Origin of the sequence: Jiella avicenniae (assembly GCF_021390325.1) — a bacterium.
GTDB classification, from domain to species: Bacteria; Pseudomonadota; Alphaproteobacteria; order Rhizobiales; family Rhizobiaceae; genus Jiella; species Jiella avicenniae.
Genome location: NZ_JAJUWU010000014.1, coordinates 113,674 through 171,344, shown reverse-complemented (window position 1 = coordinate 171,344; position 57,671 = coordinate 113,674). Strand labels below are relative to the sequence as shown.

Genomic DNA, 57,671 nt, shown 5'->3' with positions numbered 1-57,671 from the left:
GGCGATGATGAAGGCGCGATTGCCGGTCGAGAAATAGCGGTAGGCGACGTCGATGGTGATGCCCTGCTCGCGCTCGGCCGAAAGGCCGTCGACGAGGAGGGCGAAGTCGAGATCCTCGCCGGTGGTGCCGAACTTCTTCGAATCCCGCTTCAGCGCCTCCATCTGATCGTCGAAGACGGAGTTCGTCTCGAACAGCAGACGGCCGATCAGCGTCGACTTGCCGTCGTCGACGGAGCCGCAGGTGATGAAGCGCAGCAGCGAGGCGGCGGGGGAGACCAGCGGATGCATGCCGGCCTGCGGATCGACCACTTCGCCGCCGGTCGCCGCGTCAGGCGCCGGGCCGGCGAAGGTTTCGTCCTCGAGCGCGGCGGACGGCGAGCCCTGCGCGAGATCGGCTTCGTCGGGAAGGCGGCGGGCATTGAGGGAGCTCGTCATCAGAAATAGCCTTCCTGCTTCTTTTCTTCCATCGAGGCGCCGGAATCCTGGTCGATCACCCGGCCCTGGCGCTCCGACACGCGCGAGGAGCGCATTTCGGCGATGATGTCGTCGAGCGAGGCGGCGCCCGATTCGACGGCGCCTGTCAGCGGATAGCAACCGAGGGTGCGGAAGCGCACCATCATCGTTTCGACGCTCTCGCCGGGCCTCAGCTCCATGCGGTCGTCGTCGCGCATGATGAGGGCGCCATCGCGCCTGACGATCGGGCGCGGCGCGGCGAAATAGAGCGGCACGACGGGGATGTTCTCGATGGCGATGTAGTCCCAGACGTCCTGCTCGGTCCAGTTGGACAGCGGGAAGACGCGGAAGCTCTCGCCCTTCTTCTTGCGGGTGTTGAACAGACGCCAGGGCTCCGGCCGCTGGTTCTTGGCGTCCCACCGGTGCTCCGGGGTTCGCAGCGAGAAGACCCGCTCCTTGGCGCGGCTCTTCTCCTCGTCGCGGCGGGCGCCGCCGAAGGCCATGTCGAACTTGTACTTGTCGAGCGCCTGCTTCAGGGCCTCGGTCTTCATCACGTCGGTGTGGACGCGCGATCCGGAGGCGAACGGGTTGATGCCGGCGCGCAGGCCTTCCTGGTTGGTGTGCACGATGAGGTCCAGCCCGAGTTCCTTCGCCCGACGGTCGCGGAATTCGATCATTTCCCGGAACTTCCATGTCGTGTCGACGTGAAGCAGCGGGAAGGGCGGCTTGCCGGGCTTGAAGGCCTTCATGGCGAGATGCAGCATGACGGCCGAATCCTTGCCGATCGAATAGAGCATCACCGGGTTCTCGGCGCTCGCCGCCGCCTCGCGGATGATGAAGATCGACTCGGCTTCGAGCCTTTGCAGATGGGTCATGTGCTTCATCGGGAAGCCTTCTTGTTTGCGGAGACGGCATTCCGCTTCAGGGAACGGCCGCCTTCCAACCAGACGCGGCGTCGTCGGAAGCGGCGCCAGGATCGATGTCGTCATCCGCGGGACAAGCCCGAGGATCTACTGCCGTGGGCTCGAAGAACTGGCCGTCGGCGCTTTGCCAACCGCCAACGCTTCTGAGGCGGACGGGTCGGTAGATCCTCGGGACAAGCCCGAGGATGACGCCGCGGAGGGATGGTGTCCGTCCTGCGTCGTTGGCCACTGCCCGTTGTCGCCCTTCGGCCTCTCGCCCTTCGAGGCTCGCTATGCTCGCACCTCAGGATAAGGGGCGACTGCAAATGCCGCGGCCCTTCGGTTTCGTCATCCCGGGCTTGACCCGGGATCCATTCCAAACCGTTCGAGCCGCCAAGTCGGCTTCAATTCGCCCCTCATTCTGGGCCGAACCATCGCCTTGCCGCCGAGGCATGGATCCCGGGTCAAGCCCGGGATGACGAGGCTTACAGGCTTGCGCCCCTTGCCCTTCAAGACTCACTTCCCCGGATGAGAGGCTACTAAGGGGCTTCGGCCTCGAAGGGCGAGGGCAACGCAACCCTCAGATCCCCGCGCCTTCGCTGACCGTCGTCTTGTCCGGCACGTGCAGGCCGCATTCGCGCTTGGTGTCGTCCTCCCACCACCAGCGGCCGGCCCGCTCCGGCTCGCCGGGCTGGATCGCCCGGGTGCAGGGGGCGCAGCCGATGGAGAGGAAGCCCTTGGCATGCAGCGCGTTGACCGGCACGCCGTGATCGTCGTTGAAATGGGCGATCTTCTCGCGCGAATGGTCGAGCAGCGGGTTGGCCTTGATCAGCTTCTTCTGCGTCTCGTAGCTGGCGAATGCCATACCGAGCCGGTTCTGCGACTGGTCGCCGCGAAGCCCCGTCACCCAGGCGGCAGCGCCGTCCAGAGCCCGGCCGAGCGGCTCGATCTTCCGAACGCCGCAGCAGTTCAGCCGGAACTCCTTGGCATAGTAGAAGCCGTCGATGCCCTGTTCCTCGATGAGGTTCTCCAGCGCTTCGGCCTGGGGATATTTGGCGTGGATGCGCTTGCCATATTTCTCCTCGGTCTCCCGCCAGACGTCGTAGGTCTCGGGGAAGAGGCGGCCGGTATCGAGGGTGACGACCTCGATCTTGATGGCGTTGGAGAAGATCAGATGGGTGAGCATCTGGTCTTCGAGGCCGAGGCTCGTCGTGAAGACGATGCGGCCTTTCACCTTGTCGCGCAGGCTCTTCAGCCGGTCGAGCGGGGAGAGCGCGGAAAATTCGGCGTTCAGCGTCTCGGCGAGAAGGTTCGGATCCTGGATCATGGTCATGCCCCTTTCCGTGCGGCGAGGCGCTTTTGAAGGATGCTCGGGCCGCGCCCGTAACCGGTCTGGTAGTGCTCGCTCATCGTGGCCCTGGCGGCGAGCCACTGCTGTACCGGCTGGCGGTTCGCCATGGTTTCCGGCAACTCCACCTCGGTGAAGCCGCAGGCGAGCGCATCGGCGAATTCGTCGGCGATCAGCGGCCCGGAGGCGCGCAGCGTCCCGGCAAAGCCTTCCCGGACGATCTTCTTCGCCAGCGAAAAGCCGCGGCCGTCGGCAAAGGCCGGGAACTCGACCGCCACGAGCGTCGCTCCCCCGAGATGCGGCCTCACGTCCTCGATCGGCGTCGAGCCGGGAACGGAGATACCGAATTCCGCGCCGGGTCGGGCCTTGGCGAAATCGGCCGCGATCGTCAGGGGGACGAGCGCCGGGCCGTCGATCTCCAGTGCCGCATCGAGCGTGTCGGCACGGGTGAAGCGATCCTTTACGGCGCCTTCTTCACGGATCAGCGTCATGATTATTCCGCCGCCTCGCTGTTGACGGCCCGGCTCTCGACGAAAGCGGTGAAGCCCGCCTTGAACGGCTCCGCGCCGGTGCGCCGCACCGTCTCGATGAAGCTTTCCTCGCCGGTCTTCTCGGCGAGATAGGTCTCGACGATCGCCTCGATCGCGGCCGGCACGTCCTCGGCGTCGATGCCGGGGCCGAGACGTTCTCCGAGGGCCGCATGTTCGGTGGCGTCGCCGCCGACGGTGATCTGGTAGTTCTCGCGACCGCCCTTTTCGAGGCCGAGAATGCCGATCGCGCCGACATGGTGGTGCCCGCAGGCGTTGATGCAGCCGGAGATCTTGATGGGCAACTCGCCGATCGTCTTCTGGCGCTCCCGATCGGCGAAGGTCTTGGCGATCGCCTGGGCGATCGGGATCGATTTCGCCGTCGCCAGCGCGCAATAGTCGAGACCCGGGCACGCGATGATGTCGGTGATCAGCCCGGCATTGGCTGATGCGAGTCCCGCCGCCTTCAGCGCCGCATGGACGGCCGGAAGATCATCCTTCTTCACATGCGGCAGGACGAGGTTCTGGGCATGGGTGACGCGGAACTCGTCGAAGGAATAGCGCTCCGCGACGTCGGCGAAAGCGCGCATCTGATCGGCGCTCATGTCGCCCGGCACCGCGCCGATCTCCTTCAGCGAGATGGTGAGCGCGATGTAGCCCGGCTGCTTGTGCTCGAAGGCGTTCTGCTCGACGAAGCGGTCGAGTTCGGGGTCGATCGCCCGCGCCTGATCCAGCACCTGGGAGGCTTCCGGCAGGGTGTCGTAGGCCGGCGGCGCGAAATAGGCGGCGATCCGCTCGACTTCCTCGTCCGGCGCGTTGATCGTCGGGCCGTCGAGCTTGGCGTATTCCTCCTCGACCCGGGCGCGGAACTCCTCCTCGCCGGTCTCGTGGACGAGAATCTTGACTCTGGCCTTGAACTTGTTGTCGCGCCGGCCTTCGGAATTGTAGACCCGCATCACCGCTTCGAGATAGGCGAGCAGCTCGTCCTTCGGCAGGAACTCGCGCACGAGCTTGCCGATCATCGGGGTGCGGCCGAGACCGCCGCCGACGATGACCTCGTAGCCCACCGCGCCCTGTTCGTTGCGCTTCAGCTTGAGGCCGATGTCGTGGACCTTGATCGCCGCGCGGTCGTGCTCGGCTCCGGTGACGGCAATCTTGAACTTGCGCGGCAGCCAGACGAACTCGGGATGAAGACTCGACCACTGACGGATCAGCTCCGCCGTCGGCCGCGGATCCTCGACCTCGTCCCTGGCGACGCCGGCGAACTGGTCGCTCGTCACGTTGCGGATGCAGTTGCCGCTCGTCTGGATGCAGTGCATCTCGACGTCGGCGAGGAGGCCGAGAATGTCCGGGACATCCTTCAGCTTCGGCCAGTTGAACTGCAGGTTCTGGCGCGTGGTGAAGTGGCCGTAGCCCTTGTCGTAGGTCTCGGCGATGTGGGCGAGCTGGCGAAGCTGTGCCGAATTCAGCGTGCCGTAGGGCACGGCGATGCGCAGCATGTAGGCGTGAAGCTGAAGATAGAGCCCGTTCTTCAGGCGCAGCGGCTTGAATTCGTCCTCGGACAGGGAGCCGTCGAGGCGGCGCTCCACCTGGCCGCGGAACTGGGCGACGCGTTCGCGCACGAAGCGTTCGTCGAATTCGTCGTAGCGGTACATTCGAGCGTCCTTTGTCGTCATCGCGGCGGCCGGTTCGCCGACCGGGCGGTGAGTGTCGTATCAGTCGAGTGGCGCGAACTCGGCCTGCTTTCCCATGTCGGGATGGATCGAGGGGCCCTTCTGGCGCATGGCGTCGCGAAAGTGCCGGGCGACGGGCAGGCCATCGTCGGTGAGATCGACCGGCACGAGATAGGGCTCGATGACGGTGTTCGCCGCGGCGGCCGCCTTGCCCTCGGCCTCCATCACGGCGGCCGTCTCGGCGTCGTGGGCGATCTTGGCGGCGGTCGGATCCAGCGTCCAGCCGCCGTCGGAGAGGAAAACCGTGTCCCCTTCGAGGAGATGGCTCGCCATCAGGATTGCCGGCAGCCTGTCGCCGCGCACCTTCGATCCCGCCCGGTGGTCCTTCGCCATCTCTCGTCTCCGTCTCGTGTCGGTTCCGCTGGCGCGGTGCCGCAATGGTTGCCCGACATGCCGCCCGTGCAAGGATGCCCGGACGGCGCTCATCGCCACGGCGGTCGAAGGCCCTGCCAGTCTGGTGACGTTCTAGATAGGCCGGAACGGCTTCGCGATCACCGTCGGGGATTGCCTTGTCGCATCGCTGAGGGAAACAAATTTCCCGACGAACTGACTTGCGGGGAAGATTCGTGCGGGCGTCGGCAGCTTGGCCGCGCATACCCGGCGCGATGCTGGCGAGAGCAGGACGGAGATGCGCGTCAGGCACCGAGATGCGCTGCGGCCGGTTGCCGTCTCTCTGGCCGGCCCCTCGGTCGCGCCGGAAGCGGTCGCGACGACGTCGAGGGATGGGCGCGATACCGTTCGGCGGTCGCGGAAAGGCTCGTCTTCGAACGCTCGTCGGACGTCGCCGCCCGGATGCGACTTCAGCAGGGCAGGGCAGGGCACGGCCTGCCGGGGCGGAGCGCCGTCAGCTGCGACCGCGCTTCATCGTCTTCTTGGGCTCGCGCTTGGCCGGGGCGGCAGCCGCAGTTTCTTCCGCCGCCTGGGCCATCCGCAGGGCCTTCAGCCGCGCGGACTTTTCGCGCGTCGCGTCCGATTCCTTCTGGATGAGGGTCATGGCCGACCCCTTCTCATGGCGGTCCGCCGGCGTGCCGAACACCCGCTCGGCCCGTGCAAGGACTTTCTCGTTCATGATTGTCTCGCTTTCTCGTGAGCCGGCCGCAGCGACGAAGATAGGGCGTCAGGCAGCTTTCGAACAGCCGCGGCGCCTTGGCTCTTCAGGCTCTCGACGCGCCGCAGGAGCGGCGCGCGCCGGCCGGCAGGCAATAAAAAAGGCCGGGCGAACCCGACCTTCCTTCGTCACTCGTGAGCGCTGCCAGTACATCCGTGGTCAGCGCCGAGGAGTGAATGGCTTAGACCGCCTGCAGATTGTCGGCCGAGGAACGGCCGGTGCGGCGGTCGGTGACCACCTCGAACTGCAGCTTCTGGCCCTCGACGATGGTGCCGAGGCCGGCCCGCTCGACGGCGGTGGCGTGGACGAAAACGTCCTGCGAGCCGCCTTCCGGAGCGATGAAGCCGAAGCCCTTTTGGGTGTTGAAGAACTTGACGGTTCCGACGGGCATGACGATCTCCTTCGTATCGACATAGGGATGTGGAGTGGACCGAGCGCCCATTCCTTGGCTTTTCGATTTTGAAGAGAAGATCAGTCGGTGCGCCTCTGTCCGAAAGGGGTGCCCTGAGGCACCTGATGCCGAAGCGGCTGGCGCGGAACCGAAATTATACAAGCAAGATCGATGGCTTGAATATGGACGGCGATTGTGTCCGGCGCAAGGCGGGGCGGCGCGTTTATTTTTAAACGTCGGCCGGGGCGCGGCTTGGCGAGCTCTCGCGGCCATCCGGCAAGGTCCCTGCCAAGAGAACATCCGCCGGTCGATTTGCCCTCGAGGCGGGAGCCGGTCACTATGATGCCGGGCATCGGGCGCGACGCGTCGAACCCCACGGCCTCGCATGGGAGTGCGACAGGCCGGTCGTCGCCGGAATGCCCGGAAACGTTTTCTCGGGAGGAAGACAGCATGACATTTCTGAAGACGGTTCTCTTGGCGAGCGCGGCCACGGCGATGGCGGGCGCGGCGAGCGCGCAGGACGGGGGCGGCATCAGCAACGACGCCGTCAAGATCGGCATGATCCTCGACATGTCCGGCGCCTATTCCTCGCTGGACGGGCAGGGTTCGGTCACCGCCGTCCAGATGGCGATCGACGAGATGGGCGGAAAGATCGACGGCAAGCCCATCGAGCTGTTGTCGGCCGACCACCAGAACAAGTCCGACATCGGCACCAGCATCGCCCGGCAATGGGCCGACCAGGACCATGTCGACCTGATCCTCGGCGGAGCGAATTCCGGCGTCGGCATCGCGCTGCAGGGCATCACGGCCGAGAAGAACGTCGCCTACATCAACAACGGCGGCGCCTCCAACGCGCTGACCAACGAGAACTGCGCGCCCGAGACCGGGCTGCACTGGACCTACGACACCGACGCCCTCGCCAACGGGACCGCGGTGGCGATGGTGAAGGAGGGCAACAAGTCCTGGTACTTCATCACCGCCGACTACACCTTCGGCCACAATCTGGAAAAGACCGCGGCCAACGCCGTCAAAGCCAATGGCGGGGAGGTCGTCGGCCAGGTCGCCGCGCCGTTCCCGACGCCGGACTTCTCGTCCTTCCTCTTGCAGGCGCAGGGCTCGGGCGCCCAGGTGATCGGCCTTGCCAATGCCGGGACGGACACCCAGAACTCGGTCAAGCAGGCGCAGGAATTCGGCATCGTCCAGAGCGGCCAGAAGCTCGCCTCGCTGCTCCTCTTCATCACCGACGTCGACGCCCTCGGCCTCGACGCCGCCCAGGGTCTGACGCTGACGACGGGCTTCTACTGGGACTTCGACGACAAGGCGCGGGAATGGAGCGCCAAATTCGAGGAGAAGACCGGCTCGAAACCCTCGATGGTGCAGGCCGGCATGTATTCCTCGGCGCTGCAATATCTCAAGGCGGTGGAAGCGGCCGGAACCGACGATGCGAAAAAGGTCATCGCGCAACTGAAGACGATGCCCATCGAAGACGCCTTCGCCCGCAACGGCAAGGTCCGCGCCGACGGGCTGATGGTCCACGACATGTATCTCGCCCAGGTGAAGACGCCGGACGAGAGCAAGGAGAAGTGGGACTACTACAAGATCATCCGCACCATCCCGGGCGATCAGGCGTTTCAGTCGATCGAGAACGGTAGCTGCGAGGCGGCGAAGAAGATGTGATGGATGCACCTTCGGTCCGCGGGCTTTTCGCCAGCGGACCATGACGGCGTCGATGTTCCGGGCCGTCTTGATCTGCCATGGCAGTTTTCAGATCGCCTCGCCCCTCAGCAACCGCGGTGACGGGCCCTTGGTCAGCCCCGCCGCCTGGCCGATGAAGAAGTCCTTCAGCGCCGGGGCGCGGTCGACCAGCGACAGGCCGAAGGAGCGGGCCATGCGCAGAACGCCGATGTCGTTGGAGAACAGGCGGTTGAGCACGTCGGTGGTGACGCCCATCTGCAGCGTGTCGAAGCGGCGCCAACGCTGGTAGCCCTCGAGCACGTCGAGGGCGCCGATGTCGAGGCCGCGGCGTTCGGCGTCGACGACGGTTTCGGCGAGTGCCGCGGCGTCCTTGAAGCCGAGATTGAGGCCCTGGCCGGCGATCGGGTGGATGCCGTGGGCGGCATCGCCGGCGAGCGCGATGCGCGGCCGCACGAAGTCCCGCGCCAGCGTCAGGCCGAGCGGAAAGGCCTTCTTCGGCCCTTCGACGGTGAGGGCGCCGAGCTTGTGGCCGAAACGCTGTTCGAGCTCGAGTTCGAAGACCATGTCGTCGGAGGCGACGAGCCGCTCGGCCTCGCGGGTCGGCTCGGTCCAGACCAGCGAGGAGCGATTGCCCTTCAAGGGCAGGATGGCGAAGGGGCCGGAGGGCAGGAAATGCTCCTCGGCCCGGCCTTCGTGCGGGCGCTCGTGGGCGACGGTCGCGACGATGCCGGACTGGCCGTAGTCCCAATGCAGGGTGCGGATGCCAGCCATGTCGCGGATCGCCGACTTGACGCCGTCGCAGGCGACGAGCAGCCGGGCGCCCAGCGTCTCGCCGTCCGACAGCCGGACCTCGACATGGCCGATCGCGTCGGAAAGGCCCCGGACCGCCACGCCCTGGCGAATGGCGATGCCGAGTTCGCCGGCGCGCCGGCGGAGCGCCCCGTTGAGGGCGACGTTCGGCATCATGTGGGCGAAGGGTTCGCCCGGCCGCGCTTCGCCGCCGAAGGTGAGGAAGACCGGCCGGACGGCGTCCCCGGTTTTGGAATCGGTGACGATCATCTCGGTGATCGGCTGGGCCTCGTCTTCGATCTCAGGCCAGATCCGCAACTGGCCGAGCATGCGGACGGCGGCAGCGGCGATTGCCGAGGCGCGGCCGTCTCTCTCCCAGACGCCCTCTGGCGCGGCGTCGACGATGGTGACGGAAAGATGCGGCGCCGCCTGCTTGATCGCGACGGCCGTGGTCAGGCCGACATAGCCGGCGCCGGCGACGAGGACGTCGACCATCTCGGCGGGGGTCGGAAGGGAGGTGTCGCTCATCGTCTCAAACTCCGGCAGAGGTCTTTGCGCTCCGGCCAGCCAGGCTGTACGGAAAACGGCGCAACGTGCGGAGTATCTATGGATGAGCGACCCGGTTGAACAGCTTCTGGCCGTTCTCGACCTCGAAAAACTCGAGGAGGATCTGTTTCGCGGCACCAGCCCGGATTACGGATGGCAGCGGGTGTTCGGCGGCCAGGTCATCGCCCAGGCCCTGTCCGCGGCGATCCGCACGGTACCGAGCGAGCGGGTCTGCCATTCGCTGCACGCCTATTTCATGCGGCCCGGCGATCCCAAGGTGCCGATCGTCTACACCGTCGACCGGATCCGCGACGGCGGCTCCTTCACCACGCGCCGGGTGGTCGCGATGCAGCACGGCGCGGCGATCTTCTCGCTGTCGGCCTCGTTCCAGAGAGACGAGGCGGGCTTCGAACACCAGATCACCATGCCGGACATCCCGAGGCCCGACGAACTGCCCCATGGCGAGGCCTTGGAAGAAATCCTGAAGAACGCGCCCGGCGCCGTGCAGCGCTACTGGAAGCGGCCGCGGGCGATCGAGTTCCGCCCCGTGGTGCTCGACCACTACATTTCCGGCAAGAAGCTCGATCCCTACCAGCACATCTGGGTTCGCTGCCGCGGCGAAATCGGCGACGACCCGGTGACGAACGCCGTCGTCCTCGCCTATCTCTCCGACATGACGCTGCTCGACACGGCGCTCTTCGCCCATGGCCTGTCGGTCTTCGACGAGCGGGTGCAGGCGGCGAGCCTCGACCATGCCATGTGGTTCCATCGCCCGGCGCGGGTCTGCGACTGGATGCTCTACACCCAGGATTCGCCGTCCTCCTCCGGCGGCCGGGGCCTCACCCGCGGCTCGCTCTACGCCCTCGACGGCACGCTGATCGCCTCGGTCGCGCAGGAAGGTCTGATCCGGCCGCGGCGGCAGGAATAACGGCGAGGGAGGCGGAAATAGGTCTCGCCCGTCGAGCAAGTGAGGCTGCGACTTGCGGAAAATCGCCAAGGGCGCCAAATCCATCGCATCGATACAATGGTTCATCGCCATGCAGGTCACGACCCTCACCGAGCGAAAGGCGAACGAAGCGGCGCGCCGCCGGCGTGCGGCCGATGCCGTCGTCGAAGCTCTCGCGGCCTTCGCGAGAGCCGGAGAGGGAACGTTCACGGTCTTCGGCTCCTATGTCAGGAAGACCATGCGCTTCGACAGCGATCTCGACATTCTCGTGGAATTTCCGGTCGAGCGGACCGCAAAGGCCTGGAATTTCGTCGAGGAAACCTGCGCCTTCCATCGCATTCCGGCCGACATTCACGACGCCCGCACGATGACGGCCCCCTTCCTCGAACGGGTTCGGGCGGAGGGTCTGGTCGTTCCATGACCGATACGCGCTGGATCGAGGTCGACGACGACATCTCGGCGGCCTGCGGCCATTACGGCAAGGCGGCCGCGCTCTTCGACCGGGGCGGCTTCGAGGAAGAGACGCTGGATGGATATCGGGCCAAGATGGCGCTGATGCATTCGATGCAGTCGGCTCACACGTCCCTGGAAGCGGCCTTCAAACGCATTCTTGAAATCCTCGGTGAGGAGGCGCCGGGTGGCGAACAGTCGCACCGCGATCTCGTCAAACGAGTCGCACGCCCGGTGACCATCCCGGGTCGGGTCCGTCCGGCGATCCTGCCGGCCGACGTCGCCAGGGATGTCGACGAGTCGCGCCGGTTCAGACACAGAGCAACCCACGACTACGACAATTTCGAACCTGCCCTGGCCGGTCCCTCGATCGAAGCGGCCCGCCGCCTTGCCACGACGCTTCCGGCTGCAATCGCCAGTTTTCGGGATGTCGTCGATCCGCCGGCACCGGGCGATCCGCAACAGGACTGACATCGCGGCGAGCCTCTCTGCGGTCCAGCCGTCGAGGCGCAATCGGGACGGCCGGGATCGCGAGACGAGTCCGTCGCGCCGTCGTTGCTCCGTCACATGATGATGGGGATTGGCCGGATACTGCCGGTGGGGTCCGGAGGGCAAGATCCAGTCTTTTCTTGCACACGGCTCGCATCGCAGTGCACATTGCTTGACCGTATGGTCAAATTTCCAAAGGTGCCTTCATGCCGGATGCGGCGCGGCTCACGACACATGTCCTCGATACGATGCATGGCCGGCCCGCCGCCGGCATCCGGATCGAGCTCGCGCGCATGGCCGATGGCGGGATGCAGCCGCTGAAGGCGGTGACCACCAACGCCGACGGGCGGGTCGATACGCCGCTGCTGGCGGGTGACGAGATGCAGGCCGGAGACTATGCGCTGACCTTCTTCGTCGCCGACTATTTCCGCAGCCTCGGAGTCGATCTGCCGGAGCCGGCGTTTCTCGACGTCGTGCCGATCCGCTTCGGCATTTCCGAGAGGGCGCATTATCACGTGCCGCTGCTCGTTTCCCCTTACGCCTATTCGACCTACAGGGGCAGCTGATGACGCAGGCGACGACACCGGCGGCGACCCCGGCGAGCCGACCGATCCGCTTCGTTCTCAACGGCGAGACGCGGGAGGTGTCCGGCGTGTCGCCGACCACGACCCTCCTCGACTACCTGCGGCAGACGGAGCGCCTGACCGGCACCAAGGAAGGCTGCGCCGAGGGCGATTGCGGCGCCTGCACCGTGCTTCTGGCCGAGCCGGACGGCGAGGCGGGCCTGTCGCGCCGCTCCGTCAATGCCTGCATCCAGTTTCTCCCGGCCATGAACGGCCGCTCGGTCGAGACCATCGAGCATCTCGGCCGCGACGGGCCGACGCCGCTGCAGGTGGCGATGGTCGAAAACCACGCCAGCCAGTGCGGCTTCTGCACGCCGGGTTTCGTCATGCAGCTCCATTCCGCCTGGCTGACCGGCGCGCTCACCGATCGCCAGTCGGTCAAGGACGTGATCTCCGGAAACCTCTGCCGCTGCACCGGCTACGGCCCGATCGTCGAAGCGGGGCTGGAGCTCGCCGGCGAGCCCGTGCCGGACACGGGGGCGGCCGATGCCGCGCTGTCCATGCGCCTTGCCGAAATAGAAGGCGAGGGGGTCTTCGCCTATGAGTTCGGCGGGCATCGCTGGTTCGCGCCGACCGACGTCGACGATCTCGCCGACACCTATGCCGCCCATCCCGAGGCGATCCTCGTCGCCGGCGCCACCGACGTCGGGCTGTGGGTCACGAAGCAGTATCGCGACCTGCCGCTCCTGATCGACGTCTCGAAGGTCCGCGACCTGATGATGATCGAGGAGCGGCAGGACAAGATCTATATCGGCGCATCCGTCACCCACCGCGCGGCGCGGGACGTGCTCGGCTCCGTCCATCCGGACCTCTCCGAAATGCTGCGCCGCTTTGCCGGCTACCAGATCCGCAATGCCGGGACGGTCGGCGGCAACATCGCCAACGGCTCGCCGATCGGCGACCTGCCGCCCTGCCTGATCGCGCTCGGCGCGCGACTGTTCCTGCGGAAGGGCGACGACCTGCGCCTCCTGCCGCTGGAGGGTTTCTTCATCGACTACGGCAAGCAGGACCGGGCCAAGGGCGAGTTCGTCGCCGCTCTGGAGGTGCCGCGCCTCGCCGAGAACCAGCGTTTCTTCGCCCACAAGATCTCGAAACGCTTCGACAGCGACATCTCGGCGGTGATGGCGGCCTTTTGCCTGACCTTCGACGGCGACCTCGTCAGCGAGGCGCGGCTCGCCTTCGGCGGCATGGCCGGCACGCCGAAGCGGGCGAAGGCGGCGGAGGCGGCGCTCCTCGGCCGGCCCTTCGACGCGGCGGCGGTGGCGGAGGCCATGGCCGCGATGGCGCAGGATTTTTCGCCGCTCACCGACATGCGGGCGACGAGCGGCTACCGGCTGAGGACGGCGCAGAACCTGTTGAAGCGGTTCCAGCTCGAACAGGCCGGTGCGGTTTCCGGGCGCATCGCCGTCATCGGTCCGGATGCGCTCGATCTCGAGACGATCGGCGGGGCGGCGTGATGGACGAGACCCGCATCCAGGACCGTTCCGGCGCCGGCGAGCCGGGCATGGCAGCCCTGAACGAGCGCCCGCCGACCCATGAGGCGCGGATCAGGGGCGGCGTTGCGACGCCCACCGCCCACGACAGCGGCCTGAAGCACGTGACGGGCGCGGCCCGTTATGCCGACGACGAGCCGGAACTGCCGGGCACGCTGCAGGTGTTCATCGCCATGTCGCCCCGGGCCCATGCGCGCATCACCCGGCTCGACGTTTCGGCCGTGCGCGCCGCGCCCGGCGTCGTCGCCGTGCTGACGGCCGAAGACATTCCCGGCCAGAACGACTATTCGCCGGTCTTCGGCGACGATCCGATCTTCCCCCCGATGGCGGGAGACGGCGCGGTCGTCCAATATGTCGGCCAGCCGCTCTTTGCCGTCGCGGCCGAGACCGAGGCGCAGGCACGGGCGGCGGCGAAGCTTGCCGAGGCCGAATACGAGGATCTGCCGGCGGCGATCTCGATCGACCAGGCCATCGCGCAATCCGACGCAGCCGGCGCAGATCTTTTGCCGGCTTACGAGATGCGGCGGGGGGATCCTGCGTCGGCACTGGATGCGGCGCCGATGCGGGCGAAGGGCCGGATCGAGATCGGCGGACAGGACCATTTCTACCTCGAAGGCCAGATCGCCACGGCGGTGCCGATGGAGGACGGCGACGTTTTCGTGCGCTCCTCCACCCAGCATCCGTCCGAGGTCCAGCACAACGTCGCCAAGATGCTCGGCGTGCCGGACCATGCGGTGACGGTCGAGCTCAGGCGCATGGGCGGCGGCTTCGGCGGCAAGGAGAGCCAGCCGGCGCTGTTCGCCGCCGTCGCCGCGCTCGTGGCGGTCAAGACCGGGCGGCCGGCGAAATGCCGGCTCGACCGCGACGACGACATGGAGATGACCGGCAAGCGCCACGAGCTGCGGATCGACTACGACCTCGGTTTTGCCGAAGACGGCACGATCCTCGCTGCCGACATGGAACAGGTCGTGCGTTGCGGCTATTCGCGGGACCTTTCCGCCGCCATTGCCGATCGGGCGATGTTTCACGCCGACAACGCCTACGATCTCAAGGCCGCGCGCATCCATTCGCGCCGGCTGAAGACCCACACGGTTTCCAACACCGCGTTTCGTGGTTTCGGCGGCCCGCAGGGCATGGTCGGCATCGAGCGGGCGATGGACGAGATCGCGTTTCTCACCGGGCTCGACCCCCTCGACGTCCGGAAGCGCAACTTCTATCCGGCGGTCGGCGACGAGCCGGCGGTGACGCCCTACCACATGCCCGTCACCGACTGCGTCGTCGCCGAGATCGTCGAGGAGCTGGAAGCCTCTTCCGACTACCGGCGTCGCCGGGAGGCCGTGAAAGCGTTCAATGCCAGGAACCCGGTCTTGAAAAAGGGCCTCGCCCTGACGCCGGTGAAGTTCGGCATTTCCTTCACCACCACCCATCTCAACCAGGCCGGCGCCCTCGTCCATGTCTACAAGGACGGTTCGGTGCATCTCAATCACGGCGGCACCGAGATGGGGCAGGGGCTCTTCGTCAAGGTGGCGCAGGTCGTCGCCGAGGAATTCCAGCTCGACCTCGACAAGGTGAAGATCACCGCGACGACCACCGCCAAGGTGCCCAACACCTCGGCGACGGCGGCCTCCTCCGGCTCCGACCTCAACGGCATGGCGGCGCTCAATGCCGCCCGCACGATCAAGGACCGGCTGATCGCCTTCGCCGCGGAGCGCTATCACGTGCCGCGCGACCAGGTGGTGTTCCTGCCGAACCGGGTGCTGATCGGCAACGTCGAGAAGCGCTTTTCGGATCTCGTCGGCGAGGCCTATCTGGCGCGGATCTCGCTGTCTTCGACGGGCTTCTACGCGACGCCCGAGATCGACTACGACCGGGAGGCCGCCAGCGGCCGGCCGTTCTACTATTTCGCCTATGGCGCCGCCTGTTCCGAAGTGGTGATCGACACGCTGACGGGGGAATACAGGCTCCTGCGCGCCGACATCCTCCACGACGTCGGCAAGTCGCTCAATCCGGCGATCGACATGGGCCAGATCGAGGGCGGCTTCATCCAGGGCATGGGCTGGCTGACGAGCGAGGAACTCTGGTGGAACGACAAGGGCCGGCTGATGACCCACGCGCCCTCCACCTACAAGATTCCGACCGCCAACGACCGGCCGGACGATCTCAGGATCGCCATCTGGGAGAAGGGCGAGAACCGCTCCGAGACCGTCTATCGCTCCAAGGCCGTCGGCGAGCCGCCCTTCATGCTGGCGATCTCGGTCTTCTCGGCGCTGACCGACGCGGTGATTGCTGCGGGCGACGGAAAGACGTTTCCCCGGCTCGACGCGCCGGCGACGCCGGAACGGGTGCTGTGGGCGGTGGAAGCGGTTCGGGGTGGGCTTTGAGGAGGTTCTTTTAGCCCATCACGAACGACGGCCGATCTATGACGTCGGTTGTATCGGTACTATATCGTGGTACCATGATACATGAGGCGCCGGCACCAACGCACCCTTGACGCAATATTCGCCCGACCGGTGAGCGGTACCATCCGTTGGGACGCCATCGAAGCATTGTTCGTCGAACTCGGTGCGCATGTGGAAGAGCGGGCGGGCTCGCGGGTTTGTATCGTCCTGTTCGGTGAGGTCCGGGTCTTTCATCGACCTCATCCGAGCCCGGAGACGGACAAAGGCGCCGTCACGAGTATCCGAAGATGGCTCGAATCCAACGGAGTAAGACCATCATGAACAATGTGATGGAAATCGAAGGGCAGAAGGCGGTCGTGACGTTCGATCCCGAAATCGGCATGTTTCGGGGTGAATTCGTCAGTCTGAGCGGCGGGGCCGATTTTTACGCGACGAGCGTGGAGGGCCTCGAGAAGGAGGGGCGGACGTCGCTCCGGGCCTATCTGGAGACCTGCGCCGAAAACGGCATCGAGCCGTTCCGCAACTTCTCCGGCAAGTTCAATGTGCGCATCGAGGCCACGCTTCACGCTGCAGCCGTGACCGCAGCAAAGGCCGAACAAAAAAGTCTCAACGAATGGGTGGGGGAAGCGATCGCGCGTGCGGCGCAAAGCGGTTGAGATGTGTCATTGACCGTGCTCCATGATACCGCGCGCGCAGCCCTCCAGCGCTCCGCCCCCGCCATCCTCGTCACCGTCGAGACCGCCCTCGGCTCGACGCCGCGCGAGGCGGGGGCGCGCATGCTGGTGACGGCCGACGACGTCACCGGCACGATCGGCGGCGGGCGGCTGGAATTCGGGGCGATCGACACGGCGCGCCGGATGATTGCGGCGGGCGAGGCCAAAGGCGCGTGCGACGTCCCGCTCGGCCCGGAGATCGGCCAGTGCTGCGGCGGCAGGGTGCACCTGTCGTTTCGCCGGCTCGATGCCGCCCTGCTCGAAGAGCTTGCGAAACAGGTTGAGCGCGCGCGGGATGCGCTGCCCGCCGTCATCATATTCGGCGCCGGCCATACCGGCCGGGCTCTGGCAAAGGCCCTCGCGCCGCTGCCCTTGGCCGTGTCCCTCGTCGATTCGCGGCCCGAGACGCTTACGGACCTGACGGGGGCCGTGCGGACCGTCGCAGCCGCCATGCCCGAAACCGCAGTCGAGGAGGCGCCCGCCGGCGCCGGCTACGTGGTCATGACCCACGACCATTCCCTCGACTTCCTGATCGCCGCCGCGGCGCTCGCCCGCAGCGACGCCGCCTATGTCGGGATGATCGGCTCTGCCACCAAGCGCGAGCGCTTCCGGCGCCATCTGGCCGGGGAAGGACGCGAGGCCGAAGCCGCGCGGCTGACGCTGCCGATCGGCGGCTCGGCGCTGCGCGACAAGCGCCCCGAAGTCATCGCGGCGCTGACGGCGGCGGAGATCGCCACGTGCCTGTTAAAACATCAGGAATAATCGCTGCCGTGAAGCTTGGCAGGGGGCGCCCTCGGATGCCATAGTCCGGCGGTCGAAAGGGTGAGGTGAGGCAGGAATTCATGGCGGTAGAGGCGAGGGCGCCACGTTTGGAGCTGAAGGGCATATCCAAGCGCTTTCCCGGCGTCGTCGCGAACGATCACGTGTCCTTCGCCGTGCCGGCCGGGGCGATCCACGCGCTGCTCGGCGAAAACGGCGCCGGCAAGTCCACCCTCGTCAAGATCATCTACGGCGTCCAGCAGGCGGACGAGGGCGAAATCGCCTTCGACGGCGAGCGCGTTCACATCGGCTCGCCGCGCGAGGCCCGGGCCCTCGGCATCGGCATGGTGTTCCAGCATTTCTCGCTGTTCGAGGCGATGACCGTGCTCGAGAACATCGCGCTCGGCATGGACGAGCCGCCGCCGCGGCGCGAACTCGAGGCGCGGGTCCGCGAGGTGCTGGATTCCTACGGCCTGTCCCTCGATCCCCACCGCCACGTCCATACGCTGTCCGTCGGCGAGCGCCAGCGCATCGAAATCGTCCGCGCGCTGTTGCAGCAGCCGAAGCTCCTGATCATGGACGAGCCGACCTCGGTGCTGACGCCCCAGGAGGTGGAGCAACTGTTCGAAACGCTGCGGCGCCTCGCCTCCGAGGGGTGCTCGATCCTCTACATCTCCCACAAGCTGCACGAGATCAAAGCGCTCTGCGAATCCGCCACGGTCCTGCGCGGCGGCAAGGTGGTCGGGACGTGCGATCCGCGCGAGGAATCGGCGCGCTCCATGGCCGAACTGATGATCGGCGGCAGCCTCAAGGACCTCTCCGACAAGGCGGGCTGCGTCCATGGCGAGGACCGTTTCGTCGTCGCCGCACTCTCGGCGCCGGGCGAGCCGCCCTTCGGCACGAGCCTGAAGAAGGTTTCCTTCTCCGTCCGCTCGGGGGAGATCTTCGGCATCGCCGGCGTCGCCGGCAACGGCCAGAACGAGCTTCTGGCCGTGCTTTCCGGCGAGGAGCGGAAGAACGTCTCGGGTTCGATCCGCCTCGACGGCACCGAGTTGGCCCGCCTTTCGGTCGGCGGGCGGCGGCGGGCCGGGCTCGCCTCCTCGCCGGAAGAGCGCAACGGCCATGCTGCCGTGCCGGGCATGTCGCTCGCCGACAACGCCCTGCTTTCGGCCCGCAGCCGCATGGGCCTCGCCTCCGGCGGCGTCATCAAGGCGAAGAAGGCGCGGGACTTTGCTGCAAAGGTCATCGACGCCTTTTCCGTCAAGGCGACGGGGCCGGGTGCTTCCGCCGGAAGTCTGTCCGGCGGCAATCTGCAGAAATTCGTCATGGGGCGGGAGATCATGCAGAATCCGGCGGTTCTGGTCGTCTCCCAGCCCACCTGGGGCGTCGATGCGGGCGCCGCCTCCTTCATCCGCCAGGCGATGATCGATCTTGCCGCCGAGGGCGCGGCCGTCCTCGTCGTCAGCCAGGATCTCGACGAGCTTCTGGAGCTCTGCGACAGGCTCGCCGTGATCAACGAGGGGCGCCTCTCGGAGCCGATGGACGTCAAGGGAATCTCGATCGAGCGCGTCGGGCTTTTGATGGGCGGCATTCATGGATCCGGGCGGGGCGCCGAACCCGAGGATGGAACGGCGCCCGCCGGCCGCGCGAGACATCCGGAGCCCGCCCTGTGACCCTCCTTCGTCTGGAGCCGCGGCGGCAGGAAAGCCGCATGATGATGCTGGCCGCCCCGGTGATCGCCGTCGCGCTGACGCTTCTGGTCGGCGCGGTGCTCTTCACGCTGCTCGGTCATGACGGGTTCGGCGCGATCCTCGAAATCTTCGTCAGGCCGCTGTTCAATCCCTATCGCTGGCAGGATCTCCTGGTGAAGGCGGCACCGCTGGCGATCATCGCGATCGGCCTTGCCATCGGCTTTCGGGCGAACGTCTGGAACATCGGCGCCGAGGGCCAGTACATTCTCGGTGGTCTTGCCGGCACGGGCATCGCCTTGGCGACCCTCGACATGGCCGGCCCGTGGATCCTGCCGCTGATGCTCGTTTTCGGAATACTCGGCGGTATGGCCTGGGCCGCGATTCCGGCCTTGCTCAGGACGACGCTCGGGGTCAACGAGATCCTGTCGAGCCTGATGCTGAACTACGTCGCCATCCAGCTGCTCTATTTTCTCATGCGCGGCCCGTGGATGGACCCGGAAGGCTTCAACTTTCCCCAGACGGCGATGTTCTCCGCCGATCAGACCCTGCCGATGGTCGTGCCGGGAACCCTGATCCATCTCGGCGTCCCGCTGGCCGCCGCCGTGGCGCTCACCGCCTTCGCGGTCATGGCGCGGACCGTCACGGGCTTCCAGATGAAGGTGGTCGGTCTCGCCCCCAAAGCCGCGGCGTTCGGCGGCTTCGGCGCCGCCTCGACGGTGTGGATCGCGCTGATGGCGGGCGGCGGCCTTGCCGGCTTCGCCGGCATTCTGGAGGCGGCCGGCCCGTTCGGCCAGATGGTGCCGCAGTTTCCGACCGGCTACGGCTATACGGCGATCATCGTCGCCTTTCTCGGCCGGCTGAACCCGCTCGGCATCCTTCTCGCCGCGATGGTGCTGGCGCTGACCTATGTCGGCGGCGAGAGCGCCCAGACGACGATCGGACTGCCGGCGGCGGCGACGGGCGTCTTCCAGGCGATGATGCTGTTCTTCCTGCTGGCGACCGACATCCTCGTGCGCTACCGCCTCGTTTCGGGCCGTGCGGCGCCCGCCGGCGTGCCGGCCGGCAAGAGCGAGGGGGAAGCGGCGCCGTCGGGCAAGGGAAAGGCGGTGGCGGCATGAGCCTCGACCTTCTCGTCGCGATCCTGATGACCATCGCCGGCGCGGCGACGCCGCTCTTGATCGCCGGCCTCGGCGAACTCGTCGTCGAAAAATCCGGCGTCCTCAATCTCGGTGTCGAGGGCATGATGCTGATCGGCGCCGTCACCGGCTTTGCCGTCGCCACCTCTACCGGCCTGCCGGTTCTCGGCGCGTTGGCGGCGATGGGAGCCGCGGCGCTCGCCGCGGCGATCTTCGCCGTCCTGGTCCTCACCCTGATGGCCAATCAGGTGGCGACGGGGCTCGCGCTCACCATCTTCGGCACCGGCGTCTCGGCGCTGATCGGCGCGCCCTTCGTCGGCATCACCACGCCGACGCTCGGCCCGATCTTCCCGGATTTCCTGACCTCGTCGCCGCTGCTGCGCCTCGTCTTCGGCCATTCGCCGCTGGTCTATCTCGGCCTTCTCCTCACCCTCGCCGTCTGGTGGTTCCTCAACCGGGCCCGGGCCGGGCTGATCCTCAGGGCGGTCGGCGAATCCGACAGCGCCGCCCATGCCATCGGCTATCCGGTGCTCAAGGTCCGCTATCTCGCCGTCCTCTTCGGCGGGGCGATGGCCGGGCTCGCCGGCTCCTATTACTCTCTGGTGCTGACGCCGATGTGGGCCGAGCGACTGACGGCGGGACGCGGCTGGATCGCCATCGCTCTCGTCGTCTTCGCCTCGTGGAGGCCGGGCCGCATGCTCGCCGGCGCCTATCTCTTCGGTCTCGTCATGACCATGGAGCTGCAGGCCAAGGCCGCCGGCTTCAACATGGTCGCGCCCGAAGTCCTCGCGGCGCTTCCCTACATCGCCACCATCGCCGTCCTCGCCATCATTTCCGCCGCCAGGCGCGGCGGCACGGCCGCGCCGGCCTGCCTTGGCAAGCCCTTCCGGGCTGCCGCCTGACCGACCCTTCGCCATTCACGATCAAGGAGACCTCGATGTTCGAAACCAACCGCCGCCGCCTTCTCGCCGGTGCCGCAGCGCTCGGCGCCACGTCTTTCGTCGGGCTGCCGGCCCGCGCCGCGATCGGCGAAAAGAAGGACAAGGTGAAGGCCGCCTTCGTTTATGTCGGCCCGGTCGGCGACTACGGCTATTCCTTCGCTCACGACCAGGGCCGCAAGTTCCTGGAGGAGAAGCTCGGCGACAAGGTGGAGACGAGCTTCGTCGAGAACGTCGCCGAGGGCCCCGATGCCGAGCGCGTCATCCGCCAGCTGGCGCAGGGCGGCAACGACATCGTCTTCACCACCTCCTTCGGCTTCATGAACCCGACGCTGAAGGTCGCCAAGCAGTTTCCCGACGTCGCCTTCGACCATGCCACCGGCTACAAGACGGCCGGCAACATGGGCGCGTACAATTCGCGCTTCTATCAGGGCCGCGCCGTGCTCGGCACCATCGCCGGCATGATGTCGAAGGCCGGCCAGGGCGGCTACATCGCCTCCTTCCCGATCCCCGAAGTCGTCATGGGCATCAATGCCTTCACCCTCGCGGCAAGGGCGAAGAACCCCGACTTCGTCACCAAGGTGGTCTGGGTGAACTCCTGGTACGACCCGGCGAAGGAGGCCGACGCCGCCAAGGCGCTGCTGTCCCAGGGCGTCGACGTGATCAGCCAGCACACCGATTCCCCGGCGCCGCTGCAGGCGGCCGAAGAGGCCGGCGTCATCGCCTTCGGCCAGGCCTGGGACATGTCGAGCTTCGCGCCCAAGGCCCACATGACGGCGATCGTCGACCACTGGGGCCCGTACTACGTCGACGAGGTCGAGAAGATGCTCGCCGGCGAGTGGAAGCCGCGCGACATCTGGTGGGGCATGGAGGAGGACATCCTCGAAATGGCGCCGTTCAACGACGCGATGCCCGAGGACGTGAAGAAGGCCGCCCAGGAGATGGTCGACCGCACCAAGGCCGGCGCGTACGACGTCTTCACCGGCCCGATCAAGAACCAGGCGGGCGAAGAGAAGGTGGCCGACGGCGAGAAGATCCCGGATGCCGACCTTCTGAAGATGGACTGGTACGTCGAGGGCGTGCAGAGCTGAGGCGTAAGAAGCCCGGCGGCCCGGCGGCTCCGGAGGTTCAGCCGGTCGAAAGGCTGGTTGGACCTCGAAGAGCCGGGTAGGGGTGGGGGATCTGTCTTTGCACCGTTCGTGCCAAGGCGCCCCCTCTGTCCTGCCGGACATCTCCCCCACACGGGGGGAGAACGGCAACTTCGTCCGTTTCGCCTTCTCATGTGCCGGTGTCGGCTTCGACGTCGAAAGCGAGCCGCGGCGTCCATGCAGGGTCGATCTCCCCCCTTGAGGGGGAGATGTCCGGCAGGACAGAGGGGGGGTCCCCGAGACGCGGCGCTTCTTGCCTCGGAAAGCGAGGGCGGCCCCGCCGACGCAAGCCTTCTATAGTCTCTTCATTCCAAGGAATCCGAGCCCGCATGTGGACATACCTTTCCGAATGGCTGCAGTTCGCGGTGCGGTGGATCCATGTGATCACCGCCATGGCCTGGATCGGCTCGTCCTTCTATTTCATCGCCCTCGACCTCGGCCTGAGGCGTCGGCGGGAGCTGCCGGAGGGCGTTTCGGGGGAAGCGTGGCAGGTGCATGGCGGCGGCTTCTACAACATGCAGAAATACACCGTCGCGCCGGACGCGATGCCGGACGAGCTGACCTGGTTCAAATGGGAGAGCTATTCCACCTGGCTGTCCGGCGCGGCGCTGCTGTTCCTGCTCTATTACGTCCAGGCCGATCTCTTCCTGATCGACCCGGAAGTCGCCGACCTGCCGGTCTGGGGCGCCAGCCTCATCGGCATCGCCGGTCTGGCGCTCGGCTGGGTCGTCTACGACGCCCTCTGCAAGTCGCCGCTGAAGAACAACGACACGGCGCTGCTCGCCGTGCTCTTCGTCTATGTCGTCGTCTCCAGCTTCCTGTTCTCGCAGGTTTTTTCCGGCCGTGGCGCGATGCTCCACACCGGGGCGCTGATCGCGACCATCATGACGGCGAACGTCTTCCTTCTGATCATTCCGAACCAGAAGATCGTCGTTGCGGACCTGAAGGCCGGCAAGAGCCCCGATCCGTCACTCGGCAAGGCGGCCAAGCAGCGCTCGCTGCACAACAACTACCTGACCCTGCCGGTCATCTTCCTGATGCTCTCCAACCATTATCCGCTGGCCTTCGCGACCGAGTGGAACTGGGTGATCGCCGGGCTGGTGCTTCTGATCGGTGCGATCGTCCGGCACTTCTTCAACACCATGCACGCGACCGGCGAGAAGCTGTGGTGGTGCTGGCCGGTCGCAGGCATCCTCTTCGTCGTCGTCATCACCCTGTCCGGCGCGCCGGGCTGGCGAGAGGCGGCGGAGGCCGAGACCGCGCAGCGCGAATGGCGGGGCGATCCGCAGGTCGCCCTCGCCAATTCGCCGCATTTCGAGGCGGCGGAAGCGATCGTCCTGTCGCGCTGCTCGATGTGCCACGCGCGGGAGCCGCTCTGGCCGGGCATGATCCATCCGCCGAAGAACATCGCGCTCGAAACCTCGGACGACGTCGTTCACTACGCCGCGCTGATCGAGCGACAGGCGGTGCGCAGCCACGCCATGCCGCCCGGCAACGTCTCCGGCCTCGAACCGGCCGAGCGGGACGTGCTGGCCCGCTGGCTCGCCGACGGCAAGGCGCCGGGGCTGGGCCGGGGGCTGTGAGAACGCGGCGGACGGCGCTATCTTCGCCCCGATGACAGCAAAAGCCGGCACGATCGCGATTCGCGGACGACTCCTCTCCTTCGACGCCGATCCCGCCGTCGCAGGGGAGGCGGAAGCCGTCCGCTTCATCGAGGACGGCATCGTCGTAGTCAGGGACGGGGTCATCGTCGAGGTCGGCGAAGGTCCCGTGATCGTCCGCCGGCTCGATCCGGGCACGCCGCTCGTCGACCACCGGCCGCATCTCGTCTTGCCGGGCTTCATCGACCCGCATCTGCACCTGCCGCAGACGCAGGTCGTCGCCTCCTACGGCACCGAGCTGATGGAGTGGCTGGCGAAATACACCTTCCCCGAAGAGCTCCGCTACGGCGACAGCGCCGTCGCGGGGGAAGCGGCGCGTTTCCTCTTCGATACGCTCGCGGCGAACGGCACGACCACGGCCGCGGTCTATTGCACCACCCACCCGGTGAGCGCCGAGGCGTTCTTCCGCGAGGCCGAGCGGCGGAACCTCCGCATGATCGCCGGCAAGGTGATGATGGATCGGAACGCGCCGGAGGGGCTGCTGGATACGGCCGAACTCGGCTACGAACAGACGAAGGAACTGATCGCGGCCTGGCACGGGCGAGGGCGGCTGGAAGTCGCGATCACCCCGCGCTTCGCTCCCACCTCCAGCGAGGCGCAACTGGCGGCCGCCGCCGCGCTCGCCGCCGAACATCCCGAGCTGCCGATCCAGACGCATCTGTCGGAGAACGACGCCGAGATCGCCTATGTCGCCGAAGCCTTTCCCTGGTCGAAGGACTATACCGACGTCTACGAGCGCTACGGCCTCGTGCGACCGCGCGCGCTGTTCGGCCACTGCATCCATCTGTCGGAGCGCGAGCGTCGGGCGCTCGCCGAAAAGGGCGCCTCGGCGATCTTCTGTCCGACGTCGAATCTGTTTCTCGGCTCCGGGCTCTACGACCTCGCCGCCTCCCGCGCGCTGGGCCTGAAGACGGGAATTGCCACCGACATCGGCGGCGGCACGTCCTACTCGATGCTGACCACTGCGGCCGAGGGCTACAAGGTGTTGGCGCTGAACGGGCAGAAATGGCCGGCCTTCGAGGCCTTCCGCATGCTGACTGCCGGCAATGCCGAAGCCGTCGGGATCGAGGACAAGGTCGGTCGTCTGGCGCCGGGCCTCGAAGCCGATCTCGTCGTTCTCGACAGCCGGGCGACGGCGCCGCTGAGGCGGCGCATGGAGCGGGTCGAGACGCTGGCCGAGGAACTCTTCGCCCTGATGATCCTCGGCGACGAGCGAACGACCGTGGCGACCTACGCCGCGGGCCGGAGGATCTACGACCGCTATCAGGCCGGCCACCGGCCGCTGGCGCCGAAGCTCGACCAGACGCCGTTGCCGAAAAGCGCCCAGGCCGGCGAAAGCGCGCAGTAGCGTTCAGACGGATGCGAGCTTGCCCCCGTCGTGCCGCTTGTCGGCCTCGATCTCGCCATAGGTTTTCAGGTCGTTCGGCGAGTAGTGCAGGACGTTCTTGAACAGGTTCTCTTTGAAGCCGATCTTGAAAAGCGCGCGTTTGTCGGGGCGACCGAAACTGTCCTGAACGGCATTGTAGGCGAGCGCATTGACGACATGATAGGTGGGCGGCTCCTCACCGTAGAACGTCGCCATCTCGCTCTCGATCTCCGCAGCCGTCCGATCCGGATCCTCGCCGGGCCGCTCGGCGCGCGCCATCAGCCCGTAGAAGCGGGCTTGGAACATCGCGTGGTCCCGGGCACGGCCACCAAAGTTGAAGACCAGCTGCAACCCACCGACGACAGCCACAAGAAATCCGAATACCAGACCGGAACTGTCGGCGCCGAAGGTCTTGGCTGCGACCTGAGCAACGCTCGCCGCCCCGAGCAGGAGCACGGCCAGATTGGCCACGCGCTCGCAGCGCTCGAAGAACTGCCGCCGCATTGAGTGATAAACGCCATTGCGCATGGCACGCATTCGCGTCTTCTCGATGGCTGATAGGTCGCTCATGACGCTCATATAGGCACGGATCTCATTTATTTGCGATCCTTCGGCGGACGAGGATCGGGAGGGACCCGCCCGCTCTCGCGATCCTGCTCGGCGATGGCACGCGCGATGCGTCTTTGATTGGCAGGCGAAAGTGGGCCTTCGCCGGTACCGGAAGGGTGCTTCCCGATTGTGCGCTCGTCGGCCGCACCGCCTCTGTCGCTGTGCCGCCGACCTTTGGCCATCCCCTAACTCCGACCCATCAGAAGATGTAATCTTCTGTCTCGTCGCCTCGTCGGTCAATGGTCTTGATGGATGCAACGACCGATCTTTTTTGCGTGCCTCGCCCTGAACTTCCCGGGCCTTCGGGCGTTGCGACTGGACATGCGACCCAGCCCGCCTATCCCTTAACCAAGTGCTCAGCGACTGCCATGACGCATATGGCGGTCTTCATCCGACCCCGAAACCTTTCGAAGAAGGTTCGTGCATGGCCGACGCCGATCTGCAGCCGAAAAAGTCGAAGAAAGCCGTCAAGGCGAAGAGTCCCGAAAGCGAGGCGCTGCTTCTCGCCCTTGCCGAGAACCGCGTCGCCATCGAGGGTGTCGAGCCCGAGATCGACGGCGGGCGCTTCGCCGTCAAGCGCGTCGTCGGCGAGCCGCTGACGGTCGAGGCCGACATCTTCTGCGACGGCCACGACGAGATCGACGCGGCGCTGATCTACGGCCCGGCCGACGTCGATCCGTCGAAATGGTCCGAGACGAGCTTCGAATTCGTCGAGAACGACCGCTGGGCGGCCACGGTCACCTTCGATCGGCCGGGGCCCTATCGCTATTCGATCATCGCCTGGCGCGATCTCTACGCGACGTGGCGCGACGAAGCGAAGAAGAAGCGCGATGCCGGCAAGCTCACCGATCTGGAGCTGATCGAGGCGCGCGAACTGGTCACGAAAGCGGCCGGTTCCGGCCGCGGCTCCAAGGCGGACCAGCGCGGCCTCGCAAAGCTGGGCGAAAGGCTCGAAAAGCTGGCCGAAAAGGGCGACGCGGACGGTCAGTATGCGCTGATGCAGTCGGACGAAGCGGTCTCCCTGCTGCATGCGGGCGGCGTGCGGACGAACCTGTCGCGCTATCCCGGCAACGTGCCCGTCTGGGTCGACCGCGAGCGCGCGGCGTTTTCGGCCTGGTACGAGATCTTTCCGCGTTCGCAGTCGGGCGACGTGAACCGGCACGGCACCTTCGACGACGTCATCGCGCGCCTGCCCGACATTCAAAAAATGGGCTTCGACGTCCTCTATTTCCCGCCGATCCATCCGATCGGTTCGACCAACAAGAAGGGCAAGAACAATTCCCTGACGCCGGCTCAGGAGGATCCCGGCAGCCCCTATGCGATCGGCTCGAAGGACGGCGGTCACGACGCGCTCCATCCCGAACTGGGTTCGTTCGACGACTTCGCCCGGCTGATCGAGGAAGCCGGAAAGCACGGGCTGGAGATCGCCATCGACTTCGCCATCCAGTGTTCGCCCGACCATCCGTGGATCAAGGAGCATCCGGAATGGTTCGACTGGCGGCCGGACGGGACGATCAAGTTCGCCGAGAACCCGCCGAAGAAATACGAGGACATCGTCAACGTCCACTTCTACCGCGGGGCGCTGCCGTCGATCTGGTACGAGCTGCGCGACATCGTCCTGTTCTGGCTGAACAAGGGGGTCCGGATCTTCCGGGTCGACAATCCGCACACCAAGCCGTTTCCGTTCTGGGAGTGGATGATCGCGGAAGTGCGCAAGGTCGATCCCGGCGCGATCTTCCTCGCCGAGGCCTTCACCCGGCCGAAGGTGATGAAGCGGCTCGGCAAGGTCGGCTACAACCAGTCCTATTCCTACTTCACCTGGCGGAATGCCAAATGGGAGCTGGCGGAATATCTGACGGAGCTGACGACGGAGGAGTGCGCCGACTACATGCGGCCGAACTTCTTCGTCAACACGCCGGACATCAACCCGCTCTATCTGCAGACCTCCGGCCGGCCGGGATTTCGCACGCGGCTGGCGCTCGCCGCCGGGCTTGCCGGCAATTACGGCGTCTATTCGGGCTTCGAACTCTGCGAGTTCCTGCCCGTCCCGGGCAAGGAGGAATATCTCAACTCGGAAAAATACGAGATCCGCGCCTTCGACTGGCATGCCGAAGGCAACATCCGCGACGACATCGCCTTCTTCAACCGGCTGCGCAACGACGAAGCGGCAATGAGGGATTTCCGGTCGCTCGCCTTCTTCAATTTCTGGAACGACCAGGTTCTCTATTTCGGCAAACGGACGAAAGACCTTTCGTCCTACCTCCTCTTCATGGTGAACCTCGATCCGCACCATGACCAGGGCGGCCATTTCGAGGTGCCGCTCTGGGAGTTCGGCCTGCCCGACGACGGGACGATCCGTGCGACCGACATTCTGGGCGGCGACACCCTGACCTGGACCGGCAAGGTCCAGCATTGGTGGCTGAACCCCCAGGATCGGCCCTACGCCGTCTTCAAGCTCACCCGATAAGAACCGAGAACGCCGAAAGCGCCCGCCTCAATGAACGAGATCGCCACTATCGTCACGCCGGAAACCTCTTCCGGGCCGGACCTCAACGCCCCCGACTGGTACAAGGACGCGATCATCTACCAGCTCCACGTCAAGACCTTCGCCGATTCGAACGGCGACGGGATCGGCGACTTCGCGGGGCTGCTGTCGCGGCTCGACTACATCCAGGAACTCGGCGTCACCGCGATCTGGCTCCTGCCGTTCTATCCCTCGCCGCTGCGCGACGACGGCTACGACATCTCCGACTACCGCTCCGTCAATCCGTCCTACGGCAATCTGGAGGACGTCGAGCGGCTGATCGAGGAGGCGCACAAGCGCGGCATGCGGGTGATCACCGAGCTGGTCATCAATCACACGTCCGACCAGCATCCCTGGTTCCAGGCGGCCCGCCGTGCACCGAAGGGTTCGCCGGAACGGGATTTCTACGTCTGGGCCGACGACGACAAGGGCTACGACCTCACCCGCATCATCTTCACCGACACCGAAACCTCCAACTGGACCTGGGACCCGGTTGCGGGCCAGTATTTCTGGCACCGCTTCTTCTCCCACCAGCCGGACCTCAACTTCGACAATCCGAAGGTGATGGAGGAGGTGCTCTCGATCATGCATTTCTGGCTCGACAAGGGCGTCGACGGGCTGAGGCTCGACGCGATTCCCTATCTCGTCGAGCGCGAGGGCACCAACAACGAAAACCTGCCCGAGACCCACGACGTCCTGAAGGCGATCCGCGCCGATCTTGACGAGCACTATCCGGGCAAGATGCTGCTGGCCGAAGCCAATCAGTGGCCCGAGGATACGCGACCGTATTTCGGCGAGGGCGACGAATGCCACATGGCGTTCCACTTCCCGCTGATGCCGCGCATGTACATGGCGCTGGCGCAGGAGGACCGGCACCCGATCACCGACATCATGCGCCAGACCCCGGACATTCCGGACAATTGCCAGTGGGCGATCTTCCTGCGCAACCACGACGAGCTGACGCTCGAAATGGTGACCGAGGAGGAGCGCGACTATCTCTGGTCGACCTATGCGTCCGACACGCGGGCCCGCATCAATCTCGGCATCCGGCGCCGTCTCGCGCCGCTGATGGGCAACGACCGGCGCAAGGTCGAGCTTCTCAACGCCCTTCTCATGTCGATGCCCGGAACGCCCACCGTCTACTACGGCGACGAGATCGGCATGGGCGACAACATCTATCTGGGCGACCGGGACGGCGTCAGGACGCCGATGCAGTGGTCGGCAGACCGCAACGGCGGCTTCTCGCGCGCCGATCCGCAGCGGCTCTACCTGCCGGTGATCCAGGACGCGGTCTACGGGTATCAGGCGGTCAACGTCGAGGCGCAGTCGAACAACCCGGCATCGCAGCTCAACTGGATGCGGCGGCTGATCCAGGTGCGGCGCACGAAGGAGGCGTTCGGCCGCGGCGAGATCACCTTCATCCTGCCGTCGAACCGCAAGATCCTCGTCTATCTGCGCGAACACGCCGACGAACGGGTGCTGTGCGTCGCGAATCTTTCGGGCTCCGCCCAGGCGGTCGAGATCGACCTTGCGGACCATGCCGGCTGCGTGCCGATCGAGATGCTCGGCCTCTCGGCCTTTCCGCCGATCGGCACCACGCCCTATGTCCTGACGCTGCCGGCCTATGGCTTCTTCTGGTTCGACCTTGCCGACGGCGGCTCGGCGCAGCAGCGCTACCCGGCCATTCCGACGCCGCTGCCGGCATTTTCCACTCTGGTCGCCCAGGGCGATCTGAAAGCGACCATCGGCGGACGCAATCTCACCGAACTGAAATCCGACCTGCCCGGCTATGTGGCCAATCAGCGCTGGTTCGCCGGCAAGTCGGCGAAGCCGCGCCAGCTCGACGTCGCGGTGCTCGGCGCTCCGACGCCGGACAGCCGTCGTCATCTTCTGACGGAGGTGAGCGTCGAGACCGCCGAGGGCGTGCAGAACTATCTCCTGCCTCTCTCCGTGCGCTGGGGCGAGCAGCACCTGTCCACCCATGATCCCGATCTGCCCTACACCATCGCCAAGGTCCGTCAGGGCCCGCGCATCGGCGCGCTGATCGACGGTACGCGCAGCGCCGACTTCGCCAAGGTGATGATCGCGCTGATCGCTGCCGACGTGAACGTCGATCTTGCCGACGGCCAGCTCGTGGTCGAGGCGTCGACGAGCGAGCGGGAGGGCCTGGCCCAGTCGCTGCTGGTCGATACGGACGCGATCCGGGTGCTTTCGGGCGAGCAGTCGAACACCTCGCTCCTGATCGGCGCCGAGGCGATCCTGAAATATTATCGCCGGCTTCGCGACGGCATCCAGCCGGAACTCGAGGTCACGCGTTTCCTCACCGAGAAGACCGACTTCGAGGCGGCCCCCGCCCTTTACGGCTCGATCGAACTGGTGCGGCCGGACGGCACGAGGACGGCGATCGCGGCTTTGTTCGAGCAGGTGCAGAACCAGGGCGACGCCTGGACGGTGATCGTCGAAGCGCTGGCCCGCTATCTGCGCGACCATGCCTACACCCAGCAGCCGATGGCCGACGAGAACCACGAGGTCGGAGCGCTGAGCGAGCCGAAGCTGCAGATCCAGATCGACCCGGCGGAGGTTCTCGGACGGCGGACGGGCGAGATGCACGCGGCGTTGGCGACGACGACCGGCGACGCCGCCTTCGACCCCGAACCCCTCGACGACGACAGCTACATGGCGATCGTCGGCGAAGCGAAGAAGGATGCCGCCGACGCCCTGGCGGTGCTGGCGAAGGCCAAGCCGAACCTGCCGACGGAGGAGTTGGAGAACGTCGAGCGGCTGCTCGGGTCGGAGAAGGACATCCTGACCTGGTTCGACCGCTTCGGCGGAATGAAGGTCAGCACTCACCGCACCCGCATCCACGGCGACTATCATCTCGGACAGGTCCTCGTCGCGAAAAACGACGTGGTGATCCTCGACTTCGAGGGCGAACCCGGGCGCTCGCTCGAAGAGCGGCGCGCCAAGAGCTCGCCGCTGCGCGACGTCGCCGGCATGGTGCGATCCTTCGACTATGCCGCCTTCGCCGCCAGGGACCGTGCCGGGCCCGTCGACGAGACGACCGGCGAGCGGCTGCGGGAGATGGCGACGAGCTGGCGCGACGAGGTCACGGAGCAGTTCCTCCAGCATTGGAGCGAGGCCTCCGAAATCGCTCTCGACGAGCCGACGCGGCAGCTTCTCGACCTCTTCGTCCTGCAGAAGGCGTTCTACGAACTTCGCTATGAGGCCGCCATGCGGCCCGCCTGGTTGTCGATTCCCTTGCGCGGCATCGTCGCCCTCCTCGAGAAACGACAGGTTCTGAAATGACATCCACTCCTGCGACATCCCCTGCCGGCATCGAGCATCGTCCCGAAGAGCACCAAGCCTGGGAAATCGGTCGCGGTGTCCATGGCGACCCGTTTTCCGTCCTCGGACGGTTCGGCGTCGAAGGCGGCGCGATCGTCCGGGTCTATCGCCCGGGCGCCCATTCGGCGACGGTGATCGACGGCGCCGGCAAGGAACTCGCGACGCTCGAACCCTTCGGCCCGGAAAGCTTCTTTTCCGGCTATGTCCCGGGCCTCGACGGCACGGCGCCTTACCGCATCCGCTACAGCCACGGCGGCGGAGCCGGCTGGGACGAAGAGGATCCCTACCGTTTCGGCCCGATCCTCGGCGATCAGGACGTCTATCTCATCGCCGAGGGCAGCCACTATCGCCTCTATGAGAAGCTCGGCGCCCATCCGGCGACGATGGACGGAACGCCCGGTGTCGCCTTCGCCGTCTGGGCACCCAACGCCCGCCGCGTCTCGGTGGTCGGCCATTTCAATTCGTGGGACGGCCGCCGCTCGGTCATGCGCAAGCGCCACGAATGCGGCGTCTGGGAGCTGTTCGTCCCGCATCTCGGCCGCGGCGAGGTCTACAAGTTCGAGGTCATCGGCCCCGACGGCAACATCCAGCCCCTGAAGGCCGATCCGGTGGGCTTCCTGCAGGAAACGGCGCCTTCCACGGCCTCGATCGTCGACGGTCTGGTCGAGCACGAATGGAAGGACGACGAATTCCGCTCGCAATCGGCCGAATGGCAGAACCGCGAGAAGCCGATCTCGATCTACGAGGTGCATCTCGGCTCGTGGCGCCGGGGCCCCGACAATGCGGTTCTTGACTACGACGATCTGGCGGGCGAACTCGTCGCCTACGTCAAGGACATGGGCTTCACCCATGTCGAGTTCCTGCCCGTCTCCGAGCATCCGTTCTACGGCTCCTGGGGCTACCAGCCGATCGGCCTTTACGCGCCCTCGTCGCGCTGGGGCTCGCCGGAAGCCTTCGCCCGTCTCGTCGACGCGCTGCATCAGGAGGGGATCGGCGTCCTGCTCGACTGGGTGCCGGGACACTTCCCGACCGACGTCCACGGTCTCGTCCGGTTCGACGGCACGGCGATCTACGAGCATCCCGACCCGCGCCGCGGCTTCCACAAGGACTGGAACACGCTGATCTACGACTATGGTCGTCCGCAGGTGCGGAACTTCCTCGTCGCCAACGGCATGTACTGGCTCGACCAGTTCCACATCGACGGGTTGCGCGTCGATGCCGTCGCCTCGATGCTCTATCTCGACTATTCGCGCAATCACGGCGAATGGGAGCCCAACATCTATGGCGGGCGCGAGAATCTCGAGGCGATCGCCTTCCTGAAGGACGCCAACGAGCGGATCGGCGAATACTTCCCGCGGGCGACCACCCACGCCGAGGAATCCACGGCCTTTCCGGACGTCTCCAAGCCGACCTATGCCGGCGGTCTCGGTTTTCACTTCAAGTGGAACATGGGCTGGATGCACGACACCCTGCATTACATGCAGGAAGACCCGGTCAACCGGCGCTACCACCATCACCACATGACCTTCGGGATGGTCTACGCCTATTCGGAAAACTTCGTCCTGCCGCTCTCCCACGACGAGGTCGTCTACGGAAAGGGCTCGCTGCTCGGCAAGATGCCCGGCGACGACTGGCAGAAATTCGCCAATCTGAGAGCCTATTTCGGCTTCATGTGGAGCCATCCGGGCAAGAAGCTCCTGTTCATGGGCGGCGAGTTCGGCCAGTGGGCCGAGTGGAACCACGACCAGTCCCTCGACTGGCATCTCCTCGATCAGCCGAACCATGCCGGCGTCCAGCGTCTCGTGCGCGATCTCAACACGATGTATCGCGAGATCCCGGCACTGCATCAGCTCGACTGCGATCCGGCGGGCTTCGAATGGGTCGACACCGCCAATGTCGAGGAGAGCGTCATCGCCTTCCTGCGCAAGGATCGCGGGGGCCGTCAGGTCCTGATCGTCTCGAACTTCACGCCGATTCCGCGCCACGGCTACCGCGTCGGCGTCTCGAAGAGCGGAACCTGGACCGAGCGGCTCAACACCGATGCCGAGATCTATGGCGGCTCGAACGTCGGCAACATGGGCGGCAAGACCGCCGAGGACGAGTCGGTGCACGGTCGGCCCTATTCGATCTCGCTGACCCTGCCGCCGCTCGCCACCGTCGTGATGGTCCACGAGGGCTGACGGTCAGTTCTCGGGCTGCCGCCGCGAATTGGCGCGGGGCGCTCGTGGCGGCGTCGGTTCAGGCGGCGGAGGCCAGGGCTCCGCGAGCATTCGGCGCGAGGGCAATGGACACGGCCGGAATGGTCTCCGGCCGCGACGACGTGATCTCGACGCGATTGCGGCCGGCGCGCTTGGCGACGTAGAGAGCGGCATCCGCACGGTCGAGCGCGTCCTTCAGATCGCCGGGTCCGAAAACTTCGGCGACGCCGATACTGAGCGTCGGTTCTCCGCGGCCGTCGGCGAATGCGGTGGCCGCTGCGGCGAAATCGCATCGGATCGCGTCGGCGCGAGCTCGCGCTTCCGCGAGGCGGGTGGCCGGCAGACAGATCGCGAATTCTTCGCCGCCGAGCCGGCCGAAGAGTTCGCCCGGCTCCAGATGCCGGCCGACGACCTCGCACATCAGCCGCAGGACGTCGTCGCCGAAGCCGTGGCCAAAGCCGTCGTTGAGCTGCTTGAAGGCATCGAGATCGAGCATGAGAACGGTTCCCGCCCCGGACGGCCGCCGCCGCTCGATCGACAGGAGGATCGGCACTCCGGCAAAGAAGGCCCGCCGGTTGAGCGTTCCCGTCAGCGGGTCCGTGTCCGCCCGTGCGGTCAGTTCCGCCTCGCGCTCTTCGCGCACGGCCGAAACCATCAGAATGGCCAGGGCGACGGCGACGAGAGCCCCTTCGAACAGCACCGCCTCGATGGCGAAGCCCTTGAAACTCTGCAGGCTGACGAAGCCGCCCTCGACGCCGACGAGCGCGGCGCGCACGACATAGGCGGCGGCATGAAAGGCGAAGACCCCTGCCAGCATCCGGGCGTGGCGGTTCGTCGCGCCGCTGCGGAGCAGGATCGTCGAGCAGACGGCAGCGTAAAGCCCCACCACGATCGTGATCACCAAAACCAGAGTGGGGGCGGCGCCATCATCGGGCAGGACGTAGCAGGCGGCCCAGACGGGAATGCCGACCAGCCAGCTCGCGCCCGCCTTCGAACGGGTGAGGCTCAGGCAACCTCGCAGAAACAGCGCATGGCCGAGGATCAGAAAGACATAGCTGAACCAGATCCCGAGGGAATCGAAGCCGCGCAGGCGCAGGAGGGAGATCGAGCAGCCGACCGTGATGCAGCCGAAACCGATGCTCCAGCTGCGAAGCGATGCTTCGCGCCCGCGCCACCATTCGCATGCCAGCCAGACGCAGGAGATGAGGGTGACGCCGCTCGTCAGGAGGATGAGAGTATAGGCGTCGACGTGCATCGGGGGTCTCGGGCGGAGGTGACGTAACGAACGATTACGGACGCACCCTTACGATAAGGTTGCAGCGGTCGGAAAAAACGCGACGGACCACCACCTCGGCATGGCTGCCCGAAGGCCCGCTGCCAGCCGTCGCCTTGCGTCCCGCGTCGGGCTTGGCCCAATCGGGGCACGCCTCGATTCACGGGATCGGCACGACGTCGACGAAATGGTCCGTCGCCTGCGGTCCCGCGGTGACGAAGGCGCCGGCGATCGGCAGGGCATCCGAATAGTCACGGCCGACGGCGACGACGATGTGATCGTCGCCGGCGAGGATGCCGTTGGTCGGATCGAAGCCGACCCAGCCGATGTCGTTGCCGAGCCAGGCTTCGACCCAGGCATGCATCGCGTCGGCGCCCTCCAGCCGCGGCTGGCCCTCCGGCGGTTCGGTGCGCAGGAAGCCGCTGACGTAGCGGGCCGGAATGCCGTTCGCCCGCAACCCCGCGATCATCACGTGCGAGAAGTCCTGGCACACGCCGCGGCGTTCGGTGAAGGCCTCGGTGACGCTCGTGCCGACACTGGTCGAGCCGGGGAGGTAGGCGAAGTCCTCGCGGATGCGCTTCGTCAGCGCCAGCACGGCCTCGCCGGCCGGCCGCGCCGCCGCTTGGAAGGTTTGCTCCACATAGGCTGTCAGCGCCGGCAGCGTTTCGATCCGCCGGCTGGGGCCGAGATGGTGGAGCGGCGAGGCGCCGTCCGCGTCGCGGGCCGCGAGCGCGTCCTCCGCGACATCGACGAGACCGGGCGTGACGGCGAGGGGCGGCGGCACCCGTTCGACCGTCACCGTCGCTTCCATGAGGACCGTCAGCTCGGTCTGAGGCGTGAAGAAGGCGATGGCGTCGACCGCGTTGCCGAAGAAGTCCCTCTCGCGCGCGTGTTCGCCCGGCCGCGGCGTGATGGCGACCGCTATCTTCCGCAGCGTCTGGCCGGCACCTTCCCGCGGGCGAACGCGCAGAAGGTGCCGGGCGTCGCTGACCGCGGAGGGATAGTCGTAGGTGATCTTCAGCCGGATGGCGTATTTCATTCCGGCCCCCCGCTCCATTCGGCCGCCGCACGCGGGCTGGACAGGAGATAGCGTTGGGTGAGGAGGTCGGAGATCAGCGCGAGATCGCCGACGATGCGATCGAGAAAGGCGGTGTCGACCTCGCCGGCGTCGGCCGTCTGGAGCCGCACCTTGAGCCGCGCGAGACGGCGAAGCAACAGGTCCGGCGTCTCGCCGAGATGGACGCCGGGAAGCGCCGAGGTGACCTCCGCCAAAGTGTTGACCTGAAAGGCCAGAGAGCGCGGATTGAGCGGATCGAGCACGGCGAGATCGACCACCGTCTCCTCCGACAGATCGACCGAATAGCGCCGGCGATAGGTGACGGAAGAATCGGTGAAGGTCAAAATCGCCTCCAGCGCTCCGGCCGGCGGCTCTGCCGCGAGCAGCGCCGAGACGGTCGCCGCCGTCGCCTGGCCGCGTTCCAGCGCCCGGCCGCATTGCATGAATCGCCAGCCGGTGAACTGGTACATGTTTTCGTGGGCGAGACCGGCGAAGCCGGAAAGATGGGTGAGGACGGAACTGGTCAGGCCGACGACGTCCTCGTCCTTCTCGGCAATGGCCTCGAGGATCAGCGCGACGACGTCCTTCAGGGTGCGCCAGGCGTCGGGCGAAAAGCGCTCGCGGATGCGCGAGGCGGTGTCGGCCGCCTGCCTGGCGAGGGCGAGAAGGCCGCGCTCGGGACGCCCGCCGTCGATCTCGACGCCGTAGTCTTCGAGGATCGTGGCGATGCGCGCTTCGAGTTCGCCCTCGCTCCAGCCCTCGCCGGCGCGGGCGGCATGGAGCCGCAGCAGCCGCGCCGCCACCTCGCCGCGCTCGGCATAGCGGCCGAGCCAGAACAGATTGTCCGCCGCCCTCGCAGGGAGCGCGCCGGGCAGGCGCCGGGCGAAGCGATCGCCGTTCTGGCCGAGCAGCGTCACCGGCTTGGCGGCGGTGTCGGAGCCGATCCAGACGTCGATCGAGCCGCCGCCGCGCTGCATCGAAATCACCCGGGCATCGCGGGAATCGGCCACCCGCGCGAAACCGCCCGGCATGACGTGCCAGCCGTCCTCGTCCCGCATCAGGAAGGCGCGAAGCGTTACCGGCCGCGGCTCCAGCCCCTTCCTGCCCCAGACCGGCGTCGTCGACAGGGCGGCGATCTCCTGACCGACGAGGGCGACGCCCTCGCTCGTCGAGGCGGGAACCTTGCGTCCGCCCGCATCCGGCCGGGTCGCGGTCTCGCCCATCACCGGAAAGGGCGGCGCGCCGGGGAAGGCCGGGCCGAGCTGCAGCCGCGCGGCGTTCTCCTCGACGAAACGACGGATCTTTTCCTGCCCGCACCACCATGTGGCGATGGTCGGCAGCGTCAGGTCCTCGCCGACGAGGGCCCGAGCCAAGGGCTTCTGGAAGGCGAGCAGCGCCGGGGTTTCGAGGATGCCGGAGCCGAGCGCGTTGACGAGGGTGAGTGCGCCCGAGCGCACCGCCCGGGCAAGACCGGGGGTACCGATGCGCGAGCCGCCGAAGAGTTCGAGCGGATCGCAGAAATCGGCGTCGAGCCGCCGCCACAGGACGCGGATCGGCTGGAATCCGTCGACGGTCCGCACCTCCGCCCGGTCGTCATGGACGACGAGATCGCCGCCTTCGAGAAGCAGCAGTCCGAGATAGCGGGCGAGATAGGCGTGTTCGTAATAGGTCTCGTTGTGGGGGCCGGGCGTCAGCAGGCCGATCCGGGCGCGTTCGGGCCCGCCGAGGGCGAACAGCATCTCCCGGAACCTGCGGAAGAAGCCCGCGAGACGTTCGACGTTGAGGGCGCGGGAGACGTCCGGAAAGGCCTTGGAGGTCGCGACGCGGTTTTCCAGCGCGAAGCCGGCTCCGGACGGCGCCTGGGTGCGGTCCCCGAGCACCCACCAGCGCCCGTCCGGACCTCGGCCGAGATCGACGGCGATGAACGAGAGGAGCGGCGCGCCGATCCCCGCCTGATCGGCGAGGGGCCGCAGGAACTCGGGATTGCGGCCGAGGAGAATGCCCGGCAACACGCCGTCGGCGATGACCCGGCGCTCGCCGTAGAGATCGGCGAGCAGCGCTTCGAGAAACCCGGCGCGCTGGACGAGGCCGGCACTGAGTTCGGCCCATTCTGCCCGGTCGATCACGAGCGCCGGATGGCCGAGCGGCCAGTCGTGGCTCTGCTCGCTGCCTTCGCCATAGACCCGGTGGAACACGCCGGCCTCGGAGAGATATTGACGCGAGGAGGCAAATCGCCGGGCAAGCTCCGCCTCCGGCATGGCGCCGAGCTTCGCCATCAGCGGCGCGTAATGCGGGCGGATCCTGCCGTCCGGCGCGATCATCTCGTCCCGACCATTTGCGGCGAGCGCTGCATAGCGGCGGAGAAGATCGGGTTCGGGGAGCACGGATACCAGCAGTTGGATGAACGTTCGCCATCCTATACCATCCTCGGCGAAGCGCTGAAAAATCTCGACCCAGTTGCGCGCTCCCGCCCAGATTTTCTCCGGCACGCAGGGCAACGGATAAATTGTCGCAGCGAGCCGTTATTTGAGCGATTGGCCTTGTGCAGGCTCGGCGCCTGCGCGAAGTGGTGGCCGAAGGGATTTGCGGCGAGGGCTGGTCCGCGTCGTTCGACGCGAATGGCAGCGCCTGTCGATGAACAATGCGGATCCCTTCAATGCTTCTTTCCCGACGCGGCCTTCTGACCCTCGGGCTCGTGCCCCTTGCGATGGGACTGCCCGACCCGGCATGGCCGAAAGGCGAGGCCGAAGCGCGGCAGGAGGATGGTCCCGAGTTTCGCCGGCTCCCGGGAGGCGAAGCACTGGAATACGGCGAGCCTTCGAAGTTTTCGTTCGAGCGTCTGGCCGCGGTCGCAAGAGACAAACTCGAGACCCCCTACGTCCCGGCGCCGGATCCCGCGCCGGATGTCCTTTACAAAATCGGCTACGACCAGCACGGAGAAATCTGGCAGCCGGCTCGCAAGGCGCTCTTCGCCGAAGGCTCCCGCGACGGCGCGGTGTCGTTCTTTCATCTCGGCGAGCTGATGCGTCGTCCGGTGAAGGTGTTCGCCGTCGAGGACGGCGAGGCTCGCGAGGTGCTCTACCGTCGCGGCTATTTCTCGTTTCCGGAAAACAATCCGGCGCGGGAGATGCCGGATGACGCCGGTTTCGCCGGCATCCGTGTCCACGAGCCGAGCGACGGCGGGACGGGACAGCCGGGAGACTGGTTGGCCTTTCTCGGCGCCTCCTATTTCCGCTCTTCCGGCGACCTCAAGCAATATGGCATCTCGGCCCGGGGCCTCGCGATCGACACGGCCGCTCAGGATGGGGGGCCGGAAGAGTTTCCGGACTTCACGCGCTTCTACGTCGAGCCGATGCGCGGCGGCGTCATCACCATCCACGCGCTTCTCGAAGGGCCGAGCGTCACCGGTGCGTTTCGCTTCGAGGTGACGCATTTTCCGTTCGTGAAGATGGACGTCACCGCACGTCTCTTCATGCGCAAGGGGGTCCAGCGCTTCGGGGTCGCCCCGCTGACTTCGATGTTCTGGCATTCGGAGCAGAAGAATTGGGTCGGAGGTGACTTTCGGCCGGAAATTCACGATTCGGACGGTCTGGTGGTGACGCGCGAGGGCATGCCGCCGCTGTTCCGAGCCCTGACCAATCCGAGCGAGGTGACGGTCACCCGCTACCCGGCGAAAGGCCTGAAGACCTTCGCTCTCGTTCAGCGCGACCGGAACTTCGAAAACTACCAGGATCCGGCCGCTTTCGAGCGTCGGCCCAATCTCGTCGTTCAACCCGTGGAGGGCTTCGACCAGGGCGAGATCCAGCTCGTCGAGCTGCCGACGAACGCAGAATACGGGGACAATATCGTCGCCTTCTTCGTGCCGGAGGAGCCCGTTTCCGCCGGAGACGAGATGGCGCTGCGCTACCGCCTCTTCTGGTCGGGCAACGAAAATCCGACGCCGCTCGCCCGCTTGGACGGTCTTCGCTACGGCCGGAACCGGCCGAACTACGGCGCCATTGAGGGCGAGCGCGACGAACGCACCATCCTTGCCGACTTCGTGGGAGCCGAACTCGCCGTCCGTGAACCCTCGACCGACTTCGTATCGATAGAGTCGGATGCCTTCCGGATCTTCAAGCCGAGCGTCTCACGTCTTCCCGGCAGGATGGATGCCTGGCGGCTCTCGTTCGACCTTTTCACGACGGATCGAGAACCGGCCGACGTTCGGATCATCCTGAAGGATGGTGAAAAGATCCTGTCGGAAGAGGCCGAGTTCCGTGTCTGGCCAGATCCGGAGAAATGAGTCCGGCAAGCTTCGGCCGAAGCGTTCGAAGCTTGCCGCAATCGGCGAGCCGACGGATCGGCTCCCGGCCCCCTACGTCACCGCCAGCCCCGCCGGTCTCCTCAGATCGAGCGTTGCCGGGAAGGACGGGTCCGGGATCTCGCGGACGGGCTCGAAGGCACCCGGTGTGTGGCCGATGTCCTGGAAGCGCGCGAGCCGTCTTGCCTCGGCCTCGTAGGCGTTGACCGGGAAGACGTCGTAGTTGCGCCCGCCCGGATGGGCGACGTGGTACACGCAGCCGCCGAGCGAGCGCTTCGACCAGCGATCGTAGATGTCGAAGGTGAGCGGCGCGTGGACCGGGATCGTCGGGTGAAGGCCCGAGGCCGGCTGCCAGGCCTTGAAGCGGACGCCCGCGACCGCTTCCTTGCCGCGGCCGGTCGCCATCATCGGCACCTCGCGGCCGTTGCAGGTGACGACGTGGCGGCCGGGAATGAACTCCGAGAGCTTGACCTGCAGCCGTTCGACCGAGGAGTCGACGAAGCGCACGGTACCGCCGATCGCGCCGGTCTCGCCCATGACGTTCCAAGGCTCCAGCGCCTGGCGGAGCTCCAGCGTGATCCCCTCGCGCTCGATCCTGCCGCAGAAGGGGAAACGGAACTCGGCCTGGGCCTCGAACCATTCCGGCTTCAGCGGATAGCCAGAGCGGGCGAGATCGGCGAGCACGTCCTGAAAATCCGCCCAGACGAATTCCGGCAGCATGAAGCGGTCGTGAAGCTGCGTGCCCCAGCGGACGAACTTGCCCTCTTCCGGCTCGTTCCAGAACTTCATGATCAGCGCCCGGATCAGGAGCTGCTGGGCGAGGCTCATCCTGGCGTCCGGCGGCATCTCGAAGCCGCGGAACTCGACGAGGCCGAGCCGGCCCGTCGGCCCGTCCGGCGAATACAGCTTGTCGATGCAGATCTCGGCCCGGTGGGTGTTTCCGGTGACGTCGATCAGGAGATTGCGGAACAGCCGGTCCGTCAGCCAGGGCGGGGTGGAGAACTGGTCCCGCGTCACCTGCGCCATGGCGATCTCGAGCTCGTAGAGCTGGTCGTGCCGGCCCTCGTCGACGCGGGGTGCCTGGCTGGTCGGGCCGATGAACAGGCCCGAGAACAGGTAGGAGAGGGACGGGTGGCGCTGCCAGTAGAGGACGAGGGACTTCAGAAGGTCCGGCCGGCGCAGGAAGGGCGAATCCAGCGGCGTCGCGCCGCCGACGACGACGTGGTTGCCGCCGCCCGTGCCGGCATGCTTGCCGTCGATCATGAATTTGTCGGTGCCGAGCCGCGACTGGCGGGCGTCCTCGTAGACGCCCATGGTGATCGCCTTGGCCTCTTCCCACGACGCCGAAGGGTGGACGTTGACCTCGATGACGCCTGGGTCCGGCGCGACGCGGATGACGTTGAGGCGCGGATCGGCCGGCGGCGCATAGCCCTCGATCTGCACCGGCAGGTCTTCGCGCTCGGCGATCTCCTCGATGGCGCCGAGAAGATCGAGATAGGCCTCCGTCGATTCCAGCGGCGGCATGAACACGCAGAGCTTGCCGTCGCGCGGCTCGATCGACAGCGCGGTGCGCACGTGGCCGACGATCTCGCCCGACGCCGGTGCGAAGGAGCCGTAGGTCGGCATCAGGCCGCCCGCGGCGGCGCCTTGCGGGAGCGGCGGCAGCGGCTGCATCTCCTGGCGCATCCGCCCGTCTGCGCCGATCGACTGGCTCATGCCGTCGGATGATTGCGAGGAGCCGCCCGAACCGCCGAGATGCTGCTGCATCTCGACCCGGCCCCATTGCTGGCGGCTCTGGGGCGGCAGCGGCGGGAAGGGCTGGGTCGGATCGTCGGGATGGATGAAGGGGAAATCGGAGGGCCCGAGATGCGGCAGGGCGGCCAGCGGCAGGCGGTAGCCCATGGCGGAATCGCCGGGCACGAGGAAGAGATGGCGGCGCCGCGTCGACCAGCGCTCGGACAGCCAGCGCACGCCCCGCGCCCGCGCCTGCCACGCCTGGACCGGCAGAACGTGGCCGGTCGGATTGGGCAGGCCGCGCTCGAACACTTTGGCAAGACGGGCGCGCTCCTCCCGGTCTTCCAGCTTGGAATCCGTCGGCTCGACGTTTTCCGGCAGTTGCGACTCGCGCAGCAGCCAGTAGCCGGCGTCCTCGAAGGCGGGCAAAACGTTGTCGGCATCGACGCCGATCGCCGCGGCCACGGCCCGGGTGAAGCGTTCGGATTCGGCCGGCCCGACCTTCGCCCCGGTCTTTTCCCGGGCGATCGCCTGCGGATTCCGCCAGATCGGCGCGCCGTCTTTCCGCCAGTAGAGCGAGAAGGTCCAGCGCGGCAGCGTTTCGCCCGGATACCATTTGCCTTGGCCGTAATGCAGGAAACCGCCCGGCGCGAAGCGATCGCGCAGGCGGCGGATCAGATCGTCGGCGAGGCCGCGCTTGGTCGGCCCGGTCGCGTCGGCGTTCCATTCCGCCGCCTCGAAGTCGTCGATCGAGACGAAAGTCGGCTCGCCGCCCATGGTGAGGCGGACGTCGGCGGCTTTCAGCTCGGCATCGACCCTTTTGCCGAGTTCGTCGAGATCTTCCCAGCTTTCGTCGGAAAACGGATAGGAGACGCGCGGGCGCTCGGCGACGCGGGTGACCGACATGGCGAAGTCGAATTCCACCTCGGCATAGTCGACGGCGCCGGAAATCGGCGCGGCCGAGCGGTAATGCGGCGTGGCGGCGAGCGGCACGTGGCTTTCGCCGGTGAGGAGCCCCGAGGTCGGATCGAGGCCGATCCAGCCGGCGCCGGGCAGGTAGACCTCGGCCCAGGCATGCAGGTCGGTGAAGTCCACGCTGGTGCCGGCCGGCCCGTCGAGGGCGACCTTGTCGGGCTTGAGCTGGATCAGATAGCCGGAGACGAAACGGGCGGCGAAGCCGAGACGACGCAGGACGTTGACGAGCAGCCAGGAGGTGTCGCGGCAGGAGCCGGAACCCTTTTCGAGCGTCTCCTCCGGCGTCTGAACGCCCGGCTCCATGCGCACCAGATATTCGATGCGGTTCGCGATCGTCTGGTTCAGCCCGACGAGGAAGTTGACCGTGTGGGTCTCGGAACGGTCCAGCCTTTCCAGAAACTGCTCCAGCAGCGGGCCGATCGGCTCCGGGACCAGATAGGCGGCGAGATCGCTCTTCAGGATCGGATCGTATTCGAACGGCCAGGCCTCGGCAGCCTCTTCCACGAAGAAGTCGAACGGGTTGTAGACCGTCATGTCGGCGAGGAGATCGACCTCGATCTTGAACTCGGTTGCCTTCTCCGGGAAGACGAAGCGGGCGAGATAGTTGCCGAACGGGTCCTGCTGCCAGTTGATGAAGTGGTTTTCCGGCGTCACCTTGAGGGAATAGGACGGCACTTTGGTGCGCGAATGCGGCGCGGGGCGAAGCCGGATGACCTGTGGGGCGAGATTGACGGGACGATCGTATTTGTAGTGCGTCAGGTGGTTGAGCGCGGCAAGAATCGACATGATCGCTTTCGTTCGTCCCGTTTGATGTCCCGCCTAAGCTTATCGTCCTCATGCGGTGCGGCAAGGCGCGTCCATCCACTATCTGGGAAGGCGGAAAGAAACGGCGCGTGATTTTCTTTGGGGAGAGTTTCGGCGAGGGAACCGGGGCCCCTCGTAAACATTGATGCGCGCAATGGTTTTCCGCGCAGGTTGCGCGCCCGAGGTCACCCCATGAAGCTCTTTTCCTGCCCGGCCTGCTCGCACGTGGTGTTTTTCGAGAACGTCGTATGCGTGCGTTGCAATCACGCGCTCGGCTACGAGCCTGGAAGCAATCGCATGTTGGCCCTCGAGCCGGAGGACGGCATCTTCGTTTCGGCCGGCACGCATTCCGACGGGGCCAGCTGGAAATATTGCGCCAACTATCAGTATGGCGTCTGCAACTGGCTGGTCACGGGTGAAAGCGCCGACCAGTTCTGTCAGGCCTGCCGCCACAACGTCACGGTGCCGGACGTATCCGACCCGCAGAACCTCGCCCGCTGGCAGAAGATGGAAATCGCCAAGCGGCGGATGTTCTACACGCTGCTGCGGCTCCGTCTGCCGCTCTCCACACGCGACGAGGAGGAGGAGGGCCTCGGCTTCGATTTCCTCGCCGAGATCCCGGGCGAGCCGCATGTGATGACGGGCCACGACAACGGCCTCATCACCATCGCCCTTGCCGAGGCCGACGACGCCGAGCGCGAGAAGCGCCGCACTTCGATGGGGGAGCCTTACCGAACCCTCCTCGGCCATTTCCGCCACGAGGTCGGCCACTGGTACTGGGACCGGCTGGTGCGCGACGGCAATCCGGGCGCGCTGGAGGCCTGCCGCGCCGTCTTCGGCGACGACAGCGAGGACTACGGCGAGGCGCTGCAGCGCCATTACGAGAACGGCCCGAAGCCGAACTGGCAGGACGAATACGTCTCGTCCTATGCCGGGGCTCACGCCTGGGAAGATTTCGCCGAGACCTGGGCGCATTACCTCCACATCGTCGACAGCCTCGAGACCGGCCACTGGTGGGGCGTCTCCGTCGATCCGCGGGTGCGCGACTCGGGACTTTTGACGACGACGATCGACTTCAACGTCTACCGTGACGAGGAGCCGATCGACGACATTCTCGACGCCTGGCTGGCGCTGTCGGCGGCCCTGAATTCCTTCAACCGCTCGATGGGCCATCAGGATCTCTATCCCTTCGTCGTCTCCGAGACGGTGAAGGGCAAGCTCGGCTTCATCCACGATCTGGTGCGGGGAAAGGTGGAGTGAAAGCATCGCGCGCCGGCGACCCGCGACACGTCAGCAGGACAGAGACGGAAATGATGGTTGCAGTCGGAGTGCGTCCAATGTCGCGTTGCACTTCCACAGGATCGCCCGATCGACGGTGGGCGCGGCGCCGACTTCGAGACGTCCGAAAGGTCGGCAGAGTTTCTGCCGTTAAATGGCGTGGACGTCGTCTACCGTCACCTGCGACCTCTTTGCTAGGCTAGCTTGCGCATTTTGTGCGATGTCGATTCGCGGATCGAGCGACGACGCGATCGGGTCATTCGCACGTAAATTCTCGTCGAGGTGGGGCTGGCAGGGCAGTATCCCGCTTTAGTTAGAAGGCGGTGCGAAGGGCGATGGGGCGCTATGACGTCGAGGCCCTACAGCCGGTATTCTCACGATCAGCCTTCAGGGACGGGGACTGACCACATGGCACGATCTGCCAATCAATTTGCATTCGAGACACGATGGGGCCCCCGCTTCGTGGACGGCGGGACCGAGTTCCGCCTCTGGGCACCCTCCGCGCCGTCGATCCAACTCGCGCTCGGCGACGGGGCCGGCAAGCCTGCGGACTTCCTGGCGATGGAGAAGGATGCCGGCGGCTGGTGGCGCGTCGTCACCGATCGCGTCCGACCGGGGGATGCTTACGGCTTTCGCCTCGAAAGCGGCCTCGTCGTGCCCGACCCGGCCTCGCGCCGGCAGGTCGGCGACGTCCATTCGCTGTCGGTGCTGGTCGATCCGACGGATTACGAGTGGAAGACCGCCGGCTGGAACGGTCGGGCCTGGGAAGAGTCGGTCTTCTACGAGCTTCACACCGGCACCTTTTCCCCGAGCGGCGACTTCGCCGGCATCGTCGAGAAGCTCGACTACCTGAAGGACACCGGCATCACCGCCATCGAGCTTCTGCCGGTCGCCGAGTTCGGCGGACGCCGCGGCTGGGGATACGACGGCGTGCTGCTCTACTGCCCGCACGACGTCTATGGCGGCGAAGCGGGGCTGAAGCGGCTCGTCGACGCGGCGCACGAGCGCGGGCTGATGGTGTTTCTCGACGTCGTCTACAATCACTTCGGGCCGGACGGAAACTACATCGGCTCCTATGCGCCGGAGTTCTTCCACGAGGAGATCCACACGCCCTGGGGCGCGGCGATCGCCTATGACGAACAGCCAGTGCGCGACTTCATGATCGACAACGCGCTGTTCTGGCTTGAAGAGTACCGCATCGACGGACTGCGCCTCGACGCGATCGATTCCATCAAGGATACCACCGACACGCCGCTGGTGAAGGAACTCGCCGCGCGGGTGCGGGAGACCTTTCCCGGTCGCCACGTCCACATCACCACCGAGGACGACCGCAACATCACCTGGCACATCGAGCGCGCGAACGGCCAACCGATCCTCGTCTCCGGCGAGTGGAACGACGATTTCCACCACACCGCCCACGTCGTCGCGACCCATGAGGAAGAGGGCTATTACGCCGACTATTCCCGCAAGTCCGTGGCGCAGATGGCCAAGGCGCTGGCGACGGGCTTCGTCTTCCAGGGCAACCATTCGCAGCATCGCGGACGCGAGGTCGGCGTCTCGTCCGGCCATCTGCCGCCGACGGCCTTCGTGAATTTCCTGCAGAACCACGACCAGATCGGCAACCGCGCCTTCGGCGACCGACTGGCCGATCTCGCCTCGCGCCGGGTCGTCGAGTGCCTGCAGGCGATCCTGCTCTTGTCGCCGCAGATCCCGCTGATCTTCATGGGCGAGGAGTTCGGGGCCACCGACCCGTTCTGCTTCTTCACCGATTTCGACGGCGAGCTGGGGGCGGCCGTGCGCGAGGGGCGTCGGGCCGAGTTCAAGAAATTCGCCGCCTTCCACGACGAGGACGCGCGCAAGCTGATCCCCGATCCGAACGCCGAGACGACCTTCGAGGCTTCGAAGCTCGACTGGTCGGCGATCCAGCGGCCGACCTATCGGCGGCGCCTCGAAATGGTGAAGAGGCTGCTCGACAAGCGCCAGAGGCTGATCGTGCCGCTGTTGCGCGGCGAATTGCCGGGCGGATGCGGCGAACATCACGTTTCCGACGACACGCTCGCCTTCGTCGTCGCCTGGCATCTGAAGGACGGGGCGGTGCTGCATCTCTTCGCCAATCTCGACGACGAGCCCTGGGCGCTCCCGTCCGACGTCGTCACCGGCGACCTTACCTGCGGCGAGCTTCTCCATGCGCATCCGAAGGGCGCCGAGGAGGCACTGAAGACCGGCGTCCTGCCGGGCCCCTCCGTCGTCTTCCGCCTCGAAGGCCAGAAGCTCCTGACCGGGATCGCCCGATGACCGGCCGCCTCGACCGCCTCGCGGCGAGCCACGGGATCCAGCTCGCCTACGTTTCCGAACTCGGCGAGGACCGGGTGATCGACGACGACGCCAAACGCGCTCTGCTTCGCGCCCTCGGCGTCGACCCGGAAGAGGGCGCCGAAGGCGACTTCCACGACGGAGCCGAACCGCCGGCGGGCGCCTGTCCGCTGCCGCCGGCGATCGCCGCCCACCGGCACTGGGGCGTCGCCTGCCAGCTCTATGCGCTTCGCTCGTCCCGCAATCTCGGGATCGGCGACTTCGAGGACCTGGCGCGGCTCGCGATCCTCGCGGGCCGGGAGGGTGCCGCCTTCGTCGGCGTCAATCCGCTGCATGCGCTGTTTCTTGCCGAGCCGTCCCGCTACAGCCCCTATTCGCCCTCCACCCGGCGGTTTCTCAATCCGCTCTACGTCGCCGTCGATCACATGGAAGGCGGACCCGAAGCGCTCGAAAGACTGCGCGTCGAGGCGCCGGCCCTCTTCGAGACCGCGGACGGCGACCTCCTCGACTATGTCGGCGTCGGCCGGCTGAAGAGGGCGCTGTTCGATGCGGTGTTTGAGAACCGCAGGGCCGAACTGGAAGACGAACAGGCGTTCCAGCGCTTCGTCGAAGAGGGCGGGCAGGCGCTTGCGGGCTTCGCTCTGTTCGAGGCGATCTCGGAAGATCAGGTCGCCAAGGGCGGGCATGCCGGCTGGCATCACTGGCCGGAAGCGTTGAAGGATCACGGCTCGGCTGAGGTCGCACGCTTTGCCGAGGAAAAGCGCGACCGCGTCCTCTTTCATCTCTGGCTGCAGTTCGAGGCCGAGGAGCAGCTCGCCAGCGCCCAGGCGCGCGCCAAGGCGGCCGGGATGGCGATCGGGCTCTATCTCGATCTCGCCGTCGGCGTCGCGCCCGACGGCGCCGAGACCTGGGCCGATCCGGCGCTCACCGTCAGCGCTGCCCGGGTCGGCTCGCCGCCCGACATGTTCAACAGCCAGGGCCAGGACTGGGGGCTCGCGCCGCTCTCTCCAAAGGCTCTGGCAGAACGGGACCACAAGCCGCTCTTCGACGCCTTCATGGCGCTGACCCGCCACGCCGGCGCGGTGCGGATCGACCACGCCATGGGTCTCGCCCGGCTGTGGTGGATCCCGAACGAGGCGCGCTCGGCCGGCGGCGGCTACGTCCGCTACCATTTCGGCGCGATGATCGACGCCGTCGCCTCGGCCGCGGGCAAGAACCGCTGCCTGGTCATCGGCGAAGACCTCGGCACGGTGCCGCCGGGCTTTCGCGAGGTGATGGCGGGAGCGAACGTCTTTTCCTATCGCGTCCTGTATTTCGAACGCCATCAGGACGGCAGCTTCATCGCCCCCGAGGCCTATCCGCGCCTGTCGCTCGCCTGCATCTCGACCCACGATCTGGCGACCCTCGCCGGCTGGTGGACGGGAAACGACATCGCCCTTCGGTTCGAGGCCGGCACCCAGGACGAGGCGGCGACGAGCCGCGATCGGGCTTCACGCCAGGACGAGAAGCGGATGCTGCTACAGGCGCTCCATCGCTCCGGCCTGCTGCCGGATCGGCTCGAAGCCGAGGTGAGGGGAGACGCGGCGATGCCGCAGGACCTCTCCGAGGACCTCGCCATCGCGATCCACCGCCATCTGGCCAAGAGCGCCGCCCTGCTCTTCGCCGTGCAGCTCGACGAGATGGTCGGCGCGCGGCGCCAGGCCAATCTGCCCGGCACCACCGATCAATATCCCAATTGGCGCATCAGGACGCCGGTGAGCCTCGACGAACTCGGCGGAAACGACCGGTTCCTCGGGCTCGCCGCCGCCATGCGCGAAGAGAGGCCGAAAGCCCCATGAGCCGTTCGCTCGTCGCCACCTATCGCCTGCAGTTCCGGGAGGGCATGGACTTTCAGACCGCGGCGTCGCTGGCGCCCTATCTGAAGAAGCTCGGCGTCAGCCATCTCTATGCCGCCCCGATCTTCGCGGCTGCGGACAATTCCACCCACGGCTACGACGTCACCGACTACAACACCCTCGACGAGGGCCTCGGCGGCGTCGCCGGCTTCACCGCGATGAGCGACGCGCTGTCTTCGGTGGATCTCGGCCTCCTGCTCGACTTCGTGCCCAACCACATGGGCGTCTCGCCGGCCAATCACTGGTGGGAAGACGTGCTGCGCTGGGGCTCGGAAAGCCGCTATGCGCGAAACTTCGACATCGCCTGGGAGGCCGAGAAGATTCTCGTCCCGGTGCTCGGCAAGCCCTATGGCGAGGCGCTGGAGGCGGGCGATCTGTCGGTGCGGCTCGACGAGAAGGCCGGCGCCCTGCGCTTCGACGCTGCCGGCTACGGTCTGCCGATCGATCCGCGCACCTACGGCCACGTCTTCGGCCTGCTCGATCATGCCGAGAAGGACCGTCTGGTCCGACGCTTCTCGGTGGCCACCCCGGCGGAGGCCGACGAACTCGTCGAACGTCTGCTCGAACATCTCGACGACGAGGACTTCGCCCTCGCCCTCCGGCGGGCCGTCGAAACCATCAATGCCGACCGCGGCGCGCTGCATGATCTGCACGAGGCGCAGGCCTGGCGGCTGGCGTGGTGGCGAACGGCACGCGAGAAGCTGACCTATCGCCGCTTCTTCGAGATCGCCGACCTGATCGGCGTGCGGCAGGAATCGCGCCGCGTCTTCCGCGACTCCCATCAGCTGGTGATCAGGCTCGCCCGCGAGCGCCGGCTCGACGGCATCCGCATCGATCACGTCGACGGCCTCGCCGATCCGAAGGGGTATCTCGAACAGCTGCGTCAGGCTTTCCAGTCGGTGCGCCGCTCGCCGTCGATCCATGTCGAAAAGATCCTCACCGGCGACGAGCGCCTTCGCACCAGCTGGGAGATCGAGGGGACGACCGGCTACGAGTTCATCACCGCCCTGTCCGGCCTCTATGTCGATCCCGCCAAGGAAGCGGCGATGACCGCGGCCTATCACGATTTCATCGGCTCCGAACCGGATCTGCGGGCGATGATCCGCGGCCAGAAGCGTTCGATCTTCCAGCGCAACCTCGCCGGCGAACTCTCGGCCCTGACCAACCTCGCGCTCTCCGTCGCCTCGCGCGGACTGTCGACGCGCGACCTCGGCCCCGACACCATGGCCCGGGCGATCGTCGAGGTGGCGGCGGCGCTGCCGGTCTATCGCACCTACGTCTCCGTCGACGGCGTGTCGCGCCGCGACGTCGCGATCATCGACGAGGCGGTCGATCTCGCCATGACCTCCCGCGAGGTCGAGGCCGACGAGCCGATCCAGTTCATCGGCCGGCTGTTGAAGCTCGATTTCGAGGACGGGGCCGATATCGCCGGCGCGCTCGACTTCACCCGCAGGTTCCAGCAGACCACCGGCGCGGTCATGGCCAAGGCCGTCGAGGACACGGTCTTCTACCGCTACAACCGGCTCATCGCGTTGAACGAGGTCGGCGGCGAGCCGGACCATTACGGCGCCGACGTCGAAGCCTTCCACGAGGCGATGCAGATCCGGCTCGAAGACCAGCCGGACGGGATGCTGGCCACCTCCACGCACGACACCAAGCGCGGCGAGGACGCCCGGGCGCGGCTCTACACGCTCTCCGAGGCACCCGAGCGCTGGGCGGAGCTCGTCGGCGAATTCTCCGAAATGCTGAGCGACTACCGCATCGGGATCGAGCCGGGCCTGTCCTCGCCGGATCCCGAAACCGAATGGGGTCTCTACCAGTCGCTGCTGGGCGTGCTCCCGGCCGATTTCGATCCGGCGAACGACGTCCTGCGCGACGAGATCGCGGGTCGCCTCGCCGCCTTTGCCGAAAAGGCCGTGCGGGAAGCCAAGCGCTGGACGAGCTGGACCTCGCCGGCCGAAGCCTACGAAACGGCGCTCGCCGATTTCGTCGCTGCGATGCTCGGGGGCGGCGAAGACACCTCGTTCATCGCCAAATTCTGGCAGGCGGCCAAGCCCTTCGTGGCCGCCGGTGCGCTGAACTCCCTGTCCCAGACCGCGATCAAGCTGGCGGCGCCCGGCGTGCCCGACATCTATCAGGGCACCGAATTCTACGACTTCTCGCTGGTCGATCCGGACAATCGCCGGCGGGTGGATTTCGCCGCCCGAAGCCAGGTGATCGGCGCGGAGGAAAGCCTTGCCGAGGATCTGGCGAATTGGCGCTCGGGCGCGCTGAAGGCGCGGATGACGGCCGCCGGTCTGGCGCTTCGCGCCAGGATGCCGGAGTTCTTTGCCGAAGCCGGCTACGTGCCGCTGTCGCCCGCCGGCCCGCGGGCCGCCCATCTCGTCGCCTTCGCGCGGCAGAAGCGCGAGGACGGCGGCGACAAGACCGTCGTCGTCGTCGCGCCGCGCCTGACGCTGACGCTCCTCGACGGTGCCGAGGACCTGCGGGTGGCGGTCGACGGCTGGGAGGGAACGACCGTGCCGTTGCCGGAAGGGGTGGAGATGCGTGGCTGGCGCAATATCTTCACCGGCGAAACGCTCGCGCCGACCGGCGATCTCGACATCGCCGCGGTGTTCAAGGATCTGCCCGTCGCCATCCTCGAGGCGCTGTGAGGATCGCTCGGCGAGGGCATGGGCGAGGGCGAAGCTTGCGACGGCCCTGCCGGATCGTCCGTCAATTGGGGAGGCGACAATGACCATTCGCGCACTCGTCTGGAACGAGTTCTTTCACGAACGGCACAACGATACCGTCAAGGCGATCTATCCGGACGGCATTCACCGGACGATCGCCGATTTCCTCGGCCAGGAGGAGGGCATCGAGGCGTCGACCGCGACGCTTCCCGAGCCCGAGCATGGCCTGCCGCAGGAGCGGCTCGACGAGGCCGACGTTCTGCTGTGGTGGGGCCACAAGGCCCATGGCGACGTGGACGACGCGGTCGTCGACCGGGTGGCGGAGCGTGTCCACCAGGGCATGGGGCTGATCGTCCTCCATTCGGCGCACTTCTCCAAGCCGTTCAAGCGGCTTATGGGAACGCCCTGTTCGCTCCGATGGCGCGAGGCCGGTGAGCGCGAGCGGCTGTGGGCGGTCAACCGCTCCCATCCGATCGTTCAGGGTGTGGGCCATTCGATCGAACTGCCGAATGCCGAAATGTACGGCGAGCCGTTCCTCGTCCCCGAACCGATGGAGACCGTGTTCATCTCCTGGTTCGAGGGGGGCGAGGTGTTCCGTTCGGGCCTCACCTACCAGCGCGGCGCGGGCCGGATCTTCTACTTCCGCCCCGGCCACGAGACCTATCCGATCTACCACAACCCCCAGATCCAGCGCGTGATCGTCAATGCCGTGCGCTGGGCCCACAATCCGGCCGCCGCCTGGACGGACGTATCGGCAGCGCCGAACGTGCCCGTCGAAAAGGCGCCGGAGAAGATCGAGCGAAAGGGCGGCTCGCTGCACAAGCCCGGAGAGCAGGGCTACCGCTAGGCGCGGCAGGAGGCTTCCGGGACCCGATCGTCCGATCGGCAATCGACGACCGGGTCCGTGCGCGGGAGCCGGAAGCGCCAGCCATCGACCTTCCAACGGGTGACACCTGCGATGATGAGCGAACTAACCCCCGCCGGGGGCGCGACGTCCGCCGGCGAAAAGCGGATCATGATCCTCGGCACCGGCGCCATCGCCCATCGCCATGCCGAGCATTTCATCTCGATCCCCGGCTGCCGGGTGGTCGCGGCCTGTGACGTCAATGCCGAGCGGGCGCGGGCCTTCGCGGTGCTGCACGGCATCGAACGGCCTTTCGCCGATCTCGCCGACGCTCTGTCATGGGGCGAGTTCGACGCCGTGGTGAACGCGACGCCGGATGCCGTTCACAAGGCGACGACGCTTCAGGTGATCGCCGCCGAAAAGGCGATCTTCTGCGAAAAGCCGCTGGCGCTGAATGCCGAGGACGCCTTCGAGATGGTCGGCGCGGCCGAACGGGCCGGGTTGATCAACATGGTCAACCTCACCTATCGAAACGCCCATGCCATCCAGATGGCGCGGCGCATGGTCGAGGCCGGCGAGATCGGCGAAGTCCGCCATGTCGATGCGAGCTATCTGCAGAGCTGGCTGACCGGCAGCCACTGGGGCGACTGGCAGACCGACGAGCGCTGGCTCTGGCGGCTCTCCTCCGGCCACGGCTCGAAGGGCGTTCTCGGCGACATCGGCGTCCACATCCTCGACTTCGTCACCTACGGGTCCGGACAGGGCATCGCCGCGCTGCAGGCCCGATTGAAGACCTTCGACAAGGCGAAAGGCGGGGTCATCGGCGCCTATACGCTCGACGCCAACGATTCCTGCGCGATGACCGTGGAGTTCGACAACGGCGCCCTCGGCGTCGTTCACATGAGCCGCTATGCCACCGGCAAGGCCAACGATCTCGACCTGATGATCCACGGCACGACGGGCGCGCTGAAGATCTGGTCGAACACCACCGAATCCAGTCTCGAAGCCTGTCTCGGCGAGGACATCCACACCCAGACCTGGCGCCCGGTCGAATGCCCGCCGACGCCGCGCAACGCCGACCGTTTCGTGCTGGCGCTTCTGTCCGGCGTCAACGGCCAGCCGGATTTCCGCCATGCGGCCGAGGTGCAGAAGCTCCTGGATCTCGCCTTCGTCTCCGATGCGGAGCGGCGGATGTTGCCCGTGGTGCTGCCGCCGGCGTAATCGGTTTACGCACCCCTCTCAAAGGAGTCTCTACGTTGCTTGTCCCGTTCAAACTGAGCCTGCATCGATGGAGGAAGTTTCACAGCATGCACTCGCTTGCCCTTTTCCCTTCGCCCGCCTGCGTAGCGCATCTTGGCGTCTCCATAATCGAATATATTAGTAGCTCGTAATTCACCTATTTCGTCGCACTCAAGTATTCTCCCGTTACCCCAGTGGTGAACATGGTCAATGACAGCATCCCGATCAGGGCCAAAACCTCTAAGTTCGATGTCTGTTTCACAGCCTCGAGCATATAAGTGACTCAGGCGCGCTGCAATCCTTCCCATATCACTCTCCACATAACTCCAGCTGATGTCACTAAGTTTTCCTGTCTGCGGGTATCTCTTTGATGTTGCGCGCATCTAAATCATCGACCTCATCGATGTCGCTATGGCGCCGACCTTCGGAAATGCGGTGATTTTCATAGACGATACGCTTCGCTTTCCTAATACTGAATAGGGGGTTTGCTTTTTCGTTTTCGTCTTTCATCGTCGCATACTCCATTGCCAGCCAGAGTAGCGATGCGATGATGAGGAGCAACCCAAACCAAAACACCGCCCCAAGCAGTTCAGCGTCGGCAACTGCAATTGCGATTCCACCAGCAAAAAGCGCCACCGCAAGCGTCCATCGCATCGATTTTTTCATGGGCCAACAGTCCGAATTCTAGAACAAATGATAAACATATTCTTGGCCTTTTGGAAGCTGTGATAGCGAAGGCGTTGGAAAATTAACGAAATCTTTATCATAAGTTCTTAAGCTTGAGGGGGTTCTCAGTGCAGGCACTGCGTGGCAGTGGCGCGCGTGCGTTCATCTCAGTGGAACGGCCATGCTTTCGACCTTCACGACCTACCAGCTCTATACGCGCGATCAGTCCCGGGTGATGGACCGCATCGCTGCCGACCCCGTCAACAAGCGGCTCGCCGACTATTATCGCGAGAACATCGGCAAGGTGACGTCCATCGACGAGTTCATGGGCGACTACAAGCTCTATTCCTATGCGATGACGGCCTATGGTCTGGAAGACCAGATCGATTCCCGGGCGCTGATCCGCAAGGTGCTGGAAAGCGATCTCGAGGATACCAAGAGCTTCGCCAACAAGCTTTCCGACGAGCGCTACCGCGACTTCGCCAAGGCCTTCAGCTTCGGCGGGGCGACCACCAAGGCCGAGCCTGCCGCCCAGACCAACGCCCAGATGCAGGTGATGGTCGAGAGCTATTCGGAGCACCGGGTCAAGGCCGGGCAGGCGATCGCCGGCAATGCCAACTACTTCATGGAAACCATCGGCAAGGTCACGACGGTCAGCCAGTTCCTGGCCGACGAGAAGCTGTTCACCGTCGCCCTCGAGGCTGCGGGCATCGACGCCTCGGTCGCCTCGGAAAGCTTCATCCGCGACGTCCTCACCGGCACCAAGGCCGACGAAATGTCGAAGAAGGGCGACGACCGCTATCTGCTTCTGGCGGCGATGTTGCCCTTCGACGAGAACGGCCGGGCGCCGGCCGATGGCCTGCAATCGGCTTCGGAGAGGAACAGCACGGCCTATCTGTACTACCAGCAGAAGGGCCTCGAGGTCTCGCCACAAGCCGCCGCGCTGCAGGTTTCCTACTACGAAGCCGAAATCGGCAACGTCGCGACCGCCGACGACATCATCGGAAACCCCCGGCTTTTCCAGGTCGCGCTGACGTCGGTCGGCCTCGATCCCTCGATCGAATCCCCCGCCTTCGTCTGGAACGTCCTGACCAGCGACCTGTCCGACCCGAAAAGCGTCGTCAACAAGATGTCCGAGGCGACGACGACCGACAAGACGCGCAAGGAGCAGTACATCGCCCTTGCCAGGATGTTCCAGTTCCAGACGGACGGGAGCCTCGCGGACGGCGCCGGCGCCCAGACCGCGGACGCGGTCGGCGCGCTGACCGAGGGCTATCTGGACAAATACGCCAATCGCACCGCCACTGCCGACAAGCTGAGCGCTTCGCTCTATGCGGCGAACATCAAGAACGTCACGACCGTCACCGGCTTCCTCGCCAATGCCGCCGTCTACGACTACGCGCTGAAGGCCGTCGGACTCGACCCGGAAACGGCGAGCAAGTCGACGATCATGCGGGTGCTGCGCAGCGACCCCTCCGACCCGTCGAGCTATGCCGCAAGGCTCGGTGACGACCGATACGTTCGTCTGGCGGCCGCCTTCAACTTCGGCAGCGACGGCAAGCTTGCCGACATTCGCCGCGTCCAGACCGAAACCGCCCAGGGCGCCACGATCGACCGCTACCTCGAGCGCGTCGACGAAGACGACGACAAGGCCGCCGTCACCACCGCCGTCCAGGATTCCCAGGCCTTCAAGACGGCGATGCGCTCGATCACCACGGTCGACGAATTCATCGCCGACGAGACTGCATTCGACTATGCGATGAAGGCGATCGGCTTCAATCCCGACACCCAGAACGCCGACGTCATCCGCCGGGTTTTGACGAGCGACCTTTCCGATCCGAACAGCTTCGTCAACAAGCTGAAGATACCGGCCTACACGGCGCTTGCGCAGGCCTTCGACGTCGATGCCTATGGCAAGATCTCGCTCGCCACCAACGACGACGGCAGCTCGCGCATGGTCGAGACCTATTTCGGCAAGGTGCTCGGGAGGACCAACACCGACCTCGTCGAAGCAGCCCGCGGAATCCTCGCCTACAACGTCGCCCTGCCGAGCGTCGCGACGATGGACGACTTCCTGGCCGATGGCGACGTCGTGACCTTCGCCCTGAAGGCCTTCGACCTCGATGGCGAAAAACTGACGAAGGCCGACATCCGGGCGATCCTGACCAGCGATCTGTCCGACCCCGACAGCGTCGCCGGCAAATACGGCGACAAGCGCTATCTGGAATTTGCCGCCGCGTTCAATTTCGACACCGACGGCACGATCGAGCGGGACGCCACGCGCGTCCAGTCGGTCACCGACATGCTGACCACGCAGGACCTCTATCTTCGGCAGAGGATGGAGGAGGAGGCGGGCGGCGAGAGCAACGGGGTACGTCTCGCGCTGTATTTCAAGCGCTCGGCCGCGGACATCGAGAATGTCTACGAATTCCTCGCCGACGACGCGCTCCTGGAATTCGTCAAGACGACCTTCGGGCTGCCGGACGAGTTCTCCTCGAGCGACATCGACGTGCAGGCACGCAATCTGGGAAAGAAGATCGATCTCGACCAGTTGTCCGACACGAAATATGTCGAGCGCATGGTCAACCGGTTTCTCGCCATGTACGACCTGGCGAACGACACGAGTTCCGGCACCAGCCCG

At 66.2% G+C, this 57,671-nt stretch carries 42 protein-coding genes (2 of these 42 only partly in view); 27 read left to right on the top strand and 15 right to left on the bottom strand.

The genetic code is table 11. The features are described 5' to 3' along the window. The 8 genes from cysN to LZD57_RS14255 all read right to left on the bottom strand — a co-directional run. Window positions 1–435, bottom strand: partial view of a sulfate adenylyltransferase subunit CysN gene (gene cysN, locus LZD57_RS14290; protein ID WP_233720153.1) — the 5' portion only. Its footprint begins 1,305 nt before the window's first position; 435 of the gene's 1,740 nt are visible here — the first part of the coding sequence; its start codon is at window positions 433–435; its stop codon lies beyond the left edge, outside the window. After that, window positions 435–1,337, bottom strand: coding sequence for a sulfate adenylyltransferase subunit CysD (gene cysD, locus LZD57_RS14285; RefSeq protein WP_233720152.1), 903 nt, complete (start codon window positions 1,335–1,337; stop codon window positions 435–437). Before cysD ends, cysN begins: the two co-directional genes overlap by 1 nt. A gap of 598 nt (window positions 1,338–1,935) precedes the next feature. Beyond that, the gene (locus LZD57_RS14280) at window positions 1,936–2,688 is read right to left on the bottom strand and encodes a phosphoadenylyl-sulfate reductase (protein WP_233720151.1); all 753 of its coding nucleotides are present in this window, start codon (window positions 2,686–2,688) and stop codon (window positions 1,936–1,938) included. Beyond that, entirely contained in the window at window positions 2,685–3,194 is a 510-nt protein-coding gene (locus tag LZD57_RS14275) for a DUF934 domain-containing protein (protein ID WP_233720150.1), read from the bottom strand. The genes LZD57_RS14280 and LZD57_RS14275 overlap by 4 nt, the downstream gene beginning before the upstream one ends. 2 nt (window positions 3,195–3,196) lie before the next feature. Next, window positions 3,197–4,885 (bottom strand): nitrite/sulfite reductase, encoded by a 1,689-nt coding sequence (locus LZD57_RS14270; protein ID WP_233720149.1) that lies wholly within the window; start codon window positions 4,883–4,885, stop codon window positions 3,197–3,199. A gap of 60 nt (window positions 4,886–4,945) precedes the next feature. Beyond that, window positions 4,946–5,296 carry a DUF2849 domain-containing protein gene (locus LZD57_RS14265; RefSeq protein WP_233720148.1) on the bottom strand — a complete coding sequence of 117 codons (351 nt, stop codon included), beginning with the start codon at window positions 5,294–5,296 and terminating at the stop codon, window positions 4,946–4,948. A 511-nt stretch (window positions 5,297–5,807) separates the two neighbouring features. After that, entirely contained in the window at window positions 5,808–6,032 is a 225-nt protein-coding gene (locus LZD57_RS14260; protein ID WP_233720147.1) for a hypothetical protein, read from the bottom strand. Between the two features lie 220 nt (window positions 6,033–6,252). Beyond that, window positions 6,253–6,462: a cold-shock protein gene (locus LZD57_RS14255; RefSeq protein WP_134762967.1), complete on the bottom strand. Its 210-nt coding sequence runs from the start codon at window positions 6,460–6,462 to the stop codon at window positions 6,253–6,255. 450 nt (window positions 6,463–6,912) lie between these two features. Between LZD57_RS14255 and LZD57_RS14250 the strand changes: the two genes are divergently transcribed. Continuing rightward, window positions 6,913–8,139, top strand: coding sequence for an ABC transporter substrate-binding protein (locus LZD57_RS14250; protein ID WP_233720146.1), 1,227 nt, complete (start codon window positions 6,913–6,915; stop codon window positions 8,137–8,139). 87 nt (window positions 8,140–8,226) lie between these two features. Here the strand turns inward: LZD57_RS14250 and LZD57_RS14245 are convergent, their stop codons facing one another. After that, window positions 8,227–9,441 (bottom strand): ubiquinone biosynthesis hydroxylase, encoded by a 1,215-nt coding sequence (locus tag LZD57_RS14245; protein WP_233720182.1) that lies wholly within the window; start codon window positions 9,439–9,441, stop codon window positions 8,227–8,229. 115 nt (window positions 9,442–9,556) lie between these two features. Between LZD57_RS14245 and tesB the strand changes: the two genes are divergently transcribed. The 15 genes from tesB to guaD all read left to right on the top strand — a co-directional run bounded on the left by tesB (window position 9,557) and on the right by guaD (window position 25,286). Next, a complete protein-coding gene (gene tesB, locus LZD57_RS14240; protein WP_233720145.1) occupies window positions 9,557–10,420 on the top strand; it encodes an acyl-CoA thioesterase II in 864 nt (287 codons plus the stop codon). A 109-nt stretch (window positions 10,421–10,529) separates the two neighbouring features. After that, on the top strand, window positions 10,530–10,859 hold the full coding sequence (locus LZD57_RS14235) for a nucleotidyltransferase family protein (protein WP_233720144.1): 330 nt from the start codon (window positions 10,530–10,532) through the stop codon (window positions 10,857–10,859). Further along, entirely contained in the window at window positions 10,856–11,359 is a 504-nt protein-coding gene (locus LZD57_RS14230) for a ribonuclease toxin HepT-like protein (RefSeq protein ID WP_233720143.1), read from the top strand. The genes LZD57_RS14235 and LZD57_RS14230 overlap by 4 nt, the downstream gene beginning before the upstream one ends. A gap of 224 nt (window positions 11,360–11,583) precedes the next feature. Beyond that, window positions 11,584–11,943, top strand: a complete 360-nt coding sequence (gene uraH, locus LZD57_RS14225) for a hydroxyisourate hydrolase (RefSeq protein ID WP_233720142.1) — start codon at window positions 11,584–11,586, stop codon at window positions 11,941–11,943. Next, window positions 11,943–13,457 carry a xanthine dehydrogenase small subunit gene (gene xdhA, locus LZD57_RS14220; protein ID WP_233720141.1) on the top strand — a complete coding sequence of 505 codons (1,515 nt, stop codon included), beginning with the start codon at window positions 11,943–11,945 and terminating at the stop codon, window positions 13,455–13,457. Before uraH ends, xdhA begins: the two co-directional genes overlap by 1 nt. Beyond that, window positions 13,457–15,874: a xanthine dehydrogenase molybdopterin binding subunit gene (gene xdhB, locus LZD57_RS14215; protein WP_233720140.1), complete on the top strand. Its 2,418-nt coding sequence runs from the start codon at window positions 13,457–13,459 to the stop codon at window positions 15,872–15,874. The genes xdhA and xdhB overlap by 1 nt, the downstream gene beginning before the upstream one ends. 81 nt (window positions 15,875–15,955) lie before the next feature. Continuing rightward, window positions 15,956–16,213, top strand: coding sequence for a type II toxin-antitoxin system HicA family toxin (locus LZD57_RS14210; RefSeq protein ID WP_233720139.1), 258 nt, complete (start codon window positions 15,956–15,958; stop codon window positions 16,211–16,213). Next, window positions 16,210–16,548: a type II toxin-antitoxin system HicB family antitoxin gene (locus tag LZD57_RS14205; protein ID WP_233720138.1), complete on the top strand. Its 339-nt coding sequence runs from the start codon at window positions 16,210–16,212 to the stop codon at window positions 16,546–16,548. Before LZD57_RS14210 ends, LZD57_RS14205 begins: the two co-directional genes overlap by 4 nt. 15 nt (window positions 16,549–16,563) lie before the next feature. Further along, entirely contained in the window at window positions 16,564–17,367 is an 804-nt protein-coding gene (gene xdhC / locus LZD57_RS14200; protein ID WP_233720137.1) for a xanthine dehydrogenase accessory protein XdhC, read from the top strand. An 80-nt stretch (window positions 17,368–17,447) separates the two neighbouring features. Beyond that, complete coding sequence (locus LZD57_RS14195) at window positions 17,448–19,037, top strand: ABC transporter ATP-binding protein (RefSeq protein ID WP_233720181.1); 1,590 nt, start codon at window positions 17,448–17,450, stop codon at window positions 19,035–19,037. A gap of 38 nt (window positions 19,038–19,075) precedes the next feature. Then, window positions 19,076–20,173, top strand: a complete 1,098-nt coding sequence (locus tag LZD57_RS14190) for an ABC transporter permease (RefSeq protein ID WP_233720180.1) — start codon at window positions 19,076–19,078, stop codon at window positions 20,171–20,173. Further along, window positions 20,170–21,093 carry an ABC transporter permease gene (locus tag LZD57_RS14185; protein ID WP_233720136.1) on the top strand — a complete coding sequence of 308 codons (924 nt, stop codon included), beginning with the start codon at window positions 20,170–20,172 and terminating at the stop codon, window positions 21,091–21,093. The genes LZD57_RS14190 and LZD57_RS14185 overlap by 4 nt, the downstream gene beginning before the upstream one ends. A 35-nt stretch (window positions 21,094–21,128) precedes the next feature. Then, window positions 21,129–22,220: a BMP family ABC transporter substrate-binding protein gene (locus LZD57_RS14180; RefSeq protein ID WP_233720135.1), complete on the top strand. Its 1,092-nt coding sequence runs from the start codon at window positions 21,129–21,131 to the stop codon at window positions 22,218–22,220. A 386-nt stretch (window positions 22,221–22,606) separates the two neighbouring features. Beyond that, the gene (locus LZD57_RS14175) at window positions 22,607–23,860 is read left to right on the top strand and encodes a urate hydroxylase PuuD (protein WP_233720134.1); all 1,254 of its coding nucleotides are present in this window, start codon (window positions 22,607–22,609) and stop codon (window positions 23,858–23,860) included. 31 nt (window positions 23,861–23,891) lie between these two features. Beyond that, window positions 23,892–25,286: a guanine deaminase gene (gene guaD / locus LZD57_RS14170; protein ID WP_233720133.1), complete on the top strand. Its 1,395-nt coding sequence runs from the start codon at window positions 23,892–23,894 to the stop codon at window positions 25,284–25,286. A 3-nt stretch (window positions 25,287–25,289) separates the two neighbouring features. Here guaD and LZD57_RS14165 read toward each other — a convergent pair whose 3' ends face one another. Further along, a complete protein-coding gene (locus LZD57_RS14165) occupies window positions 25,290–25,883 on the bottom strand; it encodes a hypothetical protein (protein WP_233720132.1) in 594 nt (197 codons plus the stop codon). A 454-nt stretch (window positions 25,884–26,337) separates the two neighbouring features. Between LZD57_RS14165 and LZD57_RS14160 the strand changes: the two genes are divergently transcribed. The 3 genes from LZD57_RS14160 to glgB are packed head-to-tail and all read left to right on the top strand — an operon-like array spanning window position 26,338 to window position 33,962. After that, window positions 26,338–28,380 carry an alpha-1,4-glucan--maltose-1-phosphate maltosyltransferase gene (locus tag LZD57_RS14160; RefSeq protein WP_233720131.1) on the top strand — a complete coding sequence of 681 codons (2,043 nt, stop codon included), beginning with the start codon at window positions 26,338–26,340 and terminating at the stop codon, window positions 28,378–28,380. A gap of 30 nt (window positions 28,381–28,410) precedes the next feature. Beyond that, the gene (gene treS, locus LZD57_RS14155) at window positions 28,411–31,743 is read left to right on the top strand and encodes a maltose alpha-D-glucosyltransferase (protein ID WP_233720130.1); all 3,333 of its coding nucleotides are present in this window, start codon (window positions 28,411–28,413) and stop codon (window positions 31,741–31,743) included. Continuing rightward, window positions 31,740–33,962, top strand: coding sequence for a 1,4-alpha-glucan branching protein GlgB (gene glgB / locus LZD57_RS14150; RefSeq protein WP_233720129.1), 2,223 nt, complete (start codon window positions 31,740–31,742; stop codon window positions 33,960–33,962). The genes treS and glgB overlap by 4 nt, the downstream gene beginning before the upstream one ends. A 58-nt stretch (window positions 33,963–34,020) precedes the next feature. On the opposite strand, the gene LZD57_RS14145 is transcribed toward glgB, so the two are convergent. The 3 genes from LZD57_RS14145 to LZD57_RS14135 all read right to left on the bottom strand — a co-directional run bounded on the left by LZD57_RS14145 (window position 34,021) and on the right by LZD57_RS14135 (window position 38,799). Further along, window positions 34,021–35,235, bottom strand: coding sequence for a GGDEF domain-containing protein (locus LZD57_RS14145; protein ID WP_233720128.1), 1,215 nt, complete (start codon window positions 35,233–35,235; stop codon window positions 34,021–34,023). 178 nt (window positions 35,236–35,413) lie between these two features. Next, window positions 35,414–36,292 (bottom strand): transglutaminase family protein, encoded by an 879-nt coding sequence (locus tag LZD57_RS14140; RefSeq protein WP_233720127.1) that lies wholly within the window; start codon window positions 36,290–36,292, stop codon window positions 35,414–35,416. Continuing rightward, the gene (locus LZD57_RS14135; RefSeq protein WP_233720126.1) at window positions 36,289–38,799 is read right to left on the bottom strand and encodes a circularly permuted type 2 ATP-grasp protein; all 2,511 of its coding nucleotides are present in this window, start codon (window positions 38,797–38,799) and stop codon (window positions 36,289–36,291) included. Before LZD57_RS14135 ends, LZD57_RS14140 begins: the two co-directional genes overlap by 4 nt. A 167-nt stretch (window positions 38,800–38,966) precedes the next feature. On the opposite strand from LZD57_RS14135, the gene LZD57_RS14130 reads away from it, so the two are divergent. Further along, a complete protein-coding gene (locus tag LZD57_RS14130; protein ID WP_233720125.1) occupies window positions 38,967–40,592 on the top strand; it encodes an OpgD/OpgG family glucan biosynthesis protein in 1,626 nt (541 codons plus the stop codon). Window positions 40,593–40,664: 72 nt separating this feature from the next. Here LZD57_RS14130 and LZD57_RS14125 read toward each other — a convergent pair whose 3' ends face one another. Next, complete coding sequence (locus tag LZD57_RS14125) at window positions 40,665–44,105, bottom strand: transglutaminase family protein (RefSeq protein ID WP_233720124.1); 3,441 nt, start codon at window positions 44,103–44,105, stop codon at window positions 40,665–40,667. A gap of 210 nt (window positions 44,106–44,315) precedes the next feature. Here LZD57_RS14125 and LZD57_RS14120 point away from each other — a divergent pair, with 210 nt between their 5' ends. From LZD57_RS14120 to LZD57_RS14095, 6 genes are all read left to right on the top strand, one after another. Then, window positions 44,316–45,383, top strand: coding sequence for a zinc-binding metallopeptidase family protein (locus tag LZD57_RS14120; protein ID WP_233720123.1), 1,068 nt, complete (start codon window positions 44,316–44,318; stop codon window positions 45,381–45,383). Window positions 45,384–45,863: 480 nt separating this feature from the next. Then, on the top strand, window positions 45,864–47,696 hold the full coding sequence (treZ, locus tag LZD57_RS14115) for a malto-oligosyltrehalose trehalohydrolase (RefSeq protein WP_233720122.1): 1,833 nt from the start codon (window positions 45,864–45,866) through the stop codon (window positions 47,694–47,696). Continuing rightward, window positions 47,693–49,552: a 4-alpha-glucanotransferase gene (malQ, locus tag LZD57_RS14110; protein ID WP_233720121.1), complete on the top strand. Its 1,860-nt coding sequence runs from the start codon at window positions 47,693–47,695 to the stop codon at window positions 49,550–49,552. Before treZ ends, malQ begins: the two co-directional genes overlap by 4 nt. Continuing rightward, a complete protein-coding gene (treY, locus tag LZD57_RS14105; protein WP_233720120.1) occupies window positions 49,549–52,263 on the top strand; it encodes a malto-oligosyltrehalose synthase in 2,715 nt (904 codons plus the stop codon). The genes malQ and treY overlap by 4 nt, the downstream gene beginning before the upstream one ends. A 79-nt stretch (window positions 52,264–52,342) precedes the next feature. After that, a complete protein-coding gene (locus tag LZD57_RS14100) occupies window positions 52,343–53,128 on the top strand; it encodes a ThuA domain-containing protein (protein ID WP_233720119.1) in 786 nt (261 codons plus the stop codon). A gap of 114 nt (window positions 53,129–53,242) precedes the next feature. After that, complete coding sequence (locus LZD57_RS14095; protein ID WP_233720118.1) at window positions 53,243–54,346, top strand: Gfo/Idh/MocA family protein; 1,104 nt, start codon at window positions 53,243–53,245, stop codon at window positions 54,344–54,346. A gap of 357 nt (window positions 54,347–54,703) precedes the next feature. Here the strand turns inward: LZD57_RS14095 and LZD57_RS14090 are convergent, their stop codons facing one another. Then, window positions 54,704–55,030 (bottom strand): hypothetical protein, encoded by a 327-nt coding sequence (locus LZD57_RS14090; protein WP_233720117.1) that lies wholly within the window; start codon window positions 55,028–55,030, stop codon window positions 54,704–54,706. A 181-nt stretch (window positions 55,031–55,211) separates the two neighbouring features. On the opposite strand from LZD57_RS14090, the gene LZD57_RS14085 reads away from it, so the two are divergent. Further along, on the top strand, window positions 55,212–57,671 hold the 5' portion of the coding sequence (locus LZD57_RS14085) for a DUF1217 domain-containing protein (RefSeq protein ID WP_233720116.1). Its footprint extends 39 nt past the window's final position; only the first 2,460 of its 2,499 coding nucleotides appear in the window; its start codon is at window positions 55,212–55,214; its stop codon lies off the right edge, out of view.

What these genes read in the sequence shown, in the direction of transcription:
- cysD (WP_233720152.1), bottom strand. Translation starts at nt 1,337, where the DNA reads ATGAAGCACATGACCCATCTGCAAAGGCTCGAAGCCGAGTCGATCTTC.
- LZD57_RS14280 (WP_233720151.1), bottom strand. Translation starts at nt 2,688, where the DNA reads ATGACCATGATCCAGGATCCGAACCTTCTCGCCGAGACGCTGAACGCC.
- LZD57_RS14275 (WP_233720150.1), bottom strand. Translation starts at nt 3,194, where the DNA reads ATGACGCTGATCCGTGAAGAAGGCGCCGTAAAGGATCGCTTCACCCGT.
- LZD57_RS14270 (WP_233720149.1), bottom strand. Translation starts at nt 4,885, where the DNA reads ATGTACCGCTACGACGAATTCGACGAACGCTTCGTGCGCGAACGCGTC.
- LZD57_RS14265 (WP_233720148.1), bottom strand. Translation starts at nt 5,296, where the DNA reads ATGGCGAAGGACCACCGGGCGGGATCGAAGGTGCGCGGCGACAGGCTG.
- LZD57_RS14260 (WP_233720147.1), bottom strand. Translation starts at nt 6,032, where the DNA reads ATGAACGAGAAAGTCCTTGCACGGGCCGAGCGGGTGTTCGGCACGCCG.
- LZD57_RS14255 (WP_134762967.1), bottom strand. Translation starts at nt 6,462, where the DNA reads ATGCCCGTCGGAACCGTCAAGTTCTTCAACACCCAAAAGGGCTTCGGC.
- LZD57_RS14250 (WP_233720146.1), top strand. Translation starts at nt 6,913, where the DNA reads ATGACATTTCTGAAGACGGTTCTCTTGGCGAGCGCGGCCACGGCGATG.
- LZD57_RS14245 (WP_233720182.1), bottom strand. Translation starts at nt 9,441, where the DNA reads ATGGTCGACGTCCTCGTCGCCGGCGCCGGCTATGTCGGCCTGACCACG.
- tesB (WP_233720145.1), top strand. Translation starts at nt 9,557, where the DNA reads ATGAGCGACCCGGTTGAACAGCTTCTGGCCGTTCTCGACCTCGAAAAA.
- LZD57_RS14235 (WP_233720144.1), top strand. Translation starts at nt 10,530, where the DNA reads ATGCAGGTCACGACCCTCACCGAGCGAAAGGCGAACGAAGCGGCGCGC.
- LZD57_RS14230 (WP_233720143.1), top strand. Translation starts at nt 10,856, where the DNA reads ATGACCGATACGCGCTGGATCGAGGTCGACGACGACATCTCGGCGGCC.
- uraH (WP_233720142.1), top strand. Translation starts at nt 11,584, where the DNA reads ATGCCGGATGCGGCGCGGCTCACGACACATGTCCTCGATACGATGCAT.
- xdhA (WP_233720141.1), top strand. Translation starts at nt 11,943, where the DNA reads ATGACGCAGGCGACGACACCGGCGGCGACCCCGGCGAGCCGACCGATC.
- xdhB (WP_233720140.1), top strand. Translation starts at nt 13,457, where the DNA reads ATGGACGAGACCCGCATCCAGGACCGTTCCGGCGCCGGCGAGCCGGGC.
- LZD57_RS14210 (WP_233720139.1), top strand. Translation starts at nt 15,956, where the DNA reads ATGAGGCGCCGGCACCAACGCACCCTTGACGCAATATTCGCCCGACCG.
- LZD57_RS14205 (WP_233720138.1), top strand. Translation starts at nt 16,210, where the DNA reads ATGAACAATGTGATGGAAATCGAAGGGCAGAAGGCGGTCGTGACGTTC.
- LZD57_RS14195 (WP_233720181.1), top strand. Translation starts at nt 17,448, where the DNA reads ATGGCGGTAGAGGCGAGGGCGCCACGTTTGGAGCTGAAGGGCATATCC.
- LZD57_RS14190 (WP_233720180.1), top strand. Translation starts at nt 19,076, where the DNA reads ATGATGATGCTGGCCGCCCCGGTGATCGCCGTCGCGCTGACGCTTCTG.
- LZD57_RS14185 (WP_233720136.1), top strand. Translation starts at nt 20,170, where the DNA reads ATGAGCCTCGACCTTCTCGTCGCGATCCTGATGACCATCGCCGGCGCG.
- LZD57_RS14180 (WP_233720135.1), top strand. Translation starts at nt 21,129, where the DNA reads ATGTTCGAAACCAACCGCCGCCGCCTTCTCGCCGGTGCCGCAGCGCTC.
- LZD57_RS14175 (WP_233720134.1), top strand. Translation starts at nt 22,607, where the DNA reads ATGTGGACATACCTTTCCGAATGGCTGCAGTTCGCGGTGCGGTGGATC.
- guaD (WP_233720133.1), top strand. Translation starts at nt 23,892, where the DNA reads ATGACAGCAAAAGCCGGCACGATCGCGATTCGCGGACGACTCCTCTCC.
- LZD57_RS14165 (WP_233720132.1), bottom strand. Translation starts at nt 25,883, where the DNA reads ATGAGCGTCATGAGCGACCTATCAGCCATCGAGAAGACGCGAATGCGT.
- LZD57_RS14160 (WP_233720131.1), top strand. Translation starts at nt 26,338, where the DNA reads ATGGCCGACGCCGATCTGCAGCCGAAAAAGTCGAAGAAAGCCGTCAAG.
- treS (WP_233720130.1), top strand. Translation starts at nt 28,411, where the DNA reads ATGAACGAGATCGCCACTATCGTCACGCCGGAAACCTCTTCCGGGCCG.
- glgB (WP_233720129.1), top strand. Translation starts at nt 31,740, where the DNA reads ATGACATCCACTCCTGCGACATCCCCTGCCGGCATCGAGCATCGTCCC.
- LZD57_RS14145 (WP_233720128.1), bottom strand. Translation starts at nt 35,235, where the DNA reads ATGCACGTCGACGCCTATACTCTCATCCTCCTGACGAGCGGCGTCACC.
- LZD57_RS14140 (WP_233720127.1), bottom strand. Translation starts at nt 36,292, where the DNA reads ATGAAATACGCCATCCGGCTGAAGATCACCTACGACTATCCCTCCGCG.
- LZD57_RS14130 (WP_233720125.1), top strand. Translation starts at nt 38,967, where the DNA reads ATGCTTCTTTCCCGACGCGGCCTTCTGACCCTCGGGCTCGTGCCCCTT.
- LZD57_RS14125 (WP_233720124.1), bottom strand. Translation starts at nt 44,105, where the DNA reads ATGTCGATTCTTGCCGCGCTCAACCACCTGACGCACTACAAATACGAT.
- LZD57_RS14120 (WP_233720123.1), top strand. Translation starts at nt 44,316, where the DNA reads ATGAAGCTCTTTTCCTGCCCGGCCTGCTCGCACGTGGTGTTTTTCGAG.
- malQ (WP_233720121.1), top strand. Translation starts at nt 47,693, where the DNA reads ATGACCGGCCGCCTCGACCGCCTCGCGGCGAGCCACGGGATCCAGCTC.
- treY (WP_233720120.1), top strand. Translation starts at nt 49,549, where the DNA reads ATGAGCCGTTCGCTCGTCGCCACCTATCGCCTGCAGTTCCGGGAGGGC.
- LZD57_RS14100 (WP_233720119.1), top strand. Translation starts at nt 52,343, where the DNA reads ATGACCATTCGCGCACTCGTCTGGAACGAGTTCTTTCACGAACGGCAC.
- LZD57_RS14095 (WP_233720118.1), top strand. Translation starts at nt 53,243, where the DNA reads ATGAGCGAACTAACCCCCGCCGGGGGCGCGACGTCCGCCGGCGAAAAG.
- LZD57_RS14090 (WP_233720117.1), bottom strand. Translation starts at nt 55,030, where the DNA reads ATGAAAAAATCGATGCGATGGACGCTTGCGGTGGCGCTTTTTGCTGGT.